This window comes from Vibrio halioticoli NBRC 102217 (genome assembly GCF_000496695.1).
Lineage (GTDB): Bacteria > Pseudomonadota > Gammaproteobacteria > Enterobacterales > Vibrionaceae > Vibrio > Vibrio halioticoli.
The window spans coordinates 1-57,671 of sequence record NZ_BAUJ01000027.1 but is presented as its reverse complement, the minus strand read 5'-3'; the positions used below and the strand labels follow the sequence as shown (position 1 = coordinate 57,671).

Sequence of the window (57,671 nt, the reverse complement as noted above, 5' to 3'; positions counted from 1 at the left end):
CGGAGAAGGTTCCCACAGCTCCAAAAGGCTTGCCTCAAGGATTAGTGGCCTCAGGGTTTCTTTCAAATCTCTATATGCTGGATTTTGATCGTGAATTTAGTGGCAAAATTGGAACTGAGTTTGGTGAAAATCAACAGTTTCGACTAGTTGATTACTGCCGTTACGTTGATGATTTTCGTTTAGTTATCATAGGCCCTAAATCATTTGATGATTTCGATCGAGTTCAACAGGTAACCCAACAAGTTGTAGAGTTGGTTCGCGGGCTAGACTCATACAAAACGTTAGGATTATCTATCCAATCAGATAAAACTAATGTTGATGTTTTTCATGGGCTTAAAGTTGGTATTTCGAAGAATTTGAATGAGATCCAAAGTAGGTTGAGTGGACCTATTTCTTTGGAAGAAGCGGATAATCAGCTAGGACAACTAGAGTCATTGCTATCGTTACAAGCACCACCTAAATCCGTTGTAGCTGCAAGCAAGAACCCTTATTCAGTCAATGGATTAGCCTCAATAGAGGCAACTCGATTTGATGTTAGAGAGGACACGCTTAAACGATTTGCTGCGAATAAACTATCTAAAGTATTGCGTGAGAAACGACATTTCGCCACACAAATACCAGATGAAAATGGGGTGCTACAACCTGGAGAATGGGACTACTCTCAAGAACGAATAGCGAGAAGATTTATAGCTTGCTGGAGTTATGACCCGTCTTTAGTGCTTTTACTTAAGAAAGGGGTAGAACTGTTTCCTAGTACCAAGTTGTTAGATCCTATACTAGTTCAGCTTGAAATGCTGTTAGATGAAAAAGATGATAAGCAAGTTGCAGTAGCAGAATATTGTTTGGCGGAGATCTACCGCCATTCTGCTACTGTTATCCACAAAAAGTATTCTCTCGCATTTCCAGCACATGCGGATTTAGATGCGTACTTTGAGAGATTGCAAAGCTCAGCAGCAGAACATAGCATCCCTCGAGACCAATCTTTTAATTTACTTTCTGAACAAGCAAGATTCTTGATGCTCGTTCGAGCAGATACTATGTTAGAGCATGAAGTTGGTGAATCAAAGTTCGATGTCATTTCTAAGTTAACGCATGGCTTTAGGGAGATTACACTTCCAGATGATTGGAGCTCTCAAAATATAGCTGTAGCAATTATTATGGCAAATCAAGTATCGGATATGAGCAAAGACTGCATTAGAGCTTGTTCCTGTTTGCTTGAGAAAGTTCATGACGATATTGACCTACTGTTTGATACCCTTAAGTTGCTTCTTGTTCAAGATAGAGCTCTGGGTATTGCTCTTGTTCGCCATGCAAGAGGAGTAAAGCATCACTGGGCTACACTAGGTAAAATCAAAGGGGAGTTAGTTACACCGCTAAACCTTGAAACGAAGCCATACAGCAAATCTCTAAATAAGATAAGCACGAAAGTTAGCATTCTTCGACTTATCTTGCGTGATGATAATCCGTTCGCAAATGAAATAATGGCTTTGAAACTCTTGCAAGCTATTTTGAGCGAGTATGAGTTGCTTGCGAAGCATCGAGATAAAAGTATTGATCTTGCATCAACTACAATCGAATTTGATGGTTTTAGTTCTCCGGTAGCATTTTCTGTATTTGATAAAGATCTAAAGCTAACCCTTGAGTTTAACGATAACAGTGACTTACTTTCTTCCTGGGATGATTTTAATTCCACTGTATCTGATGATGTGCGAATGTTACGCAACGTAGGGGAGTTTATTAGGGCAGTACTAGTAGGTAATCATGATTGGACTTCATTCGGTTTTGGGGTTGTACCTAAACCAGGATATCGAGGTATTCGTTCTAGCTTCTATAAGCGGCAATTAGGACTAATGACAAGTCCTGAGTCTATCTCTGGAGTTGGTTCTCAAGTTTCAGGTTGGTTAACAGGATTACTATCGAAGCTATTGAAGTGGCCAGGTATTCGAGTTAATGACCATGGTTACGATTGGCCGATAAACTGGTCGGTGGCAGCTGTTAAGCAGTTGGTTAACGCTCGACTGCATGAATTAAAAACGGCCTATTGCATCCAGTCTGGCATTCCAAGTTTACTTGAGAAGCAAGCTCTAGACTGGAATGATGGTAAAGAATCCCTCTCTGTTGTAATGGTACAATCTAAGCTACCTGCTCTAAAAGACTTTGGTGAAGCTGGTTTAATGCTTGATAAGCCGGACTATCGTGCTAAGCATCGTAGGCACGTAGCAAAGGTGGCAGAGCTAGTTTTGAAACATCTTGAAGCACAGCAGGTTGAAATAGGTAATAAAAAGCTGAATGCTGACCTAATAATTTGGCCGGAGCTTGCTGTTCATAATGATGATCTAGATGTACTCATCGCACTTTCTCAGAAAACTAAAGCGATGATATTTTCAGGGCTTGGCTTTATCGATCAAGATGGCGTTAAAGGACCGAATAATTGCGCTGTTTGGATTATTCCGACAAAGCATAATACAAATCAGCGAGAGATGGTGCGTCTTCAAGGCAAGCATAATATGACGACAGTTGAAAAAGGTAAGATTCAGCCGTGGCGACCATACCAATTAATGCTAGAGCTTGTTCACCCCGCTTTCAAAGATGAAAAAGGTTTTGTTATCACTGGCTCTATTTGTTACGACGCAACTGACATTGCTTTAAGCTCAGATCTTAGAAACAAATCTAACGCATATGTGATTAGTGCTCTGAACCAAGATGTAAATACATTTGATTCGATGGTGGAAGCATTGCATTACCATATGTACCAACACGTTACGTTGATTAACTCTGGTGAATTTGGTGGCTCGTATGCAAAAGCGCCTTACAAAGATGCTCATAAACGTCTAATTGCCCATGTTCACGGTAATGATCAGGTTTCAATAAACACGCTTGAAATGAATATGTTTGACTTTAGACGAGATGGTGTAGGTGAGGGTATGAAATCAGCACTGAAGAAGAAAACAGCTCCGGCAGGCGTTGAAGTAGTACGTTAGTCAAAAAATGATCAAACTTTATTATCCGCCCACAATCTGTAAGGGGCTTCTAGCCCCTTTTTTGTACCTGCGTGTTATCCTCAATAATCACCCTATGTAACTAGATTGCAAATAAAGGCAATTACCAATCAAAGTCTGGATCAAAGTCATCGTTGGTATATGTAGCTAGGTCTTTTCTAGGGTCTTCTGCTGGATGATTACTGTAATAGAAGTTATCCAATAATCTGATGTAACTTTGGCATCCATCGACTGAACCATCATAGGTACGAGATTCTACATCCAATGAATTTTCAACTGTAATTAACTCTACTTTACAACGAACGTTAATGATCTGAGATTCAGGTCGCAAGTTACCAAAGTCATTAAAGCCAAACTTGATTGCTTGCGAGTTGCGGCTTGATTGCCACGTATAAACATCCTTCCCTAGAAGGGTACGTTTACCCGTAGGCATGCCAAGTATGTCTGCTGCTTGCTTAACATTAGTGACCTCAGCTAAATCACGAGCAAAAGCATTTTGTGCTTGAACAGCTGGAGTCGTACAGCCAGACAGAGCAATGCTAGCTAGCGCAGGCAAAAGGATGATTTTTTTCATAGCTGTGACCTTATTTAACCCAGCTGACGTTCTCTTCACTGGCTTTTTTGATTGGCGTATTAATTTTATGAGAGTCATAAACAACTGAATATTAAGATAGATATTCTACCTACCCCTAATATCAGCAACGCATTTTATGCGTAATGAATGATATAAAAGATGTCGAAATCAACCAAATTGGTTCATCTTTTCACTCAATATTAAGCGTCACAACCAATCACTCCTGCTCAGCCTTTTCCATTCAGCGCTCATCAAAAATAAAATTCCCCACATCTAGTCAGAAAACGCTCGTCAATTTACTCCAACCGCCTACTTTCCCTTCCCAAACTGACCAATAAAACACCACAAATTCAACCACTAAGCTCCCTGCCCCACTTTTCACAAAATTTATTTCCCTCCTATACGCATCTACCTTCCTATCAGAGAAATAAAACTCTGCGCTAATTCACACAAAAGTAGTTTGTTAAAAATTAATTCCTATCTATGAAATTGCGGTTTTTATATTTAAGAAATTAGCACTTAGTTCAGTGACTCTGTTCACGCAATTTATCGTTGTTTGATCTTGCTCTAATAATCCCTTGCACCCATGAAACGCCTCTTCTCATTAGTGCCATTCTTTTGGTTTTTCTTCAGGCGTAATCTTATTTGCAACGAAACGAGAATCGCCCATAGAGGCGAAAGTGAGATGAGGCAATGTTATTAAAACCCGTTCTATCACCACTGCAAGCAGCGGCCAAAATTGAAGATGGCATGACCTTGATGGTTGGTGGTTTTATGACAATCGGTTCACCAGAAAAGGTGATTGATGCGATTGTTGAAAGTGGCGTAAAAAACCTAACTGTAATTTGTAATGACGCCGGCCTACCAGGTAAAGGTGTGGGCAAGCTAATTGAAACTGGCCAAGTTAGTAAACTTGTCGCTTCTCACATCGGCTTAAACCGAATTGCTGGAGACAAAATGAACTCTGGTGAGATGGAAGTTGAGTTGGTTCCTCAAGGCACATTGGTTGAGCAGATTCGTGCTGCTGGCGCTGGCCTTGGTGGCGTTCTGACTAAAACGGGTGTTGGTACTCTAGTTCAAGAAGGCAAACGCGTTATTGAAATTGACGGCGAAGAGTTCCTCCTTGAACTACCACGCAAAGCTGACGTTTCTCTTCTTAAAGCATCAACCTGTGATGTGTTTGGTAACACGCTCTACAACAAAACCACCAAGAACTTCAATCCGGTAATGGCAACAGCGGCAAACCAAGTATTTGTTGAGCCTGAAGAAGTGGTTGATGCGGGTAAATACTCCGTGGATGCATTTACTACACCATCTGTACTAATTGACTACATCGTAGGGTAATCGACATGGACAAAAAGCAAATGAGAAACCTAGTCGCACAACGTGTTGCTCAAGAGCTCAATACTGGCGACTTGGTAAATCTGGGAATTGGTATGCCAACTTTAGTTGCTGGCTTTGTTGACCCAGACAAACACATCGTTTTTCAATCTGAAAATGGCATGGTTGGCATCGCAGGATCGCCAGAAGAAGGCCAAGAAGATTGGGAACTGACTGACGCTGGTGGTTCGCCTAAAACCGCTATCGAAGGCGCAGCTTATTTTGATTCTAGCCTGTCTTTCACTCTTATTCGTGGCGGACATGTAGATGCAACGGTACTCGGTGCGATGGAAGTTGACCGTCACGGCAACTTAGCCAACTACATGATCCCTAAAAAACTTATCGCTGGTATGGGCGGCGCAATGGACCTAGTCAGTGGTGCAAAGCGCGTAATCATCATGATGGATCACTGTAACAAACACGGTGAAAGCAAAATCTTAAATGAGTGCACATTACCCCTTACCGCCAAAGGTCAAGTAAACCTAATTATTACTGACCTAGCCGTTATAGAAGTAGTGCCAGAAGGCTTACTACTAAAAGAAGTGGCACCTCACAGCAGCATCGAAGAGGTTATCCAAAAAACGGCAACAGAATTAATCATTCCTACCAATGTCGTAACATTCGGAGCATAAAAATGAAAGCAATTAAATTATCTGAAGTGAGTGCATACAACCCGCCAAGCCACCACGGCACGGTATCTTTGAAGCTGCAAGGCGAAGCTGAAACTGGCGTGACTAAGTTTTGGCAAGGGTTGTCATATTTCCTACCCAATGGCGGCGCAGATTGGCAGTACGACGAAGGTATGCCAGCGGCTGAATTTGAAAAAACGTATTTCGTAGTTAGCGGTGAGCTAGTGGTTATTGATGGCGATGAAAAAGAATACGTCATTAAAAAAGGTGACTCTATCGCCTTCCTACCAAACGAAGGTCGACGCCTAGAAAACCGCACCAATGAAACGGCTTCGGCACTGGTGACGTTCTCTACTTGTTAAGTCGTTAAATAAAAAATTAAGAATCATCTAAACCAAATTTAATAGGACATAGAAAGATGGCAATGACCTCAACGTGGAGCAACGAATTTGCTCAAAACATTTTTGACCTTAAAGACAAAGTAGCGGTAATTACTGGCGGTAACGGCACTCTTGGCGCAGCTTACGCACAAGCATTTGCATTGCACGGCGCTAAAGTCGTAGTCACTGCACGTAACATGCAAACTCTAGAAGAAACAGTAGCCTCTGTACGTGAAGTTGGCGGTGAGTGTGTAGCAATTACTTCTGATGTAACGGACCCACAAAAAGTTCAAGAATTGGTTGATGAAATCGATACTCGCTTTGGTCGCATCGACATTCTAGTCAATAACGCTGGCATGGCTTTCCGTGCTCCTGCTGAAGAAATGCCTACCGATAAGTTCAACCAAGTAATGAACGTTAACGTAACGGGCACGCTTGTTCCTTGTCAGATTTTTGGACAGTACTTCATGAAGCAAGGTCACGGCAAAATCGTGAACACTTCTTCAGTACGTGGCTTCTGTGGTCATCCAGATGGTTACTCTGCTTATGCAGCATCAAAAGCGGCAGTAGATAGCCTAACTAAGCAGCTTTCAACTGAATGGTCTCTAAAAGGTGCTAAGCAAGGCTTTACCATCAATGTGAACGCGATTGCTCCTACTCTAGTTAAATCTCCACTGACTCAAGAGATTTGCGAAGACCCAGCACGTATCGCTCCGTTCTTGGCTCGCCTGCCAATGGGTCGCGTAGCAGAAACAAACGACATGATTGGCTTGGTTCTATTCCTGTCTGCACCAGCATCTAACTTCATCAACGGCCAAATCATTTATGTGGATGGCGGCTGTACAGCGGGATAAGGAAACACTATGAAGCATCAAGATATTAAGAACATCACCATCGTAGGTGGCTCGGGCATGATGGGCGTGGGTATCGCGCAAATCTTCGCCTCGGGTGGTCGTAACGTAACTATTAAAACACGTAACGTGTCTAAGTGTACCGCCGTTGAAGATATGAGCAGCCAGCTTGATATGTTCATCCAAGAAGGCCTACTTGAAGAGCACAGAAAAGCTGAAATTTTAGACCGCATCAACATTACAGCTGACGCTATTGAAGCGTACGAAAATGCGGATCTGATTTTTGAATCTGTACCTGAAGTAATGGACATCAAACACGCTACGTTCAAAGAGATGGAGCAGTACGCACGTCCAGACTGCATCTTCGCTTCTGGCACATCAGTGAAATCCATCACTGAAATTGCCGAAGTAGTTGAGAAGAAAGAGCGTGTGATTGGCATGCACTTCTGGAACCCAGCGGTACTGATTCCTCTAGTCGAAGTGATTCGCACAGAAGACACCGATGAAGAAGTCTTCCAAGCGTCATTCGACTTACTAGAAGAGTGTGGCAAAGCACCGGCTAAATGCATGAAAGACGTTCCAGGTTTCTTAGCAAACCGTCTACAACATGCCCTATGGCGTGAAGCGTTCTACATGCTAGACGAAGGTATTGCTGACCCGAAAACCATTGATGACTGCATTAAAAATTCATTTGGTTTCCGCGTTCCTCAACTTGCACCGTTTGAAAACGCAGACATGGTTTCAACAGAGCTTAGCCTAAACATTCATAAGTACATGTTTGAGCACCTTTACTCTGGTACTGAGCCAAGCAGCAAGCTTAAAGAGTTGGTTGAAGACGGCAAAAGCGGTTTTGCAACAGGCGAAGGTTTCCAAACATGGACACCAGAACAAGCAACTGAATCAAAAACCAATCTATTTAAATATCTGATTGATCAAACTAAATACCGTCGTAAGCAACTAGAAGAAGCGTAATTCTCGGTATTAAAAACACCCTAAAAGGCTTGCTACCAGCGCAAGCCTAATTAAAAAATTTAAAGGTAAAAGACTATGACATCTATTTTTGAAGGCAAAGTAATCATCGATTTGTCGCACCCAATCGGTTCTCAATCTCCACAGTGGCCTTACTTCCCACAACCTGAAATCACTCGTGCACACGGCCTAGCAAAATCAGGCGTACTGACTCAGTTCTTCAAAATGCCAATGCACTGTGGTACTCACGCCGATTCTCCTCGTCACGTCATTGAAACTGAGTTTGACGGCCGTCGTGCTCGTTACACTCACGAAATGGAACTGGACTCTTACTGTGGTAAAGCAGTTTGTCTTGACCTTTCACACCTACCTCAGTGGTCTCTGATCAAAGCAGAAGACATGGATGCAGCAGTAGAAGCGGTTGAAGGCCTAGAATTTGCTGACCTAAAAGACATGATCGTCATTATCTACACTGGCATGTGCAAACTTTGGGATGACAGCAAGCAGTACTACCACTACGCAACTGGCGTTGGCGCTTCTGTTGGTCACTGGTGTATGAAGCATGACATCAAAGCACTAGGCGTAGACCAACAAGCACTAGACCACCCTCTACACACATCTATCGGTGAAAAATCAGCGGGACGTCTATCAATGAACCTTGAAGGTTACTCTGGTTACCCACTGAAGAAAGAATTCATCGACAAGTTTGGTGAAGCAGAATACGCACACTTTGATCGTGACATGTACAAAGAAATTCACGGCGAAGAAGCTTACAAGGAACTGTACGGCATGGTTGAAGAAAAAGGCCTAAGCAACGGTACATGGGAACCTTGTCACAAGCTGCTACTGGGTAACGGTAAAGTAGGTTGGGAAAACGTAGGTGGCCAAGTTGAGAAAGTAAAAGGCCGTCGTTTCGATATCGTTGGTGCTCCACTGAACCTTTACTGTGGTGATGGTTCTATGACTCGCCTAATGGCGGTTATCGACGCAGACAAAGTTGTTGAATGTCCTGACCGTCTATACCCATACGGTGATCACTAATCACCCGTTCATACACTTGAACAAATACACTGATTAGCTCCAAGCCGGAGCAAACACTCCGGCTTATTTAAACAAATGATTAAGCACAATAGCTTCCATTGATATCGGTTTTATCCCTACGGATTACCCATATAAATGAATCGATACTAATGGCGTTTTTAGCAACACATTATTTTATTTATATCCTTGGTCGGCGAGATACCCGGTCATAAAGAATAATAAACATCAGTGGCAATGATCACTGTGAGAAACAAAAGGATTCCCATGAAAGAAGTAGTAATTGTAAGCGCAAAACGTACTGCAATCGGTGCCTACTTAGGTGCTTTCACCAACATCTCTCCTATCGTTCTGGGTGTAACAGCTGTCAAAGCTGCCTTAGCCGACGCCAACGTAAAACCTGAGCAAGTCGATAACCTGATTTTTGGTAACGTATTGTCAGCAGGCCTAGGTCAAAACCCTGCGCGCCAGGTCGCTAAATTTAGTGGTATTCCTGATGAAGCAACGGCAAACGTGGTTTCTATGGTATGTGGTTCAGGTCTAAAAGCGGTAATGGATGCGGTTCTACAAATTCAAACCGGTGAAGCTGAAATCGTTGTCGCAGGTGGCGCTGAATCAATGTCAAACGCCGCCCACATCCTTGGTTCACACCGCACTGGCGTGAAAATGGGACACTCTCAACTTACCGACATCATGCTAAACGATGGCTTGGTGGATGCGTTTGGTGGCTTCCATATGGGCATCACCGCAGAAAACCTAGCTAGCAAATACGAGATCTCTCGTGAAGAGCAAGATGCTTACGCAGTTCAATCACAAAACCGCGCAGAAGCGGCAATTACTGCGGGCAAATTTAAAGACGAAATTGCACCACACACTATCTCGAGTCGTCGCGGTGACACTATCGTTGATAGCGATGAATTCCCACGCTTTGGCGCAACTTTAGCGACCATCAGCAAGCCTCGCCCAGCCTTCAAAAAAGACGGCACAGTAACTGCGGCAAACGCATCTGGCTTAAACGATGGCGCAGCCGCCATTGTGTTGATGAGCAAAGACAAAGCGCAACAACTTGGCCTAACACCAATGGTCACTATTCGCTCACAAGGCGCTGCCGGTGTTGATCCTGACGTTATGGGCTACGCACCTGTACCTGCTTCTGAAAAAGCGCTGCAAAAAGCGGGTCTTTCAGTTCGCGATTTAGACCTGGTTGAAGCAAACGAAGCATTTGCATCTCAAGCACTTTCTGTAGTGAAAGGGTTAGACCTAGACCCAGCAATTACCAACGTCAATGGCGGCGCAATTGCTATCGGTCACCCAATTGGCGCAAGTGGCGCACGTATTTTAGTCACACTGGTTCATGAACTGACTAAACGTAACCAACGTTACGGCCTAGCAACTTTATGTATCGGTGGCGGTCAAGGTGTTGCATTAGTCGTTGAAAATGAAAACGCATAAATAACTATTTAATCCATAACGTTATTTAAAAGTAATTAAGGTCGCCCTGCTTAAATAATATTTGCAGGGCACATAAAACAAATACTGGGGAATTCCCCAATACATTATAAAAATATAAGAGGTTCTATTATGTCTCTAGCAAATAAACGTATCCTAACTGTTGCATGTACTGGCGCTTTTCCTAAAAAAGAACAATCAGAATTTGTTCCTTTGACTCCACGTGAGCAAGCTGACGAAATTATTGCGTGTCATGCTGCGGGTGCTTCAATTGCACACATCCATGTGCGTGATGACGAAACTAACTCATCAATGGACATCGCTAAATTCCGTGAAGTAGTGGGTTATGTTCGCGAAGCTGAGTGTGACATCGTGCTTAACTTGACCACATCAGGCGACCTAAGCGCGACTGACGAAATCCGTATGCTTCCATTCCAAGAGCTACGTCCAGAAATCGCAACCTGTGATGCGGGTACAATGAACTGGATGCACTCTGTGATTTTTGAAAACAGCCCTCGCTTCCTAAGCAAGCTATTGGTTGAAATGCCTAAGCACAACGTGACACCAGAAATCGAAATCTTCGATATTGGTATGATTCACAACGTTAGGTTCTATCGTGACCAAATCAACAAAGCGAATGCTAAGCGCGAAGAAGGCACAGCAGAAATTCCAAACCCATTCACAGCGCCTCACTTCCAGTTTGTACTAGGTGCAGCGGGTGGTTCTCCAGCTGAAGTACACATTCTTCTACAAATGCTAGATGAAGTACGTCGTTTCTGGGGTCAAAACTTTACTTGGGGTGCGCTAGGTATCGGTCGTAACCACTTGCCAATGATCAACGCGGTTATCGCTCTTGGTGGCCACTTACGTGTAGGTATGGAAGACAACGTATTGTTCCGTCGTGGTCAGTTGGCAAAATCGAACGTTGAGTTTGTAGAACGTACTAAGCAAATGCTTGCACTGAACGACCTAGAAATTGCAACGCCAGATGAAACTCGTCAAATTCTTAAACTAAATAAAGCTAACTTCCCGACTTGGAAGTCATACGAATAAAATATAATTATTATAATAATTAAGTAACTATGATTTACCTACCTTGGAGCCCTTAATGGGCTCCTTTTTTATATATGGTATTTGTGATGCAAATAAAAATATATTCTTCTTCATCAATATAAACTCTAGTTTGATCACACAATACCTTTATATTTTTGTCATTTTTATTCTATCAATGTAACTTTACCTAAAATCACCATATGCAAATATTATGAATAACACACCCAACATACTTCCTGCTTCTCATGAACCCGTCGATCCACAGCTTGTAGCCCAGATGATGTTCTTTACTGTTTTAGTAGAAGCTGGCTCGATGACCAAAGCATCAGAGATTATGGACATATCAACCTCTACCGGTTCTCGCTGGCTAGCAGACCTTGAAACCGAGTTGAGTGTGACGCTTTATCGCCGTAACGACAAAGCCAATCGTATAACCGAAGCGGGTGATCACCTTTATCAGAACTTCAAGAACATCAATTCTAAGATTCAGATCCTGAAGAATGAATTGACCCAGTTCACCAAGGAGAAACGCGGTACGGTGCGCATTTGTAGCAGCCCAGTGTATGCCGAAAATGTCATCCTGCCATTAGTGTCTGAGTTTGTTAGAGACAACCCTATGGTGAATATTCAGATGACCATTTCACCGCGTGGTTTAGAGCAGCACAAAGACAATGACTTCATTATTTCTGCCATTGCAGGTTCGGCTATCTCTAAAGAAGGCGACCTTAACTTAGTGCGTCGTAGCTTGCTTTCAGAGCGTTTTGTCGTGGTAGCATCACCAGAGTTTATTCGACTCAATGCAGAGCCTTTAGTGCCAGAAGATCTCACAGAACTGCGCTGTTTATACTCAAAATCATTGAGCGGAAAAAACAACTGGGTGTTTAAACAAGGCAATGAAGCACGCATTATCACTGTAAACAAAACCATTGAATTATCCGATGCCAAAATGATTGCTAGCGGCGCGGTAAATGGCGGTGGCGTGGCTTATCTGCCCGAGTTTTTGGTAAAAAAACACATTCGAAATGGCGACTTAGTTGAGCTATTAACCGACTACCAAACTGACGATTGGTTCTTAAACCTTTATTACCCACCACAACGTTTTATGACTAGCACAGTCAACGCATTTAAAGAACATTTACTATCAAATCATAGAGAAAAAGTGAAAATATTTGATTAGTATCACCATTCAAAATAATAATTAAAATGTATCCCTTCAATGGGAAATTTATTTCTTTCAGTGCAAATTTAATTATTATTTAGAGTGAGCCTCCTCTTATTTTTATAATATAAAAGCACGTATTATTATTCTGTTCTTAATAATAAGTCGACATTAAAATAACGGCCGTTAATTAATTAGACCAACCCTACATATAATATTCGAGGCAATGATGAGCAATATATTACTCATGGTACTGATATATAACGCAATTGTTATAGGCGGTATCGGTTGGTATTTAAAATGGAAAGAATCTCAAACTAACGAAGTCACTGACATGGCCCTTGGCGGTCGTGATGCGAACATAGCAATGTTCTCAGTGACCCTTGCAATCACCTATCTTGGCTCTGCCCACGTTTATGGTCTTATGGAGATGTCCTTCGTACTTGGTGCGGTCGCTCTATGGTTCTGTTTCGCTCACACCATTCTTATCTGTGTCATCTGTTTAGGTACAGGACGTTGGATTCGCCGCATTGGTTGTTCAACTATTCCTGAACTGATTGGCCAACTGTACAACAAGCAACTTCGTACTTATACCGCGTGTGTTGGGGCAATGGTTGTCTTTGGGCTAGTGACTCTAGAGACGCAAACGCTGGGTATAGGCATCTCTGCAATGTCTGGCTGGTCTCTAGGCTGGTCTGCTGTATTGGGCGCTGCAATTGGTACCGCTTATGTCACTATGGGTGGCATCAAGCAAACAATGTGGGTGAACCTAATCAATGCCGTGGTTATGTATGGTTCAATTATCATTGCCGGTATCTACTTAGCTTTTGTTCTGCCAAATGGTTGGGAAGGTGTCACTCAGTACTACGTTGCGAACGACCAAGAATTCAAACTGTCTATCTTAGCAACGCCAGACATTCTTGTTGGCTTCTCGCTAGCGGCTATCTTCTCTGTGGTGTTTGCCCAGTCAGTAAACCAACAAGGTATGCAGGCAGCAATGTCAGCGAAAGATGAGAAAGTTATCAAGCGCTCACTATGGATTGCCGCTCCAGTAAATGGTCTATTTGGTGTATTCCCCGTTCTGGTTGGCTTGGCAGCGGCAACGATTCCTGAGTTTGCACAGCTGGGTCCTAAACTTGCGGGTGCCACCCTAATTGTTGAACTGCTACCTACTTGGTTGGTTATCCTTCTGCAAGCGGGTTTCTTAGGCGCTCTACTCTCTACTTTCGCAATGTCAGCACTCGCTCCGGCCACGATTTTTGCAAAAGACATTATCGGCGCCAATGTGGAAGGTGGACTTTCTCCAGAGCATGAGAAAAAGCTTATCCGCAAAGTGATTATGATCATCGGTGCTCTTGCTGCGGCAATGACTCTGTTCCTACAACCAAACGTTATCCTTGCGATCACTTGGTTGTTTGCGTGGCTAGTGCCTTTCTTCTTCATCATTATCACTGGACTGTTTTGGAAGCGTAACTTGATGGTTGCTCAAACTGTGCTGATGTCTTCGTGGGTTATCAACCTAGTATGGTCATTCACTGATATCAAACACACTTTAGGTCTATCTATGCTTGAGAATGCTCATATCGTCGCTATCGTCGCTCTGGTGACAACGGTTGTAGGTAACAGCGTAGTCAAGCATTCGCGACCTGCTCTATTTAAAGAACAAAAACTAAATAAAGAGGCGAAAAAAGCCCAACTTAATTTGAAAGAGGAACGTGTTTAATGAACTTAGCAACTGAACTATTCCTAACCGCATTTGCAACGATTATGGGGATTGTGATTGTATTTTCCGTAATTGCACGATTAATTGGTAGCGACGAGAAAGGAGAAGAATAATGGGATTAGATGGATTTACACAAGTTTGGATGGGCGGAATCATCGTCTTTGGTGTGGTGTTCTACTTGTTTGCTATGCGCTACGCTCATCATTGTGAAAGCGATAATAAAGAGCAATAACAAAAGAAAATAATAACTAACACAATCGCTGAGCATTTAGTTAGCCAGTCATACCCCGTATGACTGGCTTTTTTTACTTTTTATCTAAAAAAAAACCTTCAAATCATTACAAACACAAATAAATATTTGAACTTCATCACAAAATAGGTGACATTGTCGCTTCAAAATCAACAACTGAGAATAAAGATATGGATCTTGATACAACAATCTGGATGGCAATCCTTTTATGTTTCGCTGGAGCTACTTACAGTTACGCTACATATTTAGGTAGCAAAAACAAAGACTAGCCTTTAGAAACAACTAAATTTTTTGCAGTGCTATACAGGTTTTAAGAATATTGATTGCTGGTGGTTCAATTTGATAAGCCAGCCTCAAACAGCAAAACAAGCGGTACACTCTTCCCTTGAGAATCGCTCTTTCCCTCGCAAACTAGCAACATGCTGTCTACCTGCATCCACTCCCATTGCATAACCAATATCCAATAATTTTCTCTTACGTGTTAAGCGCTTAACTGGGAAGTTCTCTGGTGGAGCTATCACCCGAATCGTCGCATCACTGGGTGGAAAACGAATAAACTGCAACGCTTGATTATAACGTTTTGCTCTAGTGGCCAGCGTTTCAGCCACTTTAGGCGTGTCACGTAACAGACGCTTCATCAGCCAATAAGAGCTAGACTCCGGCATGTTGTAAGAAAGGGGGTGAGAGAGAATGACTGTGATATCTCGAGCACCGCGACGATAAGCCTCTTTTACCGGGATAGAATCGGCCACTGCGCCATCTGTAAAACAGCCACCAGCAAAACAAGGCGGATGTTTGTAGGCAATCGGCAATGCTGTGGTCGCTTCCATCACCCCTGACATATTTTCTTTAGAGACTCTAAAATATTTTGCGTATCCAGACTCAATATCAGTTGTTGCGGCGTAAAGAGGAATAGAATTGAAAAGAGTATCGAGCTCAATTGGGTATTGCTCCATCGAAGCATCACTTAACCATTTAACATCGGTCAAGTTTCCACCAATTGCAAAGCGAGATAAGCTGTAAAAATGTTTAGAAGTGGCAAGCTCAGTAATCACTTGATAACTGCGCTGTCTTTTCTTTGCCAAATAGCCCAGTAAATTAGAAGCCCCCGCCGACACACCAATCGCAAAGTCAAAAGGCTGATGCCCGCAATCTAAATAAGCGTCCAGTACACCCGCGGCAAAAATGCCACGCATTGCCCCGCCCTCAACAACCAATGCTTTCTTATCCACAATACATTCCCTAAATTTAACTAGGGCTAGAATAAAGGGCTAACGAAAGTAAAAGAATTCAGTAATAATTATTGTTTTGATAGGTAAAAACTATTGAATTGTAGACTTTGATGGTAAGAGCCTAAGCTCCCAATCAAAACCTACAATCACTTTTTTACTCACGCCGATCAACTTAACGTTGAGGTAAACACATACGGTAGTTGTTGCTTTTTAGCTAAATACATCGCCCTATCTGTTTTCTCTATTAACGCTGATAATTCACGATCGTCATGGGGATAAATGCCAATTCCAATACTGACTCCAACCGTGAGGTCAGCATCGACTTTATCTATCGAAACAGGCTCAGAAATTAATTGATGTAACTTAGTCGCAATACCTTTGCCTTCTTTTTCATAGTTGTTGTGGTCATTAATATTAAACAGTATTAAGAATTCATCCCCACCAACTCGAAAACAAATATCGCTACTACGCAACCGCCCTGTCAAACGCTTAGATATCTCTAGCAGAAGCTGATCACCAATGTCATGCCCATAGGTATCATTGATTAACTTAAATCCATTTAAGTCCAGATAGGCCACTCCCAAACAACCAGAATCAAGCACTCTCAATGACTGATTAGTGAGTACATTATCAAGGTGTCGCTTATTAAATAGGCCTGTTAGCGCATCAGTATTGGCTTCATCCTTTAGCTCATCTATCAGCTGTTGAACCCTTGAGTAATCTTGCAGGGTTGCGATTCCACACCTCTTACCATTAAACACAATATTCGCTATAGAAATTCGGGCGTTAAACCCATCACCATTGGCATTTCGACAAGGCATAATGCTTCTAGACATCATGGCTCTAGCTTGTGATTGGTTGAGTACAAAGTGACTCACTTTGGCATCGTGATGATTGGTCGCATCCGGTAGCATCAAGTCGTTCGGTTTTAAGGTCAGCAATACCTCTCTTTCATAACCAAATAACCGAGCACAGGACTTATTCGCAAATACAATATTGGAATGCTGATCCACAATCAAAATTGCATCTGCCAAAAAGTCTAAAAACTGAGAGATTTCATCCGATTGTTCCATTACTACACATCCATGTTTATTAATACGTATCAACAATTTAACTTAATATGTATAACTTTGATTGCATACAAAATCCACATATAAATATTGATTCGCACCAGTTATTAAGTACGATTGGTATAAACTACAAGAGTTCACTATCAGCATTAGATAAAGCCAAATGCTTTTCTGCTTCTTTGGTCATTTTATCTATGCTGTAAGTTGAACCTGACATGCTAAAGCGAGACACTTTAAACTTGCCGTTTTCCATAGGAATAGCGATACCCAGTTGCTTGCTTTTTTTAACGGTCGCTTCAATATCATCAAAGTTTTCAAATATCAGCACATTCTGACCTTCAACCCGACCTCCGCAATGCAGCGTAGTATTCATCGAACCCGAATCAGAGTTAACAAGCGCTGGATACTTATTCCCATTGGTACACTTGATATCAACCCCAGTGATGTACATGCAGTTTTCGGATTCAAAGTAACAGTACTTACCAAACACATGCCCGCTGTTGTTTAGCGTCGCCGCATAAAAATATTCAGAACCATCTGTATCAATCACCCAATCTTTATGGGCTTTCTCAGCAGACAAAGCAGAGCCTGCATAAAACAAACACAGAGTTAATAAAATTAATTTATTCATAGCGTTACGACCAAATACTTCAAATTTATAATGGAAACCTTCAATACATACTATATAACGGTATACAGACAAAACCTGACGCTCGATATCAAATCAAGCTGATTTAACGATAGTTTTGCGGCAAATTGACTCTTTACAGCACATCAAAAACGACACTTGCCCATATTTGTCCTCAGTAGCAAAACTGACATGGCTAAATACGATGCAAAAAAATAATGGAAGAGTGTTTTTACTAGAGAGTTGTACAGAAAATAAAGCGAAGAAGCCGAGCTAAGCATTTGATTACGCTAGATACAACAAAGCCCCGACTTTCGTCGAGGCTTTATCATTTAAATAATGGTACCGGTGGGCGGACTTGAACCGCCACGCCCGAAGGCAACGGATTTTGAATCCGTCGTGTATACCAATTTCACCACACCGGCACTGCATACCTTGAAGGTATGTGTCGCATTATACGTAACCGAACCCGTCACGCAAGGATAAAAATAGTAATTATGATTCGTTCGCATATTTTTTAAACATGAAGTGCACTTTTTTACACTGTACTGCTTTGCACGGAGCGGGCAAATGGCTATTCTGACTCTCAAAATACAATTATTAGAATATCAGGAAAATGAACTCACAAAATACCTTACCTAAAGCAGGTTTGATTCGACGTTTAAGTGCGTGGTTATACGATGCATTTATCATTATCGCTATTGAAATGATGGCGGCAGGGCTTGTTGTGGCCATCTTTGAGGCTTTAGTGGCGGCAGGCGTAATGGACTATGGCCAATATCTCGATGCTAGTGATTATCTAACCCGTCATCCACTGTGGAGCGTATTGTTTACCTTATACTTGGCGGCTGTTTGGATTGGCTTTTTTGTGTTTTTCTGGACAAGAGCTGGGCAGACTATAGGGATGCGAGCTTGGAAACTACGAGTACAAAATAGCGATGGCTCCCTCATCAGTGTCACTCAGGCTTGCATTCGCATTGCAACTTCGGCATTTGGTCTAAGTAACCTATCTGTTCCATTGGATAACCAAAAGCGTGGTTTCCATGATGTGTGGGCAAAAACCGAAGTTGTGGTACTGCCAACAGTATAATTACGACTTAACGTTACCCTCATTAAAAAAGGAAGGCGCAATGCCTTCCTTTTCTGTTTTAACTGCTGTACTCGCTTACAACTTACGCCGCAACAAGATGATCGCCACTAACATAAAGGCAATACTCGGTGCGATGGCCCCCCACATAGGCGGCACTTGATACACCACGCTCAACGGGCCAAAAAACTCCGATGAGATATAAAACGAGAAGCCGGCAATGACCCCAGATAGTATCCTTGCCCCCATAGTAACACTACGCAATGGGCCAAACACAAATGACAGTGCCAACATCATCATTACTGCGATGGACAATGGCTGAGTGATCTTACGCCAAAAGGCTAAATCATAGCGTGAGGCATCTTGCTCTGAATCTTTCAGATAGGTGACGTAACTGTATAAGCCGGTTAAAGAGAGTTCCTCGGGCTTAACCGTAACTATCTCAAGCCGCTCTGGCACTAAGGTGGTCTGCCAATTTAAACTGGCTTCTTTCTCTTTACTCACCTGAGTTTCGTTGGTGTAAAGCGTGGTGGTTACTTGGTTAAGTTGCCACGTTTTATCGCCAATATAGTTGGCATCTTTGGCAAACATACTTCTGACCAACTCTTTATTCTGGTCATACTCCCAGATATTAACCGCCTGAAGCTTGCCGTCATTCACTCGGCCAATATAAATAAAGTCATCGCCATCTTTTGCCCAAACGCCGGCGCGAGTCGATACCATATGCCCCCCAGAAATAGAGGCGGTACGAAGGTCTCGTGCCATTTTTTGCGCTTGTGGCGCGCCCCATTCGCCCAATAGCATAACCATCAACATCAATGGCACAGCGGTTTTAAGCACTGACATACCAATATTAACTTTGGAATAGCCCGCCGCTTGCATAACTGTCAGCTCTGAACTGGTTGCTAATGTGCCTAAAGCAATCAAGGCTCCTAGCAACGCAGCCATAGGGAAGAACATTTCGATATCACGAGGCACACTCAGAAGAACAAAATACAGTGCGTGCAACAGATCGTACGTGCCGCGCCCTACTTTTCGTAACTGCTCAACATATTTGATAATGCCAGATAGGCCAACTAGGGTAACTAAACATATGCTAGAGGTCGCAATGATAGTTCTGCCTATGTATAAATCTAGAATCTTAAACACTTAAGAAGCCCTCTTCTGGCGAATCTTATCTTTCCAACGTCGCACTGGCAGACTGTCTATTGAGTTTAAGACAATGCCGACAAGGAGCAAACTTATGTTCATTGGCCACATCCCCACAACATCGGAGATTTTACCCTCTTCTATCGCGGATTTTGCGGCACTGATTGCCATAAAGTATGCCAAATAAAACAAGATAGCAGGTCCCATTTTAGCAAAGCGCCCTTGCCTTGGGTTTACCGCAGACAAGGGGATAACCACCAAGGTTAATAATGGAATACAAATAATTAAACTGATGCGCCAATGCAGCTCTGCTTTCGCTTTTGGATCTGGGTTATTAAACAACTGAATGGTTGGAATCGCTTCAAAGTCTCGACCTTTAGGTTTCACTTCTCGCTGACCAATGAGTGCATCGTACTCATCAAAATTGGTCTTCATGTAATCCAGCTGAGTCGGAATCCCTTCATAGCGGGTACCGTTATACAGAGTTAAAATCTGACGACCATCAGATAACTCTTTTGCTTCTCCAGAATCTGCAAACGCCACACTTGGACGAATAGAACCTTCACCCACAGTTTGTGCGACAAATACATTGGTTAATTTTTTGTCTTTTAAATCGTCAATAAAGACCACAGCGGTGCCGTCTGGCGTGCTTTGGAATTGACCTTTTTGCAATAACTCTACGCTAGTTTCTGCGGCCAACTTATCCATTATCTGTGCTTCTTTATCTTGAGACCAAGGCGCAAAGTACAATGAGTTGAATGCAGCAATACCAGAAGTGATCAGTGCAAGGTACAACGCAGCCTGAATCAGAAATTTATTTCCGATCCCAGTTGCATTCATTACTGTAATCTCACTTTCAGCATATAAACGTCCGAAAGTAAGTAAAATACCTATATATAGACTCAGTGGTAGCATCAACAGGCCCATGGCGGGCATGTTTAGACCAACTACAGTCATAATAAGTCTGGCGGGAATATCGCCATTTGAGGCATCGGCCAACACACTGATAAACCTTTGGCTTAGAAAGATTAAAAACAGTACGAAAAAGATGGCCAGCTGACTCTTGATTGTCTCGCGGATCAAATATCTAACAATAATCACGCTAAAGTCCCTATAAGCTTGGATGCAAAACTTGTATTTTTACAGGAATCGCTATAATTTCTGAATGAACCTTTTATTTTTCAAATTTACTGACTAATCGATAATCAATTAACTTGCTTATACTCATTGAGTAAACATAGCTCTTGACCAAGATTCAACAAGTTAAGCAGGCATTATCTAACATTTATTGTGGTTTGTCTTCACGATGTAGGAGTAGGCATGGAGTTCAGCGTAAAAAGTGGTAGCCCAGAGAAGCAACGCAGTGCTTGTATTGTTGTTGGGGTGTTCGAGCCACGTCGTCTTTCACCAGTTGCAGAGCAACTAGATAAAATCAGTGACGGATACCTAAGCTCCCTACTGCGCAGAGGCGATTTAGAGGGTAAACCAGGGCAGATGTTGTTGTTACATCAAGTACCTGGTGTGCTTTCTGAGCGCGTTTTGCTGGTAGGTTGTGGCAAAGAGCGAGAGCTTGGTGAACGTCAATACAAAGAAATCATTCAAAAGACCATTAGCACGTTAAACGAAACGGGCTCTATGGAAGCGGTCTGTTTCCTAACAGAACTGCATGTAAAAGGTCGCGATACTTATTGGAAAGTGCGTCAAGCTGTAGAAGCGACGAACGACGGTCTGTACACTTTCGACCAATTTAAGAGCAATAAGCCAGAAACACGTCGCCCATTACGCAAGTTAGTGTTCAACGTACCAACGCGTCGTGAACTGAACATTGGCGAACAAGCGATCAATCATGGTTTAGCGGTTGCATCAGGTGTTTCAGCGTCAAAAGACCTAGGCAACATGCCACCGAATGTGGCAAATCCAGCATACCTTGCTTCTCAAGCGCGCCGTTTAGCTGATGACTATGAGAAAGTCACCACTAAAATTATCGGTGAGCAAGAGATGGAAAAACTGGGTATGACTTCATACCTTGCTGTAGGTCGTGGTTCACACAACGAATCCATGATGTCTGTGATTGAATATAAAGGCAATCCAGACGCAAGCGCTAAACCTATTGTGCTTGTTGGTAAAGGCTTAACCTTTGATTCAGGGGGTATTTCACTAAAACCAGGCGATGGCATGGATGAAATGAAATACGACATGTGTGGCGCGGCCAGTGTGTTCGGCACTATGAAAGCCTTGGCACAATTGAATCTGCCAATCAATGTGGTGGCCATTCTTGCTGGCTGTGAAAACATGCCAGGCAGCAATGCTTATCGCCCAGGTGACATTCTAACGACGATGTCAGGACAAACAGTAGAAGTATTAAATACCGATGCTGAAGGTCGCCTAGTTTTGTGTGATGCACTGACTTACGTTGAGCGTTTTGAACCTGATTGTGTAGTTGATGTAGCAACACTAACTGGCGCGTGTGTGATTGCACTTGGTCACCATATCAGTGGCGTTCTATCAAATCACAACCCGCTTTCTCATGAGCTAGTAAACGCTTCTGAGCAATCGGGAGATCGCGCTTGGCGCCTACCAATGGCCGATGAATACCAAGAACAAATCGCCAGCCCATTTGCTGATATGGCAAATATTGGCGGTCGCCCTGCAGGTACTATCACCGCAGGTTGTTTCCTGTCTCGCTTTACCAAAAAGTATAACTGGGCTCACCTAGATATCGCCGGTACAGCATGGAAATCAGGTCAAGCTAAAGGCTCAACAGGTCGCCCTGTTTCATTATTGGTTCAGTTCTTACTAAACCGTAGCGGACAAGAAGCGGTAGAGTCTTAATCGCCTACGGCAATTAACCTAACCTATATTACGCCTCCTTCGGGAGGCGCTTTTATTGAGAAAGAACATGTCTATCGCCACTTTTTATCTCATCGAACCTAACAGCGCCGTAGATTCTGAGCTAGGTTTTCAACAATACGTTTGCTACCTAATTAGACATTTTACTCGGCAAGGTGCGCGCATTTATCTCAACACCCAAGATAAGCCGCATGCCCAGCTATGGGATGATGTTTTGTTTCAACTCGATAATGCTGATTTTATCGCACATAATCTTAGTGGTGAAGGGCCCGTTAACGGCACCCAAGTTGAAATAGGGAGCGGCACAACAGGGCTACATAGAACACGTAATATCGTCATTAATCTGGCGGAAGATGATACAAACTTTGCGGGAATAGTCTCTCAAGTGGTAGACTTCGTCCCTTGTGATGAAAAAGCGAAGCATGTTGCCCGAGAAAGATATAAAATCTATCGTCACGCTGGGTATCAAATGCAAACCGTATCCATCGCTGAACTGAACAAACAGAACTAAACAAATAACCCAAACTTCATAGCTAAAGCATTTATTAATCTATCGTTAATAAACCCTTAATTTATGCAGTTTGCCATCAACCAATTATCCATGTAAGAGTATTATGGAAAAGACATATAACCCACAATCTATCGAACAAGATCTGTATCAGACTTGGGAAGAAAAAGGCTACTTTAAGCCACACGGTGACACCACGAAAGAATCATATTCCATCATGATCCCGCCGCCGAATGTCACAGGTAGCTTACACATGGGACATGCATTCCAAGATACCATCATGGATACGCTGATCCGTGCTGAACGTATGAAGGGCAAAAACACCCTTTGGCAAGTGGGTACCGACCACGCCGGTATCGCAACCCAAATGGTTGTTGAACGCAAGATTGCCGCAGAAGAAAACAAAACTAAGCACGATTACGGCCGTGAAGCTTTCATTGATAAAATCTGGGAGTGGAAAGGCGAATCAGGCGGTACTATCACTAAACAACTTCGTCGTCTTGGCGCATCTGTGGATTGGGATCGTGAACGCTTTACTATGGATGACGGCCTATCGGCTGCCACTCAAGAAGTGTTTGTACGTTTGTACGAAGAAGACCTTATTTACCGTGGCAAACGCCTAGTAAACTGGGATCCAAAACTGCACACTGCGATTTCTGATCTAGAAGTAGAAAACAAAGATAAAAAAGGCCACATGTGGCACTTCCGCTACCCTCTTGCTGATGGCGTAAAAACCGCTGATGGTAAAGATTACATCGTAGTGGCAACCACTCGTCCAGAAACCATGCTTGGTGATACTGGCGTAGCGGTAAACCCAGAAGATCCTCGTTACAAAGATCTTATCGGTAAAAACATCCTATTGCCTTTAGTTAACCGCTTGATCCCTATCGTAGGTGATGAACACGCGGATATGGAAAAAGGCACAGGTTGTGTGAAGATCACTCCAGCGCATGACTTTAACGATTACGAAGTTGGTAAACGTCATAGCCTACCAATGATCAACATTCTAACCTTCAACGCGGATATCCGTAATGCCGCAGAAGTGTTCACGACTAACGGTGAAGAAAGCGATGTATACGCCACTGACCTACCTGAGAAATACCACGGTATGGAACGCTTTGCAGCTCGTAAAGCTATCGTTGCTGAATTTGAAGAACTTGGTCTTCTAGACGAAATTAAAGATCACGACCTAACTGTACCTTATGGTGACCGTGGCGGCGTGGTCATCGAACCTATGCTGACTGACCAATGGTATGTGCGCACAGCACCTCTAGCGGAGCCTGCAGTAAAAGCGGTTGAAGACGGCGAAATTCAATTTGTACCTAAGCAGTACGAAAACATGTACTTTGCTTGGATGCGTGACGTTCAAGACTGGTGTATCTCTCGTCAACTTTGGTGGGGCCATCGCATCCCAGCATGGTATGACAACGACGGCAAAGTGTATGTTGGCCGCAGTGAAGAAGAAGTGCGTGAGAAACATAACCTTGCTCCAGTAGTTGTTCTTAACCAAGACAACGATGTATTGGATACTTGGTTCTCTTCTGCATTATGGACATTTGGTACACAAGGCTGGCCTGAAGACACTGAAGCACTGAAAACATTCCACCCATCAGAAGTTCTAGTATCTGGTTTTGATATTATCTTCTTCTGGGTTGCTCGTATGATCATGATGACCATGCACTTCGTGAAAGACGAAGACGGCAAATCACAAGTACCATTTAAAACGGTTTACATGACGGGTCTAATCCGTGATGAAAACGGCGATAAAATGTCTAAGTCAAAAGGTAACGTACTTGATCCTATCGATATGATCGATGGTATTGATCTTGAGTCATTAGTGACTAAACGTACTGGCAACATGATGCAACCGCAACTGGCGAAGAAAATCGAGAAGAACACTCGTAAAACCTTCGAAGATGGTATCGAACCATACGGTACGGACGCATTACGCTTTACTCTAGCGGCAATGGCATCGACTGGTCGTGACATCAACTGGGATATGAAACGCCTAGAAGGTTACCGCAACTTCTGTAACAAGCTATGGAACGCCAGCCGTTACGTACTAATGAATACAGAAGATCAAGATTGCGGTTTTGCCGCTGATGCTGAGCTAGAATATTCACTCGCTGACAAATGGATTGAATCTCAGTTTGAATTAGCCGCTAAAGAGTTTAACGCTCACCTAGACACTTACCGTCTAGATATGGCGGCTAATACTCTGTATGAATTCATCTGGAACCAATTCTGTGACTGGTACTTAGAACTGACTAAACCGGTTCTTTGGAAAGGCACTGAAGCACAACAGCGCGCGACTCGTCGCACTCTAATCACGGTTCTTGAAAAGACACTACGTCTTGCTCACCCTGTGCTTCCATACATCACAGAAACCATCTGGCAGAGCGTGAAACCTCTAGTAGAAGGCGTTGATGGCGAAACCATCATGACTCAGCCTCTACCTCAATACGATGCAGCAAACTTTAACCAACAAGCTCTCGATGATATCGAGTGGGTTAAAGTGTTCATCACTAGCATTCGTAATCTACGTGCAGAATATGACATCGCCCCTAGCAAGCCATTAGATGTCATGATCAAATCGGCAGACGATAACGATGCGGCTCGCCTAGAAGCGAACAAAGCCGTGCTAATGTCTCTCGCGAAGCTTGAGAACATTACCTTGCTAGAAGACGGCGCTGAGACTCCAGCTTGTGCAACATCGCTTGTTGGCAAGTCTGAGCTAATGATCCCAATGGCAGGCCTGATTGATAAAGACGCTGAGCTAAACCGTTTAGCTGGCGAAATCAAGAAAACTGAAGGCGAGATCAAGCGTATCGAAGGCAAGCTAAACAACCAAGGTTTTGTGGCGAAAGCACCAGAAGCCGTGGTTGCTAAAGAGCGTGAAAAGCTAGATGGATACAAAGAAACATTAGCTAAACTTGCAGAGCAAAAAGCAACAATTGCCGCTCTATAATTAGCCGTAAACACTTAGAAGGGTTGACGAAAGTCAGCCCTTTTTTTGTATTTGCTAACCCGATCACAACTCATCAATCACAATATAAACCATTGAAATTAAAGCCAAATAAAGCACACCCCTCACTCAGTTCACCTCTATAGACAATACCTATCAAAGCAATAGTAAAAAAGATATTGACCAAATGAGAATAATTATCAATACTATTTACATCAAAACAAATTACTTACAACAAACTTTGGTATCTGTCATGAAAAAAACAATGAGCTTTGCAACCCTACACTTCTCAATCGCTTTTACTGTGGCATACATTATTACCGGTGATGTAATTATCGGTAGCTTGATAGCGATGATTGAACCTAGCGTAAATACTGTGGCATTTTACTTCCACGAAAAAGTATGGAATTCGGTTCCATTCTTGAAAGCAAAACAAGCATTTTCTCGCATCAAAACAGTCAGTTTTGCGGTTGTACACTTTAGCGTTGCGTTTACGGTTGTGTACCTAATTTCTGGTGATGCACTTGCCGGTGGCTTGCTAGCACTAATCGAACCATCAATTAATACCTGTGCTTACTACTTCCATGAGCGTGTATGGACAAAGTACTTTGCCAAGCAACCTACCGCTACCTTAAGCCATGCTTAACTAAATCATGCTTAAACACTAAATTAAGCCAGACACAAAAAAATAAAGCTCGCAATTGCGAGCTTTATTTTATGAAGCAGTATTCAAACAAAGAACAGAACGATTATTCTTCCTCGTCGTCTTCGTCATCAAACGGTAGAGCGTCTTCACCTTCGTAGTAAGTGCCCCAACCGTCATAAATAATGTCGTATTTTTCAGCGAGATTGATCAACTTTTCAGCCTGCATATCAATCAACTCAGGATCTAAAGTACAAGTCATTGTTGCATCACAGCACAATAGCTTGTTGCCTTCTTCATCTTCTTCTGACTCTTCCGCTTCTAAAACCTCAAAACCCATTTTGAAAGCTTCCACAACCGCTTTTTCTAAAGCTTCAAAATTCTCAGCAAAAAGGTGATGTTCAATTTCATACAAAGCATCAGGTTCACTACCGTCTTCAAGCAGAGCGGCGATAATGTCACGCGTCTCTTCTTTCTGAAATTCGATAAGTTCTTCGACTGATAGATACTCTTCCACTTGTGACATGGGTGCGCTCCCGAACAGGTAAAAATAAAGGATTTATATACGGACGAAATATGGCACGGTTCGACGCGAAATACCATATCTAGGCTCAATCTAAGGATAGATTTCTTAATTCAGAGGCTTAGATAATACGTACTACTTGCAAGTAGCCCTTATCTTGGGCGTAAATAGAAAATCAGAGTGCCAATAGGTGCATAACAAGTGAGTGGTGTGTCATCGCTAAAGTGAAACGCCAATTCCATGCAGAGCTAATCATCCAAAAAGCGCGTCATGACAATATCTCTTTTATGGATAATGATATATTAATCAAGCATGACCGATAAAAACGAGTGCATTAATCACCTAATCAAAAGAGACTTAACTCAATAAAAGTGAATTGATATTTGATTTTATAGCATTTCTATGCAATAAAATCAGAATAGAATCAAATGAGAGAATCCTTATGGCTTATAATCTAAAAAATCGAAATTTCCTAAAACTTTTGGACTTTAGTCAAAAGGAAATTCAGTTCTTGCTCGACCTTGCCGCCGAACTAAAAAAAGCAAAATATGCTGGCACAGAGCAAAAGCGTTTACTGGGAAAAAACATTGCGCTGATCTTTGAAAAATCATCAACACGAACACGTTGTGCATTTGAAGTAGCGGCTTTTGACCAAGGCGCACAAGTATCATACTTAGGTCCATCAGGCTCTCAAATTGGTAATAAAGAGTCCATGAAAGACACAGCCAGAGTGCTAGGACGTATGTACGATGGCATCGAGTATCGCGGCTTTGGTCAGTCGATTGTCGAAGAGCTAGGCGAGCATGCTGGTGTCCCGGTTTGGAATGGTCTAACCGATGAATTCCACCCTACTCAAATACTGGCTGACTTCCTGACCATGCAAGAGCATGCACGAGGCAAGCAATTGCATCAAATCAGCTTTGCCTACCTTGGCGATGCTCGCAACAACATGGGTAACTCCCTGCTGGTTGGCGCGGCTAAAATGGGCATGGATATTCGATTGGTCGCCCCTAAAGCATACTGGCCAGAAGAAGAGTTGGTCGCGCAATGTCAGCAAATTGCACACGCAACAGGTGCTAGCATCACTCTTACCGAAGATGTTGCGATTGGCGTTAAAGGTTGTGACTTCTTATACACCGATGTTTGGGTTTCTATGGGAGAGCCTGCAGAAGCATGGGAAGAGCGCATTGCTATCATGAAGCCTTATCAAGTGAATATGGCAACCATCAAAGCCACCGACAATCCACAGGTGAAATTCATGCACTGCCTACCGGCTTTTCATGATGATCAAACCACAGTGGGCAAAGAGATCGCTGAAAAATTTGGTATGCAAGGCCTAGAAGTGACTGACGAAGTTTTTGAGTCAGAATACTCGATTGTTTTTGATGAAGCTGAAAACCGCATGCACACCATTAAGGCAGTGATGGTCGCGACCTTAGGTCACTAATTCTGCTCCTGAGACTTGCGATAACATCACTAGTGAGTATAATCCCACACGATAAATAGGAGGGTTGTATGCTGCACCGTGGCAATCGAAACATGACAACAAAACACAGCCAATGCCGTGTTCAACTCCTATTTAATTAGAATTCTATAGCCTCCCTTTTTTAGGGGGGCTTTTTTGTATGTACGACCAGGGGAAGAAACCATGCAAAACACGCTTTTCAAAAAGCACATCATCTCCATTCCTGAGCTAAACCGTGAAGAGCTTGAACTGATTGTTCAAACGGCAGGAAGATTAAAATCAGACCCTATGCCGACACTGCTACAAAATAAGGTGATTGCGAGTTGCTTTTTTGAGCCATCAACCCGAACACGTCTCTCTTTTGAAACCGCAATTCAACGCATTGGCGGTAGTGTGATTGGTTTTGATAATGCAGGTAATACATCCCTAGCGAAAAAAGGGGAAACATTGGCCGACTCAGTACAGGTTATCTCAACCTATATTGATGCCTTTGTTATGCGCCATCCACAAGAAGGCGCTGCGCGACTTGCATCAGAGTTTTCTAATGGTGTGCCAGTTATTAACGCTGGTGACGGTTCAAACCAACACCCAACACAAACCTTGCTTGATCTGTTCTCTATTTACGAAACTCAAGGGCGTTTAGATAACATCAACATCGCATTTGTGGGTGACCTTAAATACGGTCGTACCGTGCACTCACTAACGCAAGCATTGGCTAAATTTAACAATGTACGCTTCTATTTCATCGCCCCTGAAGCACTTGCTATGCCAGATTATATCTGCGAAGAGTTAGATGACGCAGGTATCCAATACAGCTTACATACTGATATGGAAAGCGTGATTCCTGAGTTGGATATTTTGTACATGACTCGCGTGCAAAAAGAGCGTTTCGATGATTCAGAATATGCACACATTAAATCAGCGTACATCCTAACTGCTTCACTGCTTACCAATGCTCGTGAAAATCTAAAAGTGCTGCACCCATTGCCGCGTGTTGATGAAATCACGGTAGACGTTGATAAAACGCCACATGCCTACTATTTTTCTCAAGCAGAAAATGGCGTCTACGCTCGTGAAGCCTTATTGGCTCTTGTCCTAAACCAAACCCTGTAATAGAGGAGATTTAACCATGACTAAACCCACTCAATTACAAGTTGAAGCGATCAAAGACGGCACTGTAATCGACCATATTCCTGCGCACGTTGGCACTAAAGTGTTAAAACTGTTCGCCATGCACAAGTCGAATGAACGTGTCACTATCGGTCTTAACCTGCCTTCATCAGCGTTGGGCGCAAAAGACATTCTAAAAATTGAAAATGTGTTCATTAACGAAGAGCAAGCCAGCAAGTTAGCCCTGTATGCCCCTTGTGCGACCGTGAACCGAATTGAAGATTACCGCGTAGTGAAGAAGCTAGAGCTTGAACTACCAAAGGCGGTTAAAGGTGTATTTGCGTGTCCAAACAGCAACTGCATTACCCACGGTGAACCGGTAGAAAGTCACTTTAGCGTCATCGAAAAGAAGGACCGTATTCGCTTAAAATGTAAATACTGTGAAAAAGTGTATTCACGTGAAGTGGTCACTGAGTTATAAATAGACTTTATACAATTAAAATTAAGATGGAATTGGAATAACAATGACTAAAGTTCTTCATACTGAAAATGCGCCTGCGGCAATCGGCCCATACGTACAAGGTGTTGATCTAGGCGGCATGGTAATGACTTCTGGACAGATCCCTGTCAACCCAGAAACAGGCGAAGTGCCATCTGACATTGCTGAGCAAGCGAAGCAATCTCTAGCCAACGTAAAAGCGGTTGTAGAATCTTCAGGCTTGAGCGTTACTGATATCGTTAAAATGACGGTATTCGTAAAAGATCTTAACGATTTTGCGACGGTTAACGAAGCGTACGGTAAATTCTTTGATGAGCACAACGTAGCAAACTACCCTGCTCGTTCATGTGTTGAAGTTGCGCGTCTTCCAAAAGATGTTGGCATTGAAATCGAAGCTATTGCGGTTCGTAAATAGTCTCTAAGCTAATCGTTTAGAACAAGTTGCTTAAAGAAAAGCTGTTTAAATAAAGAAGGGAGCCAACTAGGCTCCCTTTTGTTATCCATTCTCGCCAATGTAAAACAAGGCAAGTTACTCAGGCGAAAGAATTACTCTTTACCGCCTTTAATCGCTTCGATAATTTCTGTTGTTGAGCAACCATTTTCAAAGTTAAGTACTTCGACTCGGCCACCAGCGGCGATAGCTTCTTCTCCGCCTGCAATTTCTTCCGGCTTGTAATCACCACCTTTAACCAGCAAATCAGGCAATACTTCAGAGATTAATCTTTGTGGAGTATCTTCAGAGAATGGAACCACCCAATCTACCGCGCCTAAGCCCGCTAAAACCGCCATACGACGATCCGTTGGGTTAACTGGTCTTGCAGGGCCTTTTAAACGTTTAACTGAGTCATCGGTATTTACCGCGACAATTAAACGGTCGCCAAGACCTGCCGCATGGTTAAGATAAGACACATGCCCTGCATGTAAAATATCAAAACAGCCGTTGGTCATTACTACGCGCTCACCTTTCGCTTGTAGCTTTTTCACAGCCGCAATCAGTGCTTGCTCTCCAATCACACCAAAATCAGTATCTTGTGAACCGTGCATTGCTTCGGCAAGCTCAATGGTCGATAGCGTTGAAGTGCCTAGTTTACCGACAACAACGCCAGCGGCTGCATTGGCAAGAGCACATGCTTCGTCTAACGGTTTACCCGCCGCAACAGAAGCCGCCAATACCGAAATTACCGTATCACCGGCACCGGTCACGTCATACACTTCTTGCGCTTGAGTTGGCAAATGGAACGGGTCTAATCCGCGACGCAGTAGCGTCATGCCATTTTCACTACGTGTGACCAGCAGAGCTTCAAGATCGAACTTTTCAATCAGTTCCAAGCCTTTTTCAGCCAGTTGTTGGTCATCTTTAATCGGACCAACCACACACTCAAACTCAGACATATTTGGCGTTAATAGTGTTGCGCCGCGGTAGCGTTCAAAATCAGCGCCTTTAGGGTCAACAAACACCGGCACACCGGCTTTTCTGGCTTTTTCGATCATGGCTTTAGAGTGCTCTAACGCCCCTTTGGCATAATCAGACAAGATAATAGCTTTGCTGTTTTGCAAAGAGTTATCGAGACGTGAAAGCACTTTTTCAGAATCGATATTCTCAAATTTATCTTCAAAATCTAGACGGATAAGTTGCTGACCTCGGCTCATCACACGTAACTTGGTGATGGTTGGATAGTCAGGTAGAGAAATAAAATCACACTGTACGTTCAATGCACTTAACTTTTCAGTCAGCATACGTGCAGGTTCATCTTCCCCAGTTAAACCGATCAAATGCGAAGCGCCCCCTAGAGCGGCAATATTCATTGCAACGTTGGCTGCGCCCCCTGGACGCTCTTCGTTATTTTCAACCTTAACGACCGGCACTGGTGCTTCAGGGGAGATTCGACCTGTAGGACCGTACCAATAACGGTCTAGCATCACATCACCGACAATAAGGACATCTGCCTCGCTATAATCAGGCAAGATTGGTTTCATAACGACTCCACATAATAATTTTTGCTTTAATTTTCACTGTCAATTCTAGCATAGCTAAAGATATATCAAAGTAATGCTAAGCGTTTGAGCAATTTAACATTGTTCGTTGCTCACTTGCCCATCTTTCATCCACTCACACCACATCTCACTGACAAATTTACGTTGTTCCATAAACTTATCTTGCGCCACATTGGCGTCTAAATTGAGTAAGTTTCGTCTATGGATTTCATTTCGCATCGTGGTGTACGCCTCGGCTAATGCTTTAGCTTGCTCGGCTGAAAGTAAATCCACTTCCACAAGGCTGTCGAGAATACGGACATTATCAGACCATTTTGTCAGGCTAGTGTATTGATGCGCATAGTTAAGCACCCAATATTGGGTCAAAAACTCAATGTCAGTGATGCCGCCAGGATCTTGCTTGAGCATAAATCGATCTTTCTTTTTACCGCCTAAGTGATCGCGCATTTTCTCACGCATTTTTACCACTTCACTGCACAGCGGTTGCGGTTCACGAGCGAGACACAACACTTTGTTTCTCACCTTGGCAAAAGCATCCACCAGCAGAGCATCTCCGTATATAGGACGAGCACGTACTAGCGCTTGATGCTCCCAAGTCCATGCTTCTGTCAGTTGGTATTCTTCATAAGAATCAATCGGGCTCACCATTAACCCTGAGGCGCCAGAAGGTCTTAGGCGCGTATCAATTTCGTAAAGGATGCCTGAGGCGGTGCGAGTAGAGAATAAATGGGTAATTCTCTGCGCCAAACGCAGATAAAACTGTCGACCATCAATGGATTTCTCACCATCGGTATACGCCGATATAGGACAATCGTGCACAAACACTATGTCTAGATCTGAGTTGTAGCCTAACTCCCAACCACCCACTTTGCCGTAACCCAATACTGCAAAGCCACGACCTTCTCTGCCTTCTAAATGGTTTGGCTCGCCATATTTTGCCGCCATTTGACGCCATGCTTGGTTGATGACTTGCTCGACAATAGCTTCGGCTAAATAAGTTAAGTGGTCACTTACTTTCATTACAGGCAATACACCTGCGATATCAGCAGCAGCAATACGTAAGATGCAGGTTTGCTTAAACTGACGCAGAGCTTCCATTTGTTGCTCCATATCCTCTTCAGGGATACGAGCCAAATAATCTCGCAATTCAGATTTGTAACTGCTTAGCTCAACCGGTTTATATAACTGCTGCGGATCAAGCAGCTCATCGAGCAAGATAGGATAACGCCCTAATAGCTCTGTGATCATAGGGCTGGCTGTACACAATCTCACCAGTTGCTCTAATGCGGCTGGGTGCTCATCGAGCAATTCGAGATAGGTGGTTCGAGTGACAATTTTCGCCAGTACCGTCAGCACTCGCTCTAAGCCAAACTCACCTTCTGGATGCGATAATACGGTATGCAGTAACTTAGGCATTAAGTGCGTAATTACCTCTCGCCCTCTTGGCCCTAACGTTTTCTTGCCTAGCTCAGACTTAAAGTGACACAAACTGCTAGAAAGTTCAGAAAGCTCTTTCTCTTTTACGTCAACAGACAGCTCCTGCAAAATCGTCTGTACTTGCTCTGGCTCTTTGGCCAAACTCCACAATTCCATATAGGCAGCATCTATGCTTTGACCCTGCTCTTCTTCATCACCAATTAATTCTTCAAAGACATGGTGCACATTTGCCATATGCTGACTTAATTCAGTTTGTAGATCTGAAAACTGATTAAAGCCCATCACCACAGCCAGTTTGTGCTGATTATCCGCATCTTCTGGCAAAGTTTGAGTTTGTTTATCTTCCATTGCTTGCAATAGATTCTCAAGGCGACGTAAGAAGCAATAAGCGCTCATCATGCCGTCAACATCGCTAGGCTCTAATAGCTGTTGCTGTTTGATGGCTTGCAAGGTTTCAAGTAAACCTCGACCTCGCAAGCTTGGCTCACGCCCGCCACGAATCAATTGGAAAACTTGTGCGATAAACTCAATCTCACGGATACCGCCAGGGCCTAACTTAATATTATTGGTCAGCCCTCGACGACGCACTTCACTGCGAATCATGGCTTTCATACGGCGCAATGATTGAATGGCACTAAAGTCGATATAACGACGGAACACAAATGGACGCAACATCTGGCGAAGCTCTTGGTATTGAGGGTACATCTCTCGCCCCATCACCCGAGCTTTGACCATCGCATAACGTTCCCAATCACGCCCTTGCTCTTGGTAATAATCTTCCAGTGCGGCAAAGCTCATCACCAGCGGGCCACTTTCGCCAAACGGACGTAAACGCATGTCGACTCGATAGCAAAAACCATCTAGCGTATTTTGATCCAAGGATTTAATTAAACGCTGACCCAAGCGGGTAAAAAATTGCGCGTTGGCAATCGGACGTCTTGCACCCACAGTTTCGCCGTTTTCAGGATAGGTAAAGATAAGGTCAATATCGGAAGAGAAATTTAATTCGCCCCCACCCAGTTTACCCATACCAATCACGAGCATGGGCTGATCGGCGCCATCGGAACCTTTCGGTGTGCCCCACAATTTAGTGCAGTCGGCATAATGCCATGCATAGCTTTCAAAGATCATCGCTTCAGCAAGCATAGAAACGTGCGCAAGGCTTTGCTCTACTGACCAACTCGCCACAATGTCTCGCCATGCAATAGTGATGATTTCATGGTTACGAAAGTCTCTTAGTACTTTCATAACCTTATTTTCATCTTGGCAAGTCGCTAATAACGCATGCAAGTCTGTTCGATAGTTGCAGCAACGCTGCTCGCTTTGCAACATATCTGGAAGCTTCAATAACAAGGCTTCATCACAAAGCAGTCGATTAAAAATAAACGAGCTGAAATTGACCACTCGATTTAACTCATCGAGATGTTGCTGTGACCATTGCTCTGTAATAAAAGGAAACTTACTAATAAGTTGCTCAGTTCTAGCGACTGTGGCTTGTTCTGAATTAAGATGCATAAAAGTCCATTCTTGCGTTCAGGGTATTAGGGGCATGTATAGAGCATAAAAAAGCGCTAACCCAAGGGCAAGCGCTCAATCTCTGAAATAAGACGTGCAATGATAGATACTCTATCTATTAGCCTTTCCAATAGGGTCTTGCTTCCATACACATAGCTCTGGTTTGTTCCATGGCATATAAAATAGAAGCTTGCTGGCGCTCTAACCAACGTTGCAGTTGATCTTGCTCTTCTCCTTGCAATTGATCAACCAATTGCGACACAGGATCAAGCATCAGCAGATCGTCGATCCCTTGCGCTAAATCCGCCCACGGCAAACGAAACGCTTGGCGAGACTCTTGATCAAACAACGCAGCAAAACAGATCCCAGAAAATAGACACCGTTTTAGGTGATAATGCTCTTCTACATAGTCTTTCGATGTCAGGGTTTGCTCAATAGGGAATGCACTGACCATTTCCGCCCACGTGCGATCCAGTTGATCTTGGGCAAACGACACCAAGTTTCCAGACATTTTCTTGCTCGCTTTAGCGTCTAAGAAAGGTTGCCATCCTTTCGTCAGTACCCAACGACTGAGATCGAGAATAACACCGGTATATCGAGCAGACTCTAGCAGTTGTAACACTTCTTCTTCTGTGGATAATTCAGCACGTACTCTTTTTAGCTGTTTCACTAGCGTCTTTTGCGTATCAAGCTTACGCAGTGCATGACCTTTGTCTTCGGTAAGGTCATCTAGGTAGTCGGCCGCTTGCACCCAAATCAGCTCTTGCTCTAGCCATTTTAACTCTTGTCGTAAAATAGCACTGGCACGGCGAGGAACAATTCCACCAAATACCGCTAAAGTTTGTCTCACAAAGCTCAACGAATAGCAGATCTCATTTAAGCAGTCCATTGAAGGCGCTTCAACATAGGCTTGCTCATGATAAAGCCAATGCGACAACGCATGCTCTAATGACTTAATAAAGCACTCTTCTACGCTATCTTGCAGCGCGACATCCACTAAGCCTAAGTGTTTAGCTTTACTACCGGTAAAGCCTTGCGCAAGTCGGTAGCCTCTGGCCGCCTTACTTAAATTGCCAAGACGCATGCCTCCGTCTTCGCATAATTGCCTTGCTAAGGTAAATAAAGCATCTGTTTGACCAGACTTTAATTCCAACTCAACTTCGCAAATAGCAGAGCGCTTTTCTCCAGCAAGCACTTCGCCCTGATCAAAAGCCACTTCTACTTGGCTGCCATCAGGCATACCCACCAGCCAAAGCTCACGAGTAAAGTTGGTGGCAAACAAAGGTTGTAGCTGTGATGCTAACTCTTCGACAGTGCGCCCTTCCGGCCAAATGGTCTCTGGGTGCAAATGAAGGTCAGGATCATTACTGGTATGCTCCGCATTATATTCTGGGCGTTGGTGTAAACCGGCCACAACTCGGCCAGAGGTTTTTACCGTTTGCACATAAACATCATCAAAGCGACGAATGCGCATGCCTATATCATGCTCTCGTAGCCAGTTGTCTGGGGTATCAAAATAGATGTTTCCCAGCTCACGACTGTTGTGTTGAAGAATTTTGTTGTGTGGGATTTTCTCTTTTAAAACTTCAGAGAATTGTGGCGAAACAAAAAATTTCAGCTCTATTTCAGTTTCCATAAATCACTCATAATCGACTGTCGTTAGCAGATTAAATCGAATTTTGTTTGTCAGCAAGTAGCATTCAGCTGATCTAAATCACAAAAAAAATGCCTTTTGTGCAATTTTAAATCACATAACCCCTTTTAATACTAAAAAAACCTATTATAGTTACACCCCAGCATGACAATCACATGACAATACAAATATGCCAGTAAATACCATCATTGGTTTATTCGCAAAATCGCCAATAAAACCGTTGCAGCAACACGGAGCAAAGGTCCAAGAGTGTGCATCACTTTTGCCTGACTTTTTTGCTGCGTCAAATGCTAACAACTGGGAAAAGGCGGCAGAATACCGTCAACAAATTTCTACGCTAGAAAAAGAAGCTGACACCCTCAAACGTCAGATTCGCTTGCATCTACCAACAGGCCTATTTATGGCTTTTGATAGAGGTGATCTGCTGGAATTATTAACTCAGCAAGATAAAGTAGCAAATATTGCTAAAGATATCTGTGGCCGCGTTCTAGGCCGAAATCTACTTATACCTGAAGCTTTGCACGAAGACTTCTTAGCGTACGTAAAACGTTGCTTAGACGCCGTCGGACAAATGTACAGGGTAATTAATGGGTTAGATGAATTGCTAGAAACAGGCTTCAAAGGACGTGAAGCAGAATTGGTTGAATCGATGATCGATGAACTCGATAGAATAGAAGATGATACTGATCAAATGCAGATTGAATTGCGTCGAAGCCTCAGAGAAATTGAAGATCAATATAATCCAATTGATGTGATGTTCTTGTATAAAATCCTCGAGTGGGTTGGAGGCATTGCGGACCAAGCACAGCGCGTTTGTGCTCGTCTAGAGTTGATGATAGCGCGTAGCTAATCATTCTCCACCTCATTTCAACTTATTAATATCAAAGGATATTTAATGGATATTCTAGCTAACTACGGCACTATACTTCTTATCTGTGCGGCCGTATTCGGTTTTATGATGGCTATCGGTATCGGTGCCAACGATGTGGCTAATGCTATGGGTACCTCTGTAGGTTCTAAAGCATTAACCGTAAAACAAGCGATTGTTATCGCGATGATTTTTGAATTTGCAGGGGCTTACCTTGCAGGTGGTGAAGTTACAGACACTATTCGTAAAGGTGTTATTGATACAACTCTATTTGCTAATACACCGGATCTACTGGTATTCGGTATGATGTCAGCCCTACTGGCTGCGGGTACTTGGCTACTGGTTGCCTCTTATATGGGTTGGCCGGTATCAACTACTCACTCAATCATTGGTGCCATAATAGGTTTTGCCACTGTTTCTGTGGGTTCTGATGCTGTGGATTGGACCTCAGTACAAAATATTGTAGGCAGCTGGGTTATTACGCCGTTTATATCGGGGTTATTTGCTTATCTTATTTTTATCAGTGCGCAGAAGTTTATATTTAATACAGATAATCCCTTAGAAAATGCCAAACGTTATGTGCCGGGCTATATGTTCTTAACTACTATTGTGATTTCACTAGTAACAATTAAGAAAGGCCTTAAACACGTTGGCTTATACCTATCAACCACTGAAGCATGGATTTGGTCTATCTTATTGTCACTATTAGTGATGGTAATTGGTTATCTCTATATCCAAAAACGTTTCAAACTTGATAGCAAAAACCATGAGCACAGCTTTACAGGTGTTGAGCAAGTCTTTAGTACGCTAATGGTAATTACCGCATGTGCGATGGCATTTGCTCACGGTTCTAACGATGTTGCAAACGCCATTGGTCCACTATCGGCTATCGTTGCCACTATTAGTAATATGGGTCACATCGCTGAGAAAACTCAAATCGCTTGGTGGATTCTTCCTCTTGGTGGTGTCGGTATCGTGGTTGGTCTAGCGACTATGGGCCACAAAGTTATGTCGACTGTTGGTACTGGCATTACAGAATTAACCCCAAGCCGTGGCTTTGCAGCGCAGCTTGCAACCGCAAGTACCGTTGTTCTGGCTTCTGGTACAGGTTTACCTATTTCAACCACCCAAACACTTGTGGGTGCTGTTTTAGGGGTAGGTTTTGCTCGTGGTATTGCCGCACTAAATCTAGGTGTTGTTCGTAACATTGTTGTCTCTTGGGTGGTGACTCTTCCTGCGGGTGCACTGCTTGCGATTATCTTCTATGAGATCATGTTGGTGATTTTCACCTAAGTAAAATGTCAAATGTCTGTCATATTTTGACAATATGACGTTATAGAGGGGGGCTTTGGCCCCTCTTTTAGTTGCAGGCAACCTATAATCTACTTACTATTTAGGCAATGATGGAATGCGTTCCTCACCTGAATCTGATTTTTTGAAGGACATACAGTGAAAAAACTTTTTTTGATCGCTTTTGCTGCAGTGCTATCTGCACCAGCCGCATGGGCTCAAACGATCTACATCTCCGATAACCTATTTACTTATATGCACTCAGGTCCTAGTGCTCAGTACCGAATTATCGGTAGTGTTGATGCAGGAACAAAGGTCACTTTAGTCCAATCTAACAAAAAGAGTGGCTATACAGAGGTTGTTGACCAACGTGGCCGTAAAGGTTGGGTTGAATCTAAATACGTAACTAAAACTGAAGGTATGGTTACTCGCATGCCTCGCCTTGAAAAAGAACTGGTTCAAGTTAAAGCAAAACTTGCTAGCTTTAACGAGAAAGCCGACAAAGAACAAGAAGGCTTGGTTCGTTCTCTAGAGTCTCGCAATACACAAATTGCTGAAATGGAAGCTAACTATAAGAAAGTCAGTGATCAACTGCTTTCTGCCCAAACTGAAGTGCGTGAGCTAAGAGCTCGCATTGATACGCAAAAAGAAGACCTTCTATTGCGCTACTTCATGTACGGTGGTGGTGTTGCAGGTCTAGGCTTGATCTTTGGTCTACTGCTTCCGCATGTTATTCCTCGTCGTAAGAAGTCTCCAAACGGCTGGGCGTAATACTCGCGAAATAACGAAATCAAAAAAAGCTGCCAATGGCAGCTTTTTTTATGTCTTTTGTTTGTGTAGACGTTGAATAGCGCCCCTAGTAACGACTAACCGTGCCAATCATATAAGGCTGGAATTTGGATTTTCTCTCCGCCAAATTCAACCACAATAAAGCGCGGCGAAATCACAACCAATTTCGTCTGATCGTTAATCATATCGCCCTCTTGTAACTCTTTACCATTGATCTTCACCAAGCGATGTTTGGGATTACTGGCGTACATGTGGGTTTGTAAATTAAGCGCAGGTAATCGACCTTTATATCGGTCTACATTTTTATCTAGCTCATTAACCTTAATATGGTCCAAGCTATTTCGCTCACCTTGTTCATCTAATGATGATGGTGTATCCAAGGCATGAGTCACTCGCCCTGCCAGTTCAGGAGAGAGTTGAGATAAATCGAGCTTAGAAAGATTCCACTCATCGTCAGTTGCATCCTGACCCGTATTCTTTTGCGCCGTTGGCTGAACCTTCGGCACGGTATTAACCGGTGTTGAGGATGCAGTTTGAGATGCTGTTGTAGAGCTACTCGCTATCCTTGTTGTAGTAACAGCCTGAGTCTCATCAATGACTGGCGGAGGCAAAATCTTTGGCAAAGGCAGTAACGGTTTCGCCGGCGTTGCAGGCAAGTACACAATATCTAAGCTTGGAGCCATAGTTGGCATCTTAGCGATAGGCGCTTCTTCGGCAACCAACACACTATTAAGTGCAGGGCTTAGCATCGCTTCGATACTACGCGTGGTTGCTGAGCCAGCCAGTAAGCTGTGCGCTACTACACCCACACCTAAACCCACGGCAATCGCGACCATCAGCTTCACTTTGCCATTACCCGCTTGTGGTCTAGAGGATGGGTTAGCCTGTCCACTCGTTGGTATTGACGCCTGTTCAAATTGCTTTTGAGATTGCTCAAGTGCTTTTAATACCTCTGACATTACTGATTCTCCTCGCTATCAGCTTGCACACTTGATGTACTTGGTGCACTTAGCTGTGCTGTCGCACTCAGTAACTTAGGTGCGTTATCACTGGTGAGTCTATCGAGTTGACGCAATGTTTGGTTTCCAGCAATGCCATCGGCATCTAAGCCTTGCCAAGCCTGAAAGGTTGATACTCTCTTCTTCAATTCATCATTAAAAATGGATGTCTCCAAAGGCGTTGCATTCAACGCTTTCGCCAGCAACTTATCCAATATTTGTACCTGTTGGCCGCTACTATTTGCTTTCACTGTTTCCAGTATCTCGCTATACCAAAGATATCTAAACTGCCCTTTCCAATGTTGGTCGAGCCAAGTCACTGGTAACTGTACTCGCTCGCCTGCCAATAACAGAGTCACTCTATCGTTAGCTACACCTTGCAAAATAGCAAAATAAGGGTGCTGATCATCATACAGCGTAATCACCACAGGGCGATTCGACGCGACAATACTCGACAGCGATGCTTTGCTTTGGAAGCAATGGAAAGGTGGCGTAGTGCCATATTCACAGTCAGAATCCACAATTGAGGCATCAAAGCCCCACAGATGATACAACGCCTGCATAGCGCCCATTGGGGAGCGGCTTTGCCCTATCAATTGCGCAAAATGCTGCTGCTCTTGATTGGCTATGCTCTGCTTTTCCGCCATTTGCTGCTGTAATTGCTGAGTATGAGCTTGTTGCTCATTGAACTGGGTTTGCAGTTGTTGCCACTGATGCCAAGAAGTCAAACCGAGATAAGTCGCCCCAGCGATGGCCAGCGATAGCAATGCCGGTGATAGCCAATGATGAGAACGGCTTGAGTGAGTACTAACTTGTGCTTTATTTCCTGTCGGGGCTTGATAGGCCAATACATCATGACAGGCTTTTTTCGCGATATTTCGGTCAACGCTGTTTTGCTGACTCAACATGGCGTAATACAAGGCTTTGTCGCAAATAAGGTTGATTAAGCGCGGAATACCTTGTGACTGTGAAGCAATAAATTGCACCGCTCTGTCAGAAAAAATATCTTCACGACCACCCGCTACTCGCAAACGGAATCCAATATAATCGGCGATATCTTTTTCCACTAAGGGCAGTAGATGATAACGACCAGTGATGCGCTGTGCTAATTGGCGCAGTTCGATTGTTTGTAGCTTGTGTTGTAGCTCAGGTTGACCCACCAGCAACACTTTAAGTAACTTGCGACTGTCAGTTTCTAAATTAGTCAGCAGACGAAGCTGCTCTAGCACTTGCGCAGAAAGATGCTGAGCTTCATCAATTAAGAGTAAAGTTTGAATACCTTTTTTATGATTGTCTAAAAGGTAATGATAAATGGCTTGCGAGAGCTGTTTTAAGCTGGAGGGTTGCGTATAGGAAAGTGAAAACTCATCACAAATCGCTTCCAGTAATTCAACTTCAGAAAAAGTAGGATTCAGTATAAGCCCTGCGACCCAGTTCCCTTCTAAGTTAGCCAACATCGCTTTAGAAACCGTCGTCTTACCTGTGCCAACCTCACCGGTCAGCATGGCAAAACCACCCCCACTATTGAGGCCAATTTGTAAATGTGACAGAGCCTCACGATGGCGCGCACTTAAGAATAAATACTTAGAACTGGGAACAATTGAAAATGGTTCTTCTACAAAACCAAAAAAATCCTTATACATTTAGAACTTCTATACATACTTCTTTTCTCATTTGAGTCAAGCTACCATTGAATGAAAGAAAGTAAAGCAATCCTTTCATCGACTGATCGTAGTGTTAGGTAGTGCAAAGAATAGCGACATATAATTGCCATCACTTTCATCCACAATACAAAAAGGGAGACTTCATTGTGCAAACCTATCTAGTGGGTGGTGCAGTTAGAGATAAACTGCTTAATATAGAAAACTACGACCGAGACTGGGTTGTGGTGGGCGCAACGCCACAAACATTGTTGGATCTTGGCTATCAAGCCGTCGGCAAAGATTTCCCTGTTTTTCTGCATCCTAAAACACATGAAGAATACGCTCTGGCTCGCACCGAACGTAAATCAGGAAGCGGTTACACTGGGTTTGATTGTTACTTTGCGCAAGACGTCACTTTAGAAGAAGATCTAATACGCCGCGATCTCACTATCAATGCCATTGCACAAGATGAATCGGGCACCTTGTATGATCCTTATGGCGGTCAGCAAGATATCCAAAACAAGTGCCTGCGACATGTTTCGCGCGCTTTTGTTGAAGACCCTTTGCGTGTATTACGTGTGGCGCGTTTCGCCGCTAAATTGCATCACCTAGGCTTTAGCGTGGCGCAAGAAACCCTCAGCCTAATGCGAGAGATTGTCGATTCAGGTGAGCTACAAACCCTCACAGCTGAACGTGTTTGGCAAGAGTGGCACAAATCGTTATTAACCCAAGATCCGCAAGTGTTTATCGAAGTGCTACAAGAGTGTGGCGCACTCGCTGTCGTCATGCCCGAAATCAGCCGTTTGTTTGGCGTGCCACAAACCGAAAAATGGCATCCTGAGATAGACACTGGAATCCACACTTTAATGGTCGCTAAACGATCTGCGCAGTTAAGCAAAGTGCCCGAAATACGCTTTGCCGCGCAAATGCACGATCTCGGCAAAGGTGTCACCCCACAACCAGAGTGGCCAAGCCATAAAATGCATTGTCATACTGGCCTTAAAATTATCGAAACCCTCAGCAAGCGCCTGCGCGTACCCAACCAATACAAAGAGTTGGCACTGCATGTATGCAAGCAGCACTCCAACATTCATCGAGCGCAAGAGCTAAAAGCCTCGACCGTTTTGCGCGTGCTAGACAGCTTTGATGTATGGCGTAAGCCTAACGTACTAGAGCAAGTATTAATTACCTGCCAAGCCGACACTCAAGGGCGATTAGGGCATGAATCTACCCCCTACCCGCAACGAGATTACTTTGTCGCAACCTATCAAGCGGCATTAGCGGTGAATGTTCAACAAGTGATTAAAGATGGTTTTGCGGGCAAGGATATCAGAGAAGAGCTCAACAAACGCCGCACTGAGGCGATTGAACAAGTAAAACAAAGCTGGCATTGGCTGTAAAAAATCGGCATAAAAAAGGCCTCTAAGATTTACTCTTAGAGGCCTTTCATTTTGTGGTTATCGATTACTGAGTCAGCAAGAAAGCAAACAAGCCTGCACCCAATAGCAAGCGGTAGATGACAAATGGCGTCATTCCCATGCTAGAGATCAGCTTCAAGAAGTAATGGATACAAATATAGGCACTCACAAACGAGACTAAAATCCCCGTAGATAGCAAACCTAGATGCATAGGCTCTGGGCTAAGAGCCAACTTAGTGCCTAAGTAACCACCGGCTAAGGTGATGATTGGGATAGACATTAAAAACGAAAAACGCGCCGCCGCCTCACGAGTAAAGCCGAGATAAAGCGCCGCGGTAATAGTGGCCCCAGAGCGTGATGTGCCCGGAATCATTGCCATTGCTTGAGCAATACCAATAATTAACGTCTTCTTCCAAGTGGCTTGATACTCATCTTTAGTTAACGTTGATGTTTTATCTGCGTGCCACAGCAATAAACCAAAAATGATCGTCGTGCAGGCAATCACCCAAGCACTGCGTAGATACAACTCAATCAGATCGTTTAGGAACAACCCGGCTAAACCGGCTGGAATGGTCGCTAAAATAATCATCCACGCCAGTTTGGACTCTTTGTTGTGCTGCTGTTTAAACACGGAGCCAAAAAATGCACGTAAAAGAGTAACCACTTCATGTCTAAAATAAATCACAACTGCGAGCAAGGTGCCCACGTGTACCGCTACATCAAACGCCAAGCCTTGATCTTCCCAACCTAACACAGCCGAAGGTAAAATCAGGTGAGCAGAACTCGATATAGGTAAAAATTCAGTTAGGCCCTGAATTAAGGCCAATGCAAAAGCTTCTAAATAGCTCATTAATTATCATCACTTAAATGTAAAGAAGTGGCGGTAAGATTCGACATACCACCGATAGACAAAAATTCTTGCTGCCAAATTTGACCAATACAACGGCCGTCCCCGGGAACAATCAGTTCGGGACATAGCTCATACAAAGGTTGCAGCACAAAATTGAACTTAACAATATCCTTTCTTGGTATTTGTGGCGCTTGCGCACTTTGCACATCACCAAACAAAAGAATATCGATATCTAATGTACGATCTTGTTTCTTTTGGGCATTGAGTGGGCGACCATAAGCCAGCTCCAGCGCTCGCAAACGATGACAAAATTCAGGCAAAGCTAAATCCGTATCTAGGCCAACCACAAAATTATAAAACTCAGCGCCATCAAATCCCGTTGCCGGGCAACTGTAAATCGTTGAGACTTGCAGATTACTACCTAAACGTTGCAACTCGATGATCGCAGCGCGCGCGTGCTTATCTCGTTCAATGTTGGTCCCAATACCTAAATAGGTTTGGGTCACAACGAGCCTCGTTCAATGACAACGCCAACACTAGCAGCTTGTGGCACAGCGCCAGGCTTACGAAGCTTGATGCGAATCCAAGGAACGTTAAATTTATCCATAATTAGGCTGGCAATTTCTTCTGCTACTCGTTCAACGAGCAAAAATCGCCCACCCTCAATATGCGCAAGAACCGCTTGGCTGACAGAGAAATAATCTAATGCATCTTCAACATTATCACTGTGCCCAGCGGCTTGGTTATCGTGAGCCATTTCTATATCAAGCACTAGTTTTTGCTTGATCTCTTGCTCCCAGTCATACACCCCAATAGTGGTAATTACCTCGAGCTGTTCGATAAAAACTCGGTCTTGATTCATTATTTCGATCCTTTTCTTGCCTCTTTAAGTAGTAAATTCTTGCAAAACAAGTTCAAATACATAGATTGAGGTCGGATAAGCTAAAAGTATAAAAAAACGTAATATACTACATTGATTACCCAACTATAATCCCGATTCAATCGATATTAGCTACAAAGTGTAAAGGATATCTATGACAGCAACGGCTCTACTCATGATCATCTTGGCCTATTTATTAGGCTCAGTGTCGAGTGCCGTTCTCATTTGTCGAGTATTTCGCCTTCCCGATCCTAGAACCACAGGCTCAAAAAACCCTGGTGCCACCAATGTGATGCGCATAGGTGGAAAGCTACCTGCGGTATTAGTTCTGCTTTGCGACATGGCAAAAGGGACCATTCCTGTTTGGTCAGCCTACTACCTCGACCTTGACCCTGTGATGTTAGGTTTGATTGGTATTTCTGCCTGTATTGGCCACATTTATCCTATCTTCTTCCACTTTAAAGGTGGCAAAGGTGTGGCAACAGCGGTGGGTGCGATAGCCCCAATTGGTTTTGATTTAACCGGCTTATTGATGGGAACATGGCTAATTACCGCAGTGGTCTCGCGCTACTCTTCACTGGCGGCTCTAGTGACCGCTTTAGTAGCCCCGTTATACACTTGGATGATCAAACCGCAATACACCTTGCCTGTGGCAATGCTGTGCTGTCTCATTATCTGGCGACATCAAGACAATATTAAGCGCCTGTTTTCTGGAGAAGAGCCGAAGGTGGGCTCTAAAAAGCGGTAATGACACCGATCGCCTTTCCTTCTCCCTCATCAACTGACTCAAGTTCAATGCACAAAAAAGCCGACCTAGTTAGGTCGGCTACATATCAATGTTGTTTAACGATTGTAATCACTAGGCAATCGGCTCTAGTTGGTCGATAGGCCAGCGAGGCTGAGCTTTAACGCCTAAGCCTGATGTTTCGCCATTTTTTAAACGTTGCATACCCGCATAAGCAATCATAGCGCCGTTATCGGTACAGAACTCGGTTCTTGGGTAATAGACTTCACCGCCCACCTTCTTCGCCAAGGCTTCAAGTTCAAGGCGCAATTGTTTGTTAGCACTTACGCCACCCGCAATTACAATACGCTTCATGCCCGTTTGTTGCAGCGCACGTTTGCATTTAATCGCTAATGTAGCACACACCGCTTCTTGGAACGCATACGCAATATCAGCGCGAGTTTGCTCATCGTTGTCATTGCCAGAGATAGTATTGGCCGCAAAGGTTTTTAAACCAGAAAAGCTCATATCCAGACCCGGACGGTCTGTCATAGGACGAGGGAACTTAAAGCGGCCTGGCGTTCCTTTTTCTGCTAGACGAGATAATAGCGGACCACCGGGGTAATCCAGTCCCATCAGTTTAGCCGTTTTATCAAAGGCTTCACCTGCGGCGTCGTCAATTGATTCACCAAGAATTTGATATTCACCAATTGCTTTCACTTCTACGATCATGGTGTGACCGCCTGAAACGAGCAAAGCAATAAAAGGAAACGGTGGCGGATTATCTTCTAGCATAGGAGCCAGCAAATGCCCTTCCATATGGTGCACGGGTACCGCAGGGACATCCCACGCATACGCAATACTACGGCCAATAGTCGCACCGACTAACAAAGCGCCCACTAGGCCTGGGCCTGCGGTATAAGCGATGCCATCAATATCGGCAGAGGTTAAGTTGGCTTCTTTTAACGCTTCTTTTACCAATGGAATAGTCTTTTTCACGTGATCGCGAGAAGCGAGTTCTGGAACCACGCCACCATAATCAGCATGGAGCTTTACTTGGCTATATAGTTGATGTGAAAGCAAACCTTTCTCATCATCATAAATAGCCACTCCTGTCTCATCACAGGAGGTTTCAATACCTAAAATACGCATACATTTCTCGCGACTTCTTTAATATGTGGCAAGTTTACCTTGTCCTAATTGTTCAAACAAATGATTGATCGTTTTCTCCGCAATAAAGTACTTTACAAACACTATCAGTTCGGATTAAAATTCCGCACCATTTTTGATCAAACTGGTTATTCCCCTTGCAAGTTAACTTGCCCAGAAAGTGGAACCCAGTATTAACGAATAACCCCTGAGGTGAAAGGCATATGCCAGTAGTTAAAGTACGTGAAAACGAACCGTTCGACGTAGCTCTACGTCGCTTTAAGCGCTCTTGCGAAAAAGCAGGTATTCTTTCTGAAGTGCGTCGTCGTGAGCACTATGAGAAACCAACTACAGTTCGTAAACGCGCTAAAGCAGCTGCTCAAAAGCGTCACGCTAAGAAGCTAGCTCGTGAAAACGCACGTCGCGTTCGTCTTTACTAATCCCCGATATTATTAGGAATTAGTAATGGCTCTTATTGATAAACTCAAAGAAGAGCAAAAATCTGCGATGAAAGCCAAGGACAAACCGCGCCTTGGCACTATTCGTTTAGCCCTATCAGCAATTAAGCAACGTGAAGTCGACGAGAGGATTACTCTGACCGACGACGATATCATCGGTGTGCTGACTAAAATGGTTAAACAACGTCGCGATTCTGTCGCTCAATATGAATCTGCCGGTCGTCAAGATCTTGCGGACATTGAGAAAGCTGAAATTACAGTACTTGAGGAATTTATGCCTCAACCGCTGAGCGAAGAAGAAGTGGCTGCATTAGTTGATAGTGCAATTACCGAATCTGGTGCTGCGGGCATGCAAGACATGGGTAAAGTAATGGGCGTTCTCAAACCACAAATTCAAGGGCGCGCAGATATGGGTAAAGTAAGTGGTTTAGTTCGTTCTAAACTGGCTTAAATCCCCAATAAAAATTAAAGCAAGCCGTGCTATTCATTGAATGCACGGCTTGTTTGTATCTCGCACAAACGAACTTTCTTTAGGATCTATGGCTGGACACATACCACGTACCTTCATTGATGACCTACTTGCTCGACTGGATATTGTCGATATCGTTGACGCGCGAGTAAAACTAAAGAAACAAGGCAAGAACTACGGTGCTTGCTGCCCATTCCATAACGAGAAAACCCCCTCTTTCAGTGTTAGCCAAGAAAAGCAGTTTTATCATTGCTTTGGTTGTGGTGTTCACGGGAATGCCATCGATTTCATGATGGAATACGAACGTCTTGAGTTTGTCGAAGCCATTGAAGAGCTTGCCGCTCATCTAGGTTTAGAAGTCCCAAGAGAACAGCGTCAAGGTGGCTTTAGTAGCCAAGGACCAACCGCCAATACTGAACAGAAACGCAGCCTATATGATTTATTGGGCAGCATCGCTAACTTCTATCGTTCGCAATTAAAAACGAGCGCCGGAAAAACCGCGATTGAGTACTTAAAAAACCGAGGGCTCAGCGGAGAAATAGCACAAAAATTCGAGATTGGTTTCGTAGCGGATGAATGGGATTCGGTACGAAAACAATTTGGTCAGCAAAAACAGGCACAAGATGCTTTAGTCAGTGCTGGCATGCTCATTGAAAACGACAAAGGTAATAGATACGACCGCTTCCGTGGTCGAGTCATGTTCCCTATTCGTGACCGTCGTGGTCGAGTGATTGGTTTTGGTGGACGTGTCTTAGGTGACGGTACGCCAAAATATCTCAACTCACCGGAAACGCCCATATTCCATAAAGGCAAAGAGCTTTATGGTTTATATGAAGTGCTACAAACTCATCGCTCGCCAGAACAAATCCTGGTGGTTGAAGGGTATATGGATGTAGTGGCTTTGGCGCAGTTTGGAGTGGACTATGCGGTGGCCTCACTTGGCACCTCCACTACTGGCGATCACCTGCAAATGCTATTTCGTCAAACCAGCAATATCATTTGTTGTTATGACGGGGATAGAGCCGGTCGTGATGCGGCATGGCGAGCAATGGAAAATGCCCTGCCTTATTTAAACGACGGGCGTCAGCTTAAGTTTATGTTTTTACCTGATGGCGAAGACCCTGATACCTATATCCGTCAACACGGTAAACAGGGGTTTGAAGAGCAAGTTCGCAGTGCGACTACGCTATCAGAATTTATGTTTCAAACCTTAATGCAGCAAGTGGATACCAGCAGTAAAGAAGGCATGGCTAAGTTAAGCACTTTAGCTATCCCTCTGATTAGTAAAGTACCTGGCGGTACACTGCGCATGTATCTGCGTGAATTACTTGGACGAAAATTAGGTTTAGTCGATGAGCGTCAACTGCAACAATTGATCGCCAAAACAGACGAGAAATCTGCACGTCCAGCGCCGCATAAGAAGATAGAAAGAACGCCAATGCGTGTTGTCATAGCCTTATTGCTACAGAACCCGCATTACGTAGAGTTAATACCAAATCTAGATTCAGTTAGTCAAACTAACCTACCTGGACTAAGTTTATTACTCGATGTGGTTGATAAGTGTATAAATCATCCCCATATCACCACTGGCCAGTTATTAGAGCACTGGCGAAATCAAAAAGAAGAACGCATATTGTCACTTCTAGCAAGCTGGGATCTCCCAACTTATAAAGAAGAAGACAATCATGACGATATATTTTGTGATTCACTGGATAAAGTAATTTACCAGTGTATTGAACGGCAAATTGAAACCCTACAAGCGAAAGAAAGAAGTGTCGGCTTATCAGTCGAAGAAAAAAGGGAGCTGCTGGCTTTAATGCTAGATTTAAAAGCATGAGACCCTGAACGCTTGTAATGTAAAAAAGTTTGCTATAATTAGCGGTCTGCATTTCGCAAACTAGTTCCTTCACCAGACCAGAATTTGGATACCATCTATGGATCAAAATAGGCAGTCACAGCTTAAAGCGCTTGTTCTTAAAGGCAAAGAGCAAGGCTATCTAACTTATGCCGAAGTTAACGACCATCTACCGCCTGAAATCGTAGATTCAGAACAAGTCGAAGATATCATTCAGATGATCAACGACATGGGTATCAAAGTGGTAGAAAACGCCACTGAGATCGATGATGACACGATCAATGATGAAAGCACAGAAGTTGATGAGGATGCAGCTGAAGCAGCTGTTGCCGCTTTAAGCACCGTTGAAAGTGAAATTGGCCGAACAACAGATCCAGTGCGCATGTACATGCGTGAAATGGGTACTGTTGAGCTTCTAACTCGTGAAGGCGAGATTGATATCGCTAAGCGTATCGAAGATGGCATCAACCAAGTTCAAGCATCAGTTGCAGAATTTCCTGGCACAATACCGTATGTTTTAGAGCAGTTCGATAAAGTACAAGCTGAAGAACTTCGCCTAACAGACATTATTTCAGGTTTTGTTGACCCTGATGATGACGGTACAACAGCGCCAACAGCAACTCACGTTGGTTCAGAGCTGGCTAAAACCGATCTTGAAGCATCAGACGCTGACGATGCTGACGATGACGAAGACGAGGAAGAAGAAGATACAGGTATCGATCCAGAGCTAGCTCTAGAGAAGTTCACTAATCTTCGTAACACATACCAAAACCTACAGCTAGTTTCTAACAGCGAAGGCCGCGACAGCAAAGCCTTTAAAGTAGCAACCGCTAAGGTAAATGATGTATTCCGCGAATTCCGTCTAACGCCAAAACAGTTTGATCACCTTGTGACTCAACTTCGCACCTCAATGGAGCGAGTTCGTACACAAGAGCGTTTAATCATGCGTCAAACCGTAGAATACGGTGGCATGCCTAAGAAAGAATTTGTTAAAACTTTCACTGGCAACGAATCAAGCGATGCTTGGGTAGACAACGTATTGTCTTCAACAGCACCTTATAAAGAGAAGATTCGTCGTAACGAAGAAGACATCCGTCGCTCTATTCAAAAGCTGAAAAGCATTGAACAAGAGACTTCTCTAACGGTTCAGTCTATTAAAGACATCAGCCGTCGTATGTCTATCGGTGAAGCAAAAGCTCGCCGTGCGAAAAAAGAGATGGTAGAAGCGAACTTACGTCTAGTTATCTCTATTGCGAAGAAATACACCAACCGTGGTCTACAGTTCTTGGATCTTATCCAAGAAGGTAACATCGGCCTAATGAAAGCCGTTGATAAATTTGAATACCGTCGTGGTTACAAATTCTCAACTTATGCGACATGGTGGATTCGTCAGGCAATTACACGTTCTATCGCTGACCAGGCGCGTACTATTCGTATCCCTGTGCACATGATTGAAACCATCAACAAATTGAACCGTATCTCTCGTCAGATGCTTCAAGAGATGGGTCGTGAGCCACTGCCAGAAGAATTGGCAGAACGCATGCAAATGCCTGAAGACAAGATTCGTAAAGTACTTAAAATTGCTAAAGAGCCAATCTCAATGGAGACACCAATCGGTGACGACGAAGATTCGCATCTAGGTGATTTCATCGAGGATACGACTCTAGAACTACCTTTAGACTCTGCAACGGCAACTAGCCTTAAGTTTGCAACTAAAGACGTACTAGCAGGCCTAACACCTCGTGAAGCTAAAGTACTGCGCATGCGCTTTGGTATCGACATGAACACTGACCACACTCTAGAAGAAGTGGGCAAACAGTTCGACGTTACTCGTGAACGTATCCGTCAGATCGAAGCAAAAGCACTACGTAAACTACGTCACCCAAGCCGCTCAGAAACACTGCGCAGCTTCCTTGACGAGTAAACAATCAGTCTTTATGTACAAAAGGTGAGCACTAGCTCACCTTTTTTGTATTTATCGGTTTGATAGCACAAAAACTGTACATTATTACTCCCTATTCTAGCGACTTCACCTAGACACTCCCCTGTCCATCTCATATAATCTTCACCCTACAAAGGCCCCTTAGCTCAGTGGTTAGAGCGGTCGACTCATAATCGATTGGTCCGCAGTTCAAGTCTGCGAGGGGCCACCAAATTAAAGAAAGGCGTAGCAGGTTAATACCTACTACGCCTTTTTTGTACCTAAGAAAACCAGCAACAATCGTTGCTGATCTACACACTTTATTCAGCCTGTTTTATTAGCCTTATTTATTAACTAATACACTCTTACTCAGTACAATTATCAACAAACGTTACTGTTGCAGGCCAGTCGCTGAATATGCCAATCGCATTAATATCATTCTTTAGTACGTTGACGACTTCTAGCTCATTGTAGTCGGTGTATTGACGCTCAATGGTCCATGTGATGATGTCTAGTCCTGACTCTTTAATCTCGTTCGCATAATCGGTTGCGACGACTTCATCACCCGATTTTGTTACTAGTAGCGGGTAAATTGGGGCGATGATATTGATGCCTTTTTCCACGATTTCGGCTGGAGTTGGGACGTTGTTTAGAGAGAAAGTCAGGTATACGCCCTGCTCTCCAAATTCTGGAGTATTCGCTACCCAGTATTCAACATCGTCGATTAAGAATGACTGCGGGTAAACGTCACTGGGTGCAATGCCCGCGTCGATATATTCTTGGATCATTTTTTGAGCAAACTCTTCTTGAGTTAACCCTGCAGCAGCTAAGTCTTGTGCGTCTGGCGTTTTTAGCTCTGGAGTCATTTTTACGCCAAGTTCTTTAAACAAAGCAATGCTTTCTTTGTGCGTCATCAGTATACCAGTACCGGCATAAAGGTCGGTACGGTAGCTTGGCGTGGCATCCATATATTCAGCAACTGTGGTTGCGTTTGGATTGTATGCGTCCATTTTGCCTTGCAGTGACTTAAATTCTGCCAGAGTAAAATCAGAAGTGCGGCACTCTGCCTGCGCTTGAACGCCGTTAAGCTCATCGGCTGGAGTGAATGGAATTGAACACTTATCTGCTAGCTCAGTTGCTAATACATTAGTGGTTGTGTGTAGATCTGAGTGGGAATGGCGACACACTAGTTCAGCATCGCTAGTAAAGGCAACATCACATTCCAGTACGCCAGCACCCATGCGCGCAGCGGCAACGTAGCTCTCTTTAGTATGCTCAGGGAACATTAATGGTGCGCCGCGGTGACCGATAGAAAGCTCACTCTTTTCAAAGTGTGATTGGTTATTTAGACAACTTGTTAAGCTATCCTTTAGCTCTCCCTCTGCCAGTTGGTCAACCAAATAAGCAGGACGAGGGCCAAGTTGAATATTTGCCTCTGTTGGAGCTTCAATATCCAGACTCTCACTATCACAGGCTGCAATTAAAGAAATGGAAAGAAAGACAAACCCAGTTTTAAAACGAATCATAGTAACACTACTCTTATTAGACTTATTTTAGAAAAGAAGGTCACGATTTAATCCTGATAGCGTTTAATTCTCATGACTGATTTATTAATTATTTGAGTAGGGTTTAGTGAATGACAAACACAGGTATCTGAATCTTATTGTCATCGGCGATTAAATAAGAACAAAAAAGGAATTTGAAAGCTAAAACGCCCCTTTACTGTATTAAACAATAAAGAGGCGTTGATATAAAAAGACTACCGCCTTTTATCTAACTAGTCATGAGTAACATCAATCACAGTAAACGTAACAGATGCGTAATCTGGGTATTCTGTACCGGATTTATTCTGGTTATATAGACCTGCTTTGAAGTACATATAATCATCGGCATAGAAGTCAGAGATTGTAATTGCGTCTGTGTCACTTGAGTTGCGGATTGTTTGCTTAGAACGTGTTTTGGTGTAAGCAATTGAATCTGCAGTCGTGTAAGTGTAGCCATCATGCCAAACTGTCACTTTTAGTTGATCGCCAGTTAGGTCAATTTCGTAGCTCCACTCATCACCCAGTGCGATGCCATTTTCAGGTTCAACTGGGTCACCACTTGCGTCCTGATCAATATCGTTTTTATCAGTGAAACCAATAATGTTGATACGATCACCAGGGTTACCACTAGAGTCGTCTACAGTAAAGAATACAGAGCCTTTGTCGTGCTCAGGTAGTTTACGGTAGTAAATCTTAACAGGTTCATGATCCCCACCATGAATCTGACCGACAATGATACGACCAATTTGGTCTTCACTAGTTGCATCTACAGAGACTTGGTTTACTACTAGCGTGGCTTTCATGTTGCCGTTAACGCCACCAGCAGCTGACTGATCAGAAGATGATGCTTCACTTGTCACCCAGTTGTTCTTAGTGATGCCTTTAACATTAGCGTCGCCGCCGTCTGTATATCTTGCCATTAGCTCACGTAACTCAGAACGAGGGTATGTAGAACCGCCAGAGCTTGCTGCGTCATTTTTCACTGAGAAAGTCACACAGCCATCGTTGAAGACAATTTCTTCAGCACCGTTAGAGCCCAGAGTTTTATTATCAACAAGGTCTTGAATATCTTCAACATCGTTCATTGATACACCATCACCTGTGGTGTAACCCCAGATAGACATATCAATATTACAACTACCGACAATCTCACCGCCAGAACCAGAATCACCAGAACCTGAATCACCTGAGCCAGAACCTGCATCTGAGTCACCAGAGCCAGAATCAGAGTCGCCAGAACCATTGTCAGGATCTGAGGTGTCGCCGTCACAGCCATAAACTTGCGTTTCAATGATGCTGTTCCACTCAGAACCTGCAGAGTTACCAGAGCCGATAATACGAACATAACGAGCTTCGGTATCTGCTACATCAATATCTTCAAAACCAGAATCTGCACCTGATGAAATGCCACCAGAAAGTACGGTTGTCCAGTTGCTGTTATCTGTTGAAGTTTCCACATCAAAATAAGAGCTACGAGCGTTACCTTTGTACCATTGAATCGCTAAATCAGTGACTGAAGCTTGAGAACCTAAGTCAAATGTAATGGCTTTTCCGATACCGTTAGAAGACCAACGAGACTCATCTGTTGTATTATTATCGTACGTGTTTTCAGGTCCGTGACCATCATTAGTGCCGTCATCATAAGCACTAACAATGCTTAATTGACCACTATTATCTACGCTACAAGTACCGCCTACGCCGCCAGAATCACCATCGCCAGAGCCGCTGTCAGAGCCATCACCATTGTCCGGATCTGGGTCTGGCGTTGTACCTGAGTCACCACCATCTTCAGTACTTTCTAGGGTAAAGTCATCTAGGCGACCTTCATCCCCACCGTAGCCACCAAAGATAGTTACTGACGTTGCAGAGCCCGAATTGAACGAAAGGCTAACCTGCTGGAAGTCATCCCCACCCCCAGTATTGCTGTAAGTTTGACCATCAACAACAGCGCCAATCTCACCCAAACCTTTAACATAAGCACTTAATAAATAAGTAGTATTTGGTTCAACCGTTAACACTTGCTCAACTTTACCTGCTGAGCCAGTAATTTTCGCTGAACGCGAACCTGTGCGAGCATCCCCTGAAATTGCTGAAGGGTCGGTATCAGACCAACCGTCAAAACTGCTTTCAAAACTGGCATTTTCAATGGAGACTGTTGCCGCATGTACAGCCGGCAAAACCCCGACCGACAAGGCTGCAGCGACAACTGCTGTAATATATTTCTGTTTTGTCTTAAGCATCATAATTAATGATATCCCTAAAGATTATTAGCTAATGAAGACCCCTGATAATTCATCTTCAATCCCTATATAACAGATATATGATTGTTATATTCTTATAATACAAATCATTTCCGTTGAAACTAAAAGTAACGTAAATTTACTTTTTAGCAACATTGAAAATTACAGAACAATTCAAAGTAGGATACGCATCACAGTTAATATGAAATTTAGGGTTATTAATTTGAGCTAGCTCGCTCACACTTTGTAGGGGTAATTAGGGGGTCAGGTCTTGAATTTTGCATTAATAATATTTAGTTAAATCAAAAGGTTTAGTCATAATATGCACTAAACCTTACATGAGGATTTTCTTATATATTGGAGATCATAACTTAATTTTAAAAAGCTAAAACTTAGTTTAAATTTGCTGTCCAAGTTTCAGTAACGCCGCAATATTTCGCGAGGAGCGAATAAGGTTTTCATCGGCTTTTTCTAACACTTGAGAAAGTGTTTGTGGTGATGGGGTTGTGCCAAAAATACAGTTAAAACTGTTATAAAGTTCATTGATTTCATTACCGAGCGAACCTGCTATTCCAATAACAGGAATACCTTTATTTCTGGCTCTAGTTGCAATGCCAAAAGGGGCTTTTCCACTAAGGGTTTGATTATCCATTTTCCCTTCGCCGGTTATTACTAGATCGGCGTTTTCAAGTATTTTATCGGCATCTAATAAATCTAAAACAACCTCTATTCCTTGTTTAAGGGTCAACATAGGAAATAGCAATGAAAGCCCCATAGGAACGCCTCCTGCTGCGCCAAAACCTGGAGAATTAAAGTGCTTAATTCCCGTTAAATTAAAACTCTTGGTCGCAAAATGAAATATGGCCTCATCTAGAGATTTAACTAATAACGAATCAGCTCCTTTCTGTGGAGCAAATACATAACTTGCCCCTTTATCCCCCACCAAAGGGTTACTCACATCACAAGCTAGAATAATCGGCACTTGCTTACAACGTGCATGCACGCTTGATAAATCAATCGTGTGTACCTTTGATAAGGCCAAGCCACCAGCAGGTAGCAACTGACCTTCGGCGTCCAATAATTTACCGCCTAACGCGTGAATAATTCCAGCGCCAGCGTCGTTGGTCGCACTGCCACCTAACCCTAGTAAGATTTTAGATACGCCCAGATCCAAAGCTTCTTTTATGATCTCACCGGTACCATACGTACTTGTCACTGCGGGGTTTCTTTCTTCAGGCGCAATAAGATCTAGCCCAGATGCGGAAGCCACTTCAATCAATGCGGTTTTGCCTTGCTCCAACAGTGCCCATTTAGCACGCACTTGTCGGCCAAGAGGATCACTTACCCAAGAGTGCCTAATCTCTCCTTGTAGCGCATCGATTAACACCTCAACCGTCCCCTCTCCACCATCGGCAAGAGGAAGGTGGTAATATTGCGCTGTCGGAAAGACTTCCTTAAAACCAAACTCAATACACTGACACACCTCTTTAGCCGATAACGACTCTTTAAATGAATCAGGGGCAATAACAATTTTCATTGGGTGAACCATATTCAATTCGTATGGACTTAATTAAACACCATCCAAAGCTGCGTTACCGCTAATTTATCTCAGAGTTGAGAGATTTTAGCGATAAGCCGTCACCTCAATAAGCAAACAATATCGGGTTTTCTACTTCACCCACCCCTTCGATAGAAACAGAAACAACATCCTTATTGTTTAATGCTTTGGTTCTGCCTGGTGTGCCCATAAAAATAAGGTCTCCCGGTTTTAAAGTGAAATATTGACTTAAA

Annotated in this window: 49 protein-coding genes and 2 tRNA genes (1 of these 51 running past the window's edge); 30 read left to right on the top strand and 21 right to left on the bottom strand. The window is 43.4% G+C overall.

The window, feature by feature from the left end; genetic code table 11:
- Positions 1 to 2,981, top strand: the 3' portion of a protein-coding gene (locus VHA01S_RS09520) for an RNA-directed DNA polymerase (RefSeq protein ID WP_023404155.1). Its footprint begins 889 nt before the window's first position; the window shows 2,981 of its 3,870 coding nt (coding positions 890-3,870); the start codon falls outside the window, past its left edge; the stop codon is at positions 2,979 to 2,981.
- A 121-nt stretch (positions 2,982 to 3,102) separates the two neighbouring features.
- Here the strand turns inward: VHA01S_RS09520 and VHA01S_RS09515 are convergent, their stop codons facing one another.
- On the bottom strand, positions 3,103 to 3,573 hold the full coding sequence (locus VHA01S_RS09515; protein WP_023404154.1) for a hypothetical protein: 471 nt from the start codon (positions 3,571 to 3,573) through the stop codon (positions 3,103 to 3,105).
- Positions 3,574 to 4,266: 693 nt separating this feature from the next.
- On the opposite strand from VHA01S_RS09515, the gene VHA01S_RS09510 reads away from it, so the two are divergent.
- From VHA01S_RS09510 to VHA01S_RS09465, 10 genes are all read left to right on the top strand, one after another.
- Positions 4,267 to 4,917: a CoA transferase subunit A gene (locus VHA01S_RS09510; protein WP_023404153.1), complete on the top strand. Its 651-nt coding sequence runs from the start codon at positions 4,267 to 4,269 to the stop codon at positions 4,915 to 4,917.
- A gap of 5 nt (positions 4,918 to 4,922) precedes the next feature.
- Positions 4,923 to 5,585: a 3-oxoacid CoA-transferase subunit B gene (locus VHA01S_RS09505; protein WP_023404152.1), complete on the top strand. Its 663-nt coding sequence runs from the start codon at positions 4,923 to 4,925 to the stop codon at positions 5,583 to 5,585.
- Between the two features lie 2 nt (positions 5,586 to 5,587).
- The gene (locus VHA01S_RS09500; protein ID WP_023404151.1) at positions 5,588 to 5,944 is read left to right on the top strand and encodes a cupin domain-containing protein; all 357 of its coding nucleotides are present in this window, start codon (positions 5,588 to 5,590) and stop codon (positions 5,942 to 5,944) included.
- Positions 5,945 to 6,000: 56 nt separating this feature from the next.
- A complete protein-coding gene (locus VHA01S_RS09495) occupies positions 6,001 to 6,816 on the top strand; it encodes an SDR family NAD(P)-dependent oxidoreductase (RefSeq protein ID WP_023404150.1) in 816 nt (271 codons plus the stop codon).
- Between the two features lie 9 nt (positions 6,817 to 6,825).
- Positions 6,826 to 7,785 carry a 3-hydroxyacyl-CoA dehydrogenase family protein gene (locus tag VHA01S_RS09490; RefSeq protein WP_023404149.1) on the top strand — a complete coding sequence of 320 codons (960 nt, stop codon included), beginning with the start codon at positions 6,826 to 6,828 and terminating at the stop codon, positions 7,783 to 7,785.
- Between the two features lie 75 nt (positions 7,786 to 7,860).
- Positions 7,861 to 8,823, top strand: a complete 963-nt coding sequence (locus tag VHA01S_RS09485; protein ID WP_023404148.1) for a cyclase family protein — start codon at positions 7,861 to 7,863, stop codon at positions 8,821 to 8,823.
- A 264-nt stretch (positions 8,824 to 9,087) separates the two neighbouring features.
- Positions 9,088 to 10,272 carry an acetyl-CoA C-acetyltransferase gene (locus VHA01S_RS09480; protein ID WP_023404147.1) on the top strand — a complete coding sequence of 395 codons (1,185 nt, stop codon included), beginning with the start codon at positions 9,088 to 9,090 and terminating at the stop codon, positions 10,270 to 10,272.
- 129 nt (positions 10,273 to 10,401) lie between these two features.
- On the top strand, positions 10,402 to 11,322 hold the full coding sequence (locus VHA01S_RS09475; RefSeq protein ID WP_023404146.1) for a beta-keto acid cleavage family enzyme: 921 nt from the start codon (positions 10,402 to 10,404) through the stop codon (positions 11,320 to 11,322).
- Positions 11,323 to 11,533: 211 nt separating this feature from the next.
- Positions 11,534 to 12,499: a LysR family transcriptional regulator gene (locus VHA01S_RS09470; protein ID WP_039970578.1), complete on the top strand. Its 966-nt coding sequence runs from the start codon at positions 11,534 to 11,536 to the stop codon at positions 12,497 to 12,499.
- Between the two features lie 229 nt (positions 12,500 to 12,728).
- A complete protein-coding gene (locus VHA01S_RS09465) occupies positions 12,729 to 14,204 on the top strand; it encodes a sodium:solute symporter family protein (RefSeq protein ID WP_162890988.1) in 1,476 nt (491 codons plus the stop codon).
- Positions 14,205 to 14,807: 603 nt separating this feature from the next.
- Here the strand turns inward: VHA01S_RS09465 and VHA01S_RS09460 are convergent.
- The 4 genes from VHA01S_RS09460 to VHA01S_RS09445 all read right to left on the bottom strand — a co-directional run bounded on the left by VHA01S_RS09460 (position 14,808) and on the right by VHA01S_RS09445 (position 17,809).
- Positions 14,808 to 15,686: a patatin-like phospholipase family protein gene (locus tag VHA01S_RS09460; protein WP_023404143.1), complete on the bottom strand. Its 879-nt coding sequence runs from the start codon at positions 15,684 to 15,686 to the stop codon at positions 14,808 to 14,810.
- Between the two features lie 167 nt (positions 15,687 to 15,853).
- A complete protein-coding gene (locus VHA01S_RS09455; protein ID WP_023404142.1) occupies positions 15,854 to 16,759 on the bottom strand; it encodes a sensor domain-containing diguanylate cyclase in 906 nt (301 codons plus the stop codon).
- Positions 16,760 to 16,883: 124 nt separating this feature from the next.
- Positions 16,884 to 17,387 carry a hypothetical protein gene (locus VHA01S_RS09450; RefSeq protein WP_039970576.1) on the bottom strand — a complete coding sequence of 168 codons (504 nt, stop codon included), beginning with the start codon at positions 17,385 to 17,387 and terminating at the stop codon, positions 16,884 to 16,886.
- Positions 17,388 to 17,724: 337 nt separating this feature from the next.
- A tRNA-Leu gene (locus VHA01S_RS09445) sits at positions 17,725 to 17,809 on the bottom strand.
- A gap of 191 nt (positions 17,810 to 18,000) precedes the next feature.
- On the opposite strand from VHA01S_RS09445, the gene VHA01S_RS09440 reads away from it, so the two are divergent.
- On the top strand, positions 18,001 to 18,474 hold the full coding sequence (locus tag VHA01S_RS09440; protein WP_023404140.1) for an RDD family protein: 474 nt from the start codon (positions 18,001 to 18,003) through the stop codon (positions 18,472 to 18,474).
- 75 nt (positions 18,475 to 18,549) lie between these two features.
- Here VHA01S_RS09440 and lptG read toward each other — a convergent pair whose 3' ends face one another.
- Both lptG and lptF read right to left on the bottom strand, forming a co-directional pair.
- Positions 18,550 to 19,620 (bottom strand): LPS export ABC transporter permease LptG, encoded by a 1,071-nt coding sequence (gene lptG, locus VHA01S_RS09435; RefSeq protein WP_023404139.1) that lies wholly within the window; start codon positions 19,618 to 19,620, stop codon positions 18,550 to 18,552.
- On the bottom strand, positions 19,621 to 20,721 hold the full coding sequence (gene lptF / locus VHA01S_RS09430; protein ID WP_023404138.1) for an LPS export ABC transporter permease LptF: 1,101 nt from the start codon (positions 20,719 to 20,721) through the stop codon (positions 19,621 to 19,623).
- Between the two features lie 219 nt (positions 20,722 to 20,940).
- On the opposite strand from lptF, the gene pepA reads away from it, so the two are divergent.
- The 4 genes from pepA (at position 20,941) to VHA01S_RS09410 (ending at position 26,589) form a co-directional block, all read left to right on the top strand.
- Positions 20,941 to 22,452, top strand: a complete 1,512-nt coding sequence (gene pepA / locus VHA01S_RS09425) for a leucyl aminopeptidase (RefSeq protein WP_023404137.1) — start codon at positions 20,941 to 20,943, stop codon at positions 22,450 to 22,452.
- Positions 22,453 to 22,519: 67 nt separating this feature from the next.
- The gene (locus VHA01S_RS09420; RefSeq protein ID WP_023404136.1) at positions 22,520 to 22,981 is read left to right on the top strand and encodes a DNA polymerase III subunit chi; all 462 of its coding nucleotides are present in this window, start codon (positions 22,520 to 22,522) and stop codon (positions 22,979 to 22,981) included.
- A gap of 103 nt (positions 22,982 to 23,084) precedes the next feature.
- A complete protein-coding gene (locus VHA01S_RS09415) occupies positions 23,085 to 25,946 on the top strand; it encodes a valine--tRNA ligase (RefSeq protein WP_023404135.1) in 2,862 nt (953 codons plus the stop codon).
- A gap of 250 nt (positions 25,947 to 26,196) precedes the next feature.
- Positions 26,197 to 26,589, top strand: coding sequence for a DUF2061 domain-containing protein (locus tag VHA01S_RS09410; protein ID WP_023404134.1), 393 nt, complete (start codon positions 26,197 to 26,199; stop codon positions 26,587 to 26,589).
- Positions 26,590 to 26,692: 103 nt separating this feature from the next.
- Here VHA01S_RS09410 and rraB read toward each other — a convergent pair whose 3' ends face one another.
- Positions 26,693 to 27,112: a ribonuclease E inhibitor RraB gene (rraB, locus tag VHA01S_RS09405; protein WP_023404133.1), complete on the bottom strand. Its 420-nt coding sequence runs from the start codon at positions 27,110 to 27,112 to the stop codon at positions 26,693 to 26,695.
- Between the two features lie 439 nt (positions 27,113 to 27,551).
- On the opposite strand from rraB, the gene argF reads away from it, so the two are divergent.
- From argF to VHA01S_RS09385, 4 genes are all read left to right on the top strand, one after another.
- Positions 27,552 to 28,556 carry an ornithine carbamoyltransferase gene (gene argF / locus VHA01S_RS09400; RefSeq protein ID WP_023404132.1) on the top strand — a complete coding sequence of 335 codons (1,005 nt, stop codon included), beginning with the start codon at positions 27,552 to 27,554 and terminating at the stop codon, positions 28,554 to 28,556.
- Positions 28,557 to 28,757: 201 nt separating this feature from the next.
- Positions 28,758 to 29,687 (top strand): aspartate carbamoyltransferase, encoded by a 930-nt coding sequence (gene pyrB / locus VHA01S_RS09395; RefSeq protein WP_039970573.1) that lies wholly within the window; start codon positions 28,758 to 28,760, stop codon positions 29,685 to 29,687.
- 16 nt (positions 29,688 to 29,703) lie between these two features.
- Complete coding sequence (pyrI, locus tag VHA01S_RS09390; protein WP_023404130.1) at positions 29,704 to 30,165, top strand: aspartate carbamoyltransferase regulatory subunit; 462 nt, start codon at positions 29,704 to 29,706, stop codon at positions 30,163 to 30,165.
- Positions 30,166 to 30,208: 43 nt separating this feature from the next.
- Positions 30,209 to 30,598 carry a RidA family protein gene (locus VHA01S_RS09385; protein ID WP_023404129.1) on the top strand — a complete coding sequence of 130 codons (390 nt, stop codon included), beginning with the start codon at positions 30,209 to 30,211 and terminating at the stop codon, positions 30,596 to 30,598.
- 131 nt (positions 30,599 to 30,729) lie between these two features.
- Here the strand turns inward: VHA01S_RS09385 and hldE are convergent, their stop codons facing one another.
- The 3 genes from hldE to VHA01S_RS09370 form a co-directional block, all read right to left on the bottom strand.
- Positions 30,730 to 32,160 carry a bifunctional D-glycero-beta-D-manno-heptose-7-phosphate kinase/D-glycero-beta-D-manno-heptose 1-phosphate adenylyltransferase HldE gene (hldE, locus tag VHA01S_RS09380; RefSeq protein ID WP_023404128.1) on the bottom strand — a complete coding sequence of 477 codons (1,431 nt, stop codon included), beginning with the start codon at positions 32,158 to 32,160 and terminating at the stop codon, positions 30,730 to 30,732.
- A gap of 93 nt (positions 32,161 to 32,253) precedes the next feature.
- Positions 32,254 to 35,130: a bifunctional [glutamate--ammonia ligase]-adenylyl-L-tyrosine phosphorylase/[glutamate--ammonia-ligase] adenylyltransferase gene (gene glnE, locus VHA01S_RS09375; protein WP_023404127.1), complete on the bottom strand. Its 2,877-nt coding sequence runs from the start codon at positions 35,128 to 35,130 to the stop codon at positions 32,254 to 32,256.
- Positions 35,131 to 35,248: 118 nt separating this feature from the next.
- A complete protein-coding gene (locus tag VHA01S_RS09370; protein WP_023404126.1) occupies positions 35,249 to 36,766 on the bottom strand; it encodes a CYTH and CHAD domain-containing protein in 1,518 nt (505 codons plus the stop codon).
- A 187-nt stretch (positions 36,767 to 36,953) separates the two neighbouring features.
- On the opposite strand from VHA01S_RS09370, the gene VHA01S_RS09365 reads away from it, so the two are divergent.
- From VHA01S_RS09365 to VHA01S_RS09355, 3 genes are all read left to right on the top strand, one after another.
- Positions 36,954 to 37,634 carry a TIGR00153 family protein gene (locus VHA01S_RS09365; protein ID WP_023404125.1) on the top strand — a complete coding sequence of 227 codons (681 nt, stop codon included), beginning with the start codon at positions 36,954 to 36,956 and terminating at the stop codon, positions 37,632 to 37,634.
- A 45-nt stretch (positions 37,635 to 37,679) separates the two neighbouring features.
- Positions 37,680 to 38,945, top strand: a complete 1,266-nt coding sequence (locus VHA01S_RS09360) for an inorganic phosphate transporter (RefSeq protein WP_023404124.1) — start codon at positions 37,680 to 37,682, stop codon at positions 38,943 to 38,945.
- Between the two features lie 156 nt (positions 38,946 to 39,101).
- Complete coding sequence (locus tag VHA01S_RS09355) at positions 39,102 to 39,713, top strand: TIGR04211 family SH3 domain-containing protein (RefSeq protein WP_023404123.1); 612 nt, start codon at positions 39,102 to 39,104, stop codon at positions 39,711 to 39,713.
- Positions 39,714 to 39,808: 95 nt separating this feature from the next.
- Here the strand turns inward: VHA01S_RS09355 and VHA01S_RS09350 are convergent, their stop codons facing one another.
- Both VHA01S_RS09350 and VHA01S_RS09345 read right to left on the bottom strand, forming a co-directional pair.
- Positions 39,809 to 40,690 (bottom strand): general secretion pathway protein GspB, encoded by an 882-nt coding sequence (locus VHA01S_RS09350; RefSeq protein WP_023404122.1) that lies wholly within the window; start codon positions 40,688 to 40,690, stop codon positions 39,809 to 39,811.
- Positions 40,690 to 42,372, bottom strand: coding sequence for an ExeA family protein (locus VHA01S_RS09345; protein ID WP_023404121.1), 1,683 nt, complete (start codon positions 42,370 to 42,372; stop codon positions 40,690 to 40,692). The genes VHA01S_RS09350 and VHA01S_RS09345 overlap by 1 nt, the downstream gene beginning before the upstream one ends.
- Positions 42,373 to 42,539: 167 nt before the next feature.
- Here VHA01S_RS09345 and VHA01S_RS09340 point away from each other — a divergent pair, with 167 nt between their 5' ends.
- The gene (locus VHA01S_RS09340) at positions 42,540 to 43,772 is read left to right on the top strand and encodes a multifunctional CCA addition/repair protein (protein ID WP_023404120.1); all 1,233 of its coding nucleotides are present in this window, start codon (positions 42,540 to 42,542) and stop codon (positions 43,770 to 43,772) included.
- Positions 43,773 to 43,836: 64 nt separating this feature from the next.
- Here VHA01S_RS09340 and VHA01S_RS09335 read toward each other — a convergent pair whose 3' ends face one another.
- Genes VHA01S_RS09335 through folB form a run of 3 tightly spaced genes read right to left on the bottom strand, consistent with a single transcriptional unit; the run spans position 43,837 to position 45,502 of the window.
- Positions 43,837 to 44,640, bottom strand: coding sequence for an undecaprenyl-diphosphate phosphatase (locus VHA01S_RS09335; RefSeq protein ID WP_023404119.1), 804 nt, complete (start codon positions 44,638 to 44,640; stop codon positions 43,837 to 43,839).
- A complete protein-coding gene (folK, locus tag VHA01S_RS09330) occupies positions 44,640 to 45,146 on the bottom strand; it encodes a 2-amino-4-hydroxy-6-hydroxymethyldihydropteridine diphosphokinase (RefSeq protein ID WP_023404118.1) in 507 nt (168 codons plus the stop codon). The genes VHA01S_RS09335 and folK overlap by 1 nt, the downstream gene beginning before the upstream one ends.
- Positions 45,143 to 45,502: a dihydroneopterin aldolase gene (folB, locus tag VHA01S_RS09325; protein ID WP_023404117.1), complete on the bottom strand. Its 360-nt coding sequence runs from the start codon at positions 45,500 to 45,502 to the stop codon at positions 45,143 to 45,145. The genes folK and folB overlap by 4 nt, the downstream gene beginning before the upstream one ends.
- Before the next feature lie 172 nt (positions 45,503 to 45,674).
- Between folB and plsY the strand changes: the two genes are divergently transcribed.
- Entirely contained in the window at positions 45,675 to 46,268 is a 594-nt protein-coding gene (gene plsY, locus VHA01S_RS09320) for a glycerol-3-phosphate 1-O-acyltransferase PlsY (RefSeq protein ID WP_023404116.1), read from the top strand.
- Positions 46,269 to 46,379: 111 nt separating this feature from the next.
- Here plsY and tsaD read toward each other — a convergent pair whose 3' ends face one another.
- Positions 46,380 to 47,396 carry a tRNA (adenosine(37)-N6)-threonylcarbamoyltransferase complex transferase subunit TsaD gene (gene tsaD / locus VHA01S_RS09315; RefSeq protein ID WP_023404115.1) on the bottom strand — a complete coding sequence of 339 codons (1,017 nt, stop codon included), beginning with the start codon at positions 47,394 to 47,396 and terminating at the stop codon, positions 46,380 to 46,382.
- A gap of 221 nt (positions 47,397 to 47,617) precedes the next feature.
- Here tsaD and rpsU point away from each other — a divergent pair, with 221 nt between their 5' ends.
- The 5 genes from rpsU to VHA01S_RS09290 all read left to right on the top strand — a co-directional run bounded on the left by rpsU (position 47,618) and on the right by VHA01S_RS09290 (position 52,328).
- Positions 47,618 to 47,833, top strand: coding sequence for a 30S ribosomal protein S21 (rpsU, locus tag VHA01S_RS09310; RefSeq protein WP_001145625.1), 216 nt, complete (start codon positions 47,618 to 47,620; stop codon positions 47,831 to 47,833).
- Between the two features lie 25 nt (positions 47,834 to 47,858).
- Entirely contained in the window at positions 47,859 to 48,302 is a 444-nt protein-coding gene (locus VHA01S_RS09305) for a GatB/YqeY domain-containing protein (RefSeq protein WP_023404114.1), read from the top strand.
- Between the two features lie 88 nt (positions 48,303 to 48,390).
- Positions 48,391 to 50,157 carry a DNA primase gene (gene dnaG / locus VHA01S_RS09300; RefSeq protein ID WP_023404113.1) on the top strand — a complete coding sequence of 589 codons (1,767 nt, stop codon included), beginning with the start codon at positions 48,391 to 48,393 and terminating at the stop codon, positions 50,155 to 50,157.
- Positions 50,158 to 50,254: 97 nt separating this feature from the next.
- Positions 50,255 to 52,099: an RNA polymerase sigma factor RpoD gene (gene rpoD / locus VHA01S_RS09295; RefSeq protein ID WP_023404112.1), complete on the top strand. Its 1,845-nt coding sequence runs from the start codon at positions 50,255 to 50,257 to the stop codon at positions 52,097 to 52,099.
- 153 nt (positions 52,100 to 52,252) lie between these two features.
- Positions 52,253 to 52,328, top strand: a tRNA-Ile gene (locus VHA01S_RS09290).
- 133 nt (positions 52,329 to 52,461) lie between these two features.
- On the opposite strand, the gene VHA01S_RS09285 is transcribed toward VHA01S_RS09290, so the two are convergent.
- The 4 genes from VHA01S_RS09285 to VHA01S_RS18090 form a co-directional block, all read right to left on the bottom strand.
- A complete protein-coding gene (locus tag VHA01S_RS09285; protein WP_023404111.1) occupies positions 52,462 to 53,622 on the bottom strand; it encodes a glycerophosphodiester phosphodiesterase family protein in 1,161 nt (386 codons plus the stop codon).
- A 251-nt stretch (positions 53,623 to 53,873) separates the two neighbouring features.
- Positions 53,874 to 55,883, bottom strand: a complete 2,010-nt coding sequence (locus VHA01S_RS17820) for a polysaccharide lyase family 7 protein (RefSeq protein ID WP_023404110.1) — start codon at positions 55,881 to 55,883, stop codon at positions 53,874 to 53,876.
- Positions 55,884 to 56,277: 394 nt separating this feature from the next.
- Positions 56,278 to 57,417 (bottom strand): glycerate kinase, encoded by a 1,140-nt coding sequence (locus VHA01S_RS09275; protein WP_039970570.1) that lies wholly within the window; start codon positions 57,415 to 57,417, stop codon positions 56,278 to 56,280.
- Positions 57,418 to 57,523: 106 nt separating this feature from the next.
- Positions 57,524 to 57,671 (bottom strand): fumarylacetoacetate hydrolase family protein (locus VHA01S_RS18090; RefSeq protein WP_023404108.1); only part of this gene is annotated, 148 nt, incomplete at its 5' end.

Bases quoted from the DNA above. Each gene is read 5' to 3' on its own strand.
- VHA01S_RS09515 (WP_023404154.1), bottom strand. From the start codon at position 3,573: ATGAAAAAAATCATCCTTTTGCCTGCGCTAGCTAGCATTGCTCTGTCT.
- VHA01S_RS09510 (WP_023404153.1), top strand. From the start codon at position 4,267: ATGTTATTAAAACCCGTTCTATCACCACTGCAAGCAGCGGCCAAAATT.
- VHA01S_RS09505 (WP_023404152.1), top strand. From the start codon at position 4,923: ATGGACAAAAAGCAAATGAGAAACCTAGTCGCACAACGTGTTGCTCAA.
- VHA01S_RS09500 (WP_023404151.1), top strand. From the start codon at position 5,588: ATGAAAGCAATTAAATTATCTGAAGTGAGTGCATACAACCCGCCAAGC.
- VHA01S_RS09495 (WP_023404150.1), top strand. From the start codon at position 6,001: ATGGCAATGACCTCAACGTGGAGCAACGAATTTGCTCAAAACATTTTT.
- VHA01S_RS09490 (WP_023404149.1), top strand. From the start codon at position 6,826: ATGAAGCATCAAGATATTAAGAACATCACCATCGTAGGTGGCTCGGGC.
- VHA01S_RS09485 (WP_023404148.1), top strand. From the start codon at position 7,861: ATGACATCTATTTTTGAAGGCAAAGTAATCATCGATTTGTCGCACCCA.
- VHA01S_RS09480 (WP_023404147.1), top strand. From the start codon at position 9,088: ATGAAAGAAGTAGTAATTGTAAGCGCAAAACGTACTGCAATCGGTGCC.
- VHA01S_RS09475 (WP_023404146.1), top strand. From the start codon at position 10,402: ATGTCTCTAGCAAATAAACGTATCCTAACTGTTGCATGTACTGGCGCT.
- VHA01S_RS09470 (WP_039970578.1), top strand. From the start codon at position 11,534: ATGAATAACACACCCAACATACTTCCTGCTTCTCATGAACCCGTCGAT.
- VHA01S_RS09465 (WP_162890988.1), top strand. From the start codon at position 12,729: ATGGTACTGATATATAACGCAATTGTTATAGGCGGTATCGGTTGGTAT.
- VHA01S_RS09455 (WP_023404142.1), bottom strand. From the start codon at position 16,759: ATGGAACAATCGGATGAAATCTCTCAGTTTTTAGACTTTTTGGCAGAT.
- VHA01S_RS09450 (WP_039970576.1), bottom strand. From the start codon at position 17,387: ATGAATAAATTAATTTTATTAACTCTGTGTTTGTTTTATGCAGGCTCT.
- VHA01S_RS09440 (WP_023404140.1), top strand. From the start codon at position 18,001: ATGAACTCACAAAATACCTTACCTAAAGCAGGTTTGATTCGACGTTTA.
- pepA (WP_023404137.1), top strand. From the start codon at position 20,941: ATGGAGTTCAGCGTAAAAAGTGGTAGCCCAGAGAAGCAACGCAGTGCT.
- VHA01S_RS09420 (WP_023404136.1), top strand. From the start codon at position 22,520: ATGTCTATCGCCACTTTTTATCTCATCGAACCTAACAGCGCCGTAGAT.
- VHA01S_RS09415 (WP_023404135.1), top strand. From the start codon at position 23,085: ATGGAAAAGACATATAACCCACAATCTATCGAACAAGATCTGTATCAG.
- VHA01S_RS09410 (WP_023404134.1), top strand. From the start codon at position 26,197: ATGAAAAAAACAATGAGCTTTGCAACCCTACACTTCTCAATCGCTTTT.
- rraB (WP_023404133.1), bottom strand. From the start codon at position 27,112: ATGTCACAAGTGGAAGAGTATCTATCAGTCGAAGAACTTATCGAATTT.
- argF (WP_023404132.1), top strand. From the start codon at position 27,552: ATGGCTTATAATCTAAAAAATCGAAATTTCCTAAAACTTTTGGACTTT.
- pyrB (WP_039970573.1), top strand. From the start codon at position 28,758: ATGCAAAACACGCTTTTCAAAAAGCACATCATCTCCATTCCTGAGCTA.
- pyrI (WP_023404130.1), top strand. From the start codon at position 29,704: ATGACTAAACCCACTCAATTACAAGTTGAAGCGATCAAAGACGGCACT.
- VHA01S_RS09385 (WP_023404129.1), top strand. From the start codon at position 30,209: ATGACTAAAGTTCTTCATACTGAAAATGCGCCTGCGGCAATCGGCCCA.
- hldE (WP_023404128.1), bottom strand. From the start codon at position 32,160: ATGAAACCAATCTTGCCTGATTATAGCGAGGCAGATGTCCTTATTGTC.
- glnE (WP_023404127.1), bottom strand. From the start codon at position 35,130: ATGCATCTTAATTCAGAACAAGCCACAGTCGCTAGAACTGAGCAACTT.
- VHA01S_RS09370 (WP_023404126.1), bottom strand. From the start codon at position 36,766: ATGGAAACTGAAATAGAGCTGAAATTTTTTGTTTCGCCACAATTCTCT.
- VHA01S_RS09365 (WP_023404125.1), top strand. From the start codon at position 36,954: ATGCCAGTAAATACCATCATTGGTTTATTCGCAAAATCGCCAATAAAA.
- VHA01S_RS09360 (WP_023404124.1), top strand. From the start codon at position 37,680: ATGGATATTCTAGCTAACTACGGCACTATACTTCTTATCTGTGCGGCC.
- VHA01S_RS09350 (WP_023404122.1), bottom strand. From the start codon at position 40,690: ATGTCAGAGGTATTAAAAGCACTTGAGCAATCTCAAAAGCAATTTGAA.
- VHA01S_RS09345 (WP_023404121.1), bottom strand. From the start codon at position 42,372: ATGTATAAGGATTTTTTTGGTTTTGTAGAAGAACCATTTTCAATTGTT.
- VHA01S_RS09335 (WP_023404119.1), bottom strand. From the start codon at position 44,640: ATGAGCTATTTAGAAGCTTTTGCATTGGCCTTAATTCAGGGCCTAACT.
- folB (WP_023404117.1), bottom strand. From the start codon at position 45,502: ATGAATCAAGACCGAGTTTTTATCGAACAGCTCGAGGTAATTACCACT.
- plsY (WP_023404116.1), top strand. From the start codon at position 45,675: ATGACAGCAACGGCTCTACTCATGATCATCTTGGCCTATTTATTAGGC.
- tsaD (WP_023404115.1), bottom strand. From the start codon at position 47,396: ATGCGTATTTTAGGTATTGAAACCTCCTGTGATGAGACAGGAGTGGCT.
- rpsU (WP_001145625.1), top strand. From the start codon at position 47,618: ATGCCAGTAGTTAAAGTACGTGAAAACGAACCGTTCGACGTAGCTCTA.
- VHA01S_RS09305 (WP_023404114.1), top strand. From the start codon at position 47,859: ATGGCTCTTATTGATAAACTCAAAGAAGAGCAAAAATCTGCGATGAAA.
- dnaG (WP_023404113.1), top strand. From the start codon at position 48,391: ATGGCTGGACACATACCACGTACCTTCATTGATGACCTACTTGCTCGA.
- rpoD (WP_023404112.1), top strand. From the start codon at position 50,255: ATGGATCAAAATAGGCAGTCACAGCTTAAAGCGCTTGTTCTTAAAGGC.
- VHA01S_RS09285 (WP_023404111.1), bottom strand. From the start codon at position 53,622: ATGATTCGTTTTAAAACTGGGTTTGTCTTTCTTTCCATTTCTTTAATT.
- VHA01S_RS17820 (WP_023404110.1), bottom strand. From the start codon at position 55,883: ATGATGCTTAAGACAAAACAGAAATATATTACAGCAGTTGTCGCTGCA.
- VHA01S_RS09275 (WP_039970570.1), bottom strand. From the start codon at position 57,417: ATGAAAATTGTTATTGCCCCTGATTCATTTAAAGAGTCGTTATCGGCT.